The sequence below is a fragment of the Pseudomonas sp. MWU16-30323 genome, from assembly GCF_020515595.1.
GTDB lineage: Bacteria > Pseudomonadota > Gammaproteobacteria > Pseudomonadales > Pseudomonadaceae > Aquipseudomonas > Aquipseudomonas yamanorum.
Genome location: NZ_JAIWYM010000034.1, coordinates 1 through 56,620 on the forward strand (window position 1 = coordinate 1; position 56,620 = coordinate 56,620).

The following is a 56,620-nucleotide window of genomic DNA, read 5'->3' on the forward strand; positions in this document are numbered from 1 at the left end:
TTTGAAATTGGCTCCGTGACCAGGACTCGAACCTGGGACCCAATGATTAACAGTCATTTGCTCTACCGACTGAGCTATCACGGAACTACATATTTCAAAGTGTTACATTGTTGCGTGTTACCTTCTCTTCGACGCTTCCGTATCGCTACGTTAGTGCCTCTGAGGCGCGCTATTCTACAATCTTAAAAACCCCTGTCAACCCTTTAAATTGCTTTTAAGACAAGGATTTGCGCTTCTTTCTGATTTCTCCTTGGGGAGAAGAAACCGTTGGGCTGACGTTGCTGCGGGGCGCACTTTACAAGCCTTTGCCTTACAGTTCAACGCCCTATCGAAAAAAAAGGCCCCGCAATGCGAGGCCTCTTCTTATAGCAGTACCACTGGAGCTTAGTGGAAGACGATTTCGTCGTTCTCCACCGTCGCCTCGACGCTGGTGCCCGGCATAAAGCTGCCCGACAGGATCAGCTGTGCCAACGGGTTCTCGATCCAGCGCTGGATCGCACGCTTCAACGGCCGTGCGCCATACACCGGGTCGTAACCGACGGCGATCAGCTTGTCCAACGCCTCGCGGCTCAGGTCCAGGGACAACTCGCGCTCCGCCAGACGGCTGCGCAGGCGGCCCAACTGGATCTCGGTGATGCCCGCGATCTGGTCCCGTGCCAGAGGCTCGAAGATCACCACTTCATCGACCCGGTTGATGAACTCCGGCCGGAAGTGGCTGGTCAGCGCGTCCATCACGGCTGCGCGCTGGGCTTCACGATCACCCACCAGTTCCTGGATCTGTACCGAGCCCAGGTTGGAGGTCATCACGATCACCGTATTGCGGAAGTCCACGGTACGTCCGTGACTGTCCGTCAGGCGGCCATCTTCCAGCACTTGCAGCAACACGTTGAATACATCCGGGTGGGCCTTCTCGACCTCGTCCAGAAGGATCACCGAGTAAGGCTTACGCCGCACCGCCTCGGTCAGGTAACCGCCTTCTTCGTAGCCTACATAGCCTGGTGGCGCCCCGATCAGGCGAGCCACGGAATGTTTCTCCATGAACTCGGACATATCGATCCGCACCATGGCCTCTTCAGTATCAAAGAGGAACTCGGCCAAGGCCTTGCACAGCTCAGTCTTACCCACACCAGTCGGGCCGAGGAACATAAACGAGCCGCTCGGACGGTTAGGGTCGGACAACCCGGCCCGTGAACGCCGTACCGCGTTGGACACCGCAATCACCGCCTCGTCCTGGCCGATGACACGCTGGTGCAACAGGCTTTCCATCTTCAGCAGCTTGTCGCGCTCGCCTTCGAGCATTTTCGACACAGGAATACCGGTCCATTTCGAGACGACTTCGGCGATTTCTTCCTCGGTCACCTTGCTGCGCAGCAACTGGTTCTCAGGCTTGCCGTGCTGGTCGACCATCTGCAGGCTGCGCTCCAGGTCCGGGATCACCCCGTACTGCAACTCGGCCATGCGGTTCAGGTCGCCTTTACGGCGCGCGGCTTCCAGTTCCTGACGGGACTGCTCGATCTTTTGCTGGATCTGCGCAGAACCCTGCACTTCGGCCTTTTCCGAGGTCCAGATTTCTTCGAGGTCCGAATACTCACGTTCCAGGCGAACAATTTCTTCCTGGAGTTTTTCCAGGCGTTTCTTCGCCGGCTCGTCCTCTTCTTTCTTCAAGGCCTGGGATTCAACTTTCAGCTGAATCAGGCGCCGGTCCAGACGGTCCAGCACTTCGGGCTTCGAATCGATCTCCATCCGAATGCGGCTGGCCGCTTCGTCGATCAGGTCGATGGCCTTGTCCGGCAACTGACGGTCGGTGATGTAGCGATGGCTCAATTTCGCCGCCGCAATGATCGCGCCATCGGTGATCGCGACTTTATGGTGGACCTCATAACGCTCTTTCAGGCCCCGCAGGATGGCGATGGTGTCTTCTTCACTCGGTTCTTCCACCAGTACTTTCTGGAAGCGACGCTCAAGGGCCGCATCCTTCTCGATGTACTGCCGGTATTCGTTCAGCGTGGTCGCACCGACGCAATGCAACTCACCTCGGGCCAGTGCCGGCTTGAGCATGTTGCCCGCATCCATCGAACCTTCGCCTTTACCGGCGCCGACCATGGTGTGCAGTTCGTCGATAAACAGAATGATCTGCCCTTCCTGCTTCGACAGTTCATTGAGCAGGGATTTCAGGCGCTCTTCGAACTCGCCACGGAACTTGGCACCGGCAATCAGCGACCCCATGTCCAGGGACAGCAGGCGCTTGCCTTTAAGACCATCCGGCACTTCGCCATTAATGATGCGCTGGGCCAGGCCTTCGGCAATCGCGGTTTTACCCACGCCAGGTTCGCCGATGAGCACCGGGTTGTTCTTGGTGCGACGCTGCAGAACCTGGATGGTGCGACGAATCTCATCGTCACGACCGATCACCGGATCGAGCTTGCCTTCTTCGGCGCGCTTGGTCAGGTCGACGGTGTATTTGTCCAGAGCCTGGCGCGACTCCTCGTGGTTAGGGTCATTTACCGCTTCACCGCCACGCAGATTGTTGATGGCATTTTCCAGGGCTTTTTTGCTCACGCCCTGGCCCAGCAACAATTTGCCGAGCTTGCTGTTGTCGTCCATCGCGGCGAGCAGCACCACTTCACTGGAAATGAACTGGTCACCCTTCTGCTGGGCCAGGCGGTCTGCCTGATTCAACAGGCGCGCCAAATCCTGGGACATGTTCACGTCGCCAGTAGGATTTTGGATTTTCGGCAGTTGGTCGAGCTCTTTGCTCAACTCCTTGCGCAGGCTATTGACGTCAAAGCCCACCTGCATCAGCAAGGGTTTGATGGAACCGCCTTGCTGCTCCAGGAGCGCTTGCATCAAGTGCGCAGGCTCAATGGCCGAATGGTCCAGGCCAACCGCCAGAGATTGGGCGTCAGATAAAGCCAACTGCAATTTGCTGGTTAAACGATCAATACGCATTAGTCACCTTCCTTTTGAGCAGGCCGGAGCTATGAACAAACACATCCTGAATGAAGAAACCTGCCAGATACCCCTATAGATGGGGTGGATTCTGGAAGATTCAAGCTACGGATAGTTGACGCAGGTCAGGAGAGTCTAGCGTTCCAGCCAGATAAGGGAGGCAAACCGACCGGTGCGCGGGCTGCGACGGTAGGAATAGAAACGGGGATCGGTCACGGTACAGAAGCCGCCACCGTACACAGCAGTGACGCCGCGGGCGGCAAGGCGCAGGCGGGCCAGTTGGTAAATGTCGGCCATGAACTTGCCCGGGCTCTGACTGGGGACGAAGGCCTCAATCGTTTCCGGAAGTTGCCGCATAAAGGCTTCACGCACTTCCGGGCCCACTTCAAAGGCTTGCGGGCCGATGGCCGGGCCCAGCCAAACCAGCACTTCACCAGGTTCGGCACCCAGGCTTTCGAAAGCGGCTTCCAGAACTCCCGCAGCCAGGCCACGCCAACCGGCATGGGCAGCCGCGACGCGGGTACCGGCGCGATTGCAAAACAAGGCAGGCAGGCAATCAGCCGTCATTGATGTGCAGGCGATGCCTGGGGTGCTGGTCCAACTGCCATCGGCTTCAGCGGTTCGGCCAGGATCCGCCTCAACCACAACCACACCGTGAACCTGACGCAACCAGGCCGGCTGGATATTGAAGGCATCGGTGAGGCGACGACGATTTTCGAGAACGGCTTCGAGGCTGTCCTCGACATGATCGCCAAGATTGAGGCTGTCGAACGGCGCCAGACTGACGCCGCCCGCACGGGTGGTAACGCAGGCTTTCACCCCGGCCGGCGCGGGCCAGTCAGGAATCAGCCAGTCACTCATCCGATAAACGCCTCGCGATCCTGCTTGAGCAGCGACAACAACCAGACAAAATCGTCTGGAAGTGGCGACTCCCAGCTCATCCGCTTACCGCTCGTCGGATGATCCAACTCAAGGAAGCGTGCGTGCAGCGCCTGGCGCGGGAAGGTTTTCAGCGAATCAACCATGGTTGCACTGGCCGCCGGCGGAATACGGAAGCGACCACCGTAGGCCGGATCTCCGACCAACGGGAAGTTGATGTGCGCCATGTGCACCCGAATCTGGTGGGTACGGCCGGTTTCCAGCTTGACCCGCACGTGAGTGTGGGAGCGGAAACGCTCGAGCACACGGTAGTGGCTGACCGCTTGTTTGCCGCCTTCCATTACCGCCATGCGCTGGCGCTGCTGGCCGTGGCGACCGATCGGGGCATTGATTTTGCCACCGGCGGTTACCACGCCGATCACGATGCATTCATAGATGCGGCTGACGCTGCGGCTCTGCAGTTGTGTGACCAACTGCGTCTGCGCCTGAATGGTCTTGGCCACCACCATGAGGCCGGTGGTGTCCTTGTCCAGACGGTGCACGATGCCACAACGTGGGACATTGATGATGTCCGGCACGTGGTGCAACAAGGCGTTGAGCAGGGTGCCATCAGCGTGCCCGGCGGCAGGGTGCACCACCAGGCCTGCGGGTTTATTGATCACCAGGATGTCGTCGTCTTCATAGACGATGTCCAGTTCAATGTCCTGGGCGATCCATTCTCCCTGGGCTTCCTGCTCGGCAGTCAGCTCAAGAATCGCACCACCATGAACTATGTCTCGCGGGCGGATAACCGCTCCATCTACAGTCAGGCGGCCGTCTTTGATCCAGGCGGAAAGGCGCGAGCGCGAGTGCTCAGCGAATAATTGTGCGGCGACTTGATCGAGGCGTTGGCCGCCCAATTCGGACGGCACCTCTGCGCGAAGTTCAATTTTATCGGACATGCTCAGACTAGGCGTGGCACAGCCTTTGGTTTCGGCTGCGCGCTTGTGGTTAAATACGGCGTCTTTTGCCCCGAGGCTTTCCAAGGGGCGCTCATCATAACAGGACGGCCCCGCCCAAGACAGCGGCCGTCATAGGGACGCAAGCCGCCATGCAAGTGAAACACCTGCTGCTGATCGCCATCCTCGCCATGACTGCTGCTTGCTCGTCAACAAAGGAAGTCGTCGACGAAAACCTGAGCGAGGTCGAGCTGTACCAACAAGCTCAGGCCGACCTGAACAACCACAGCTACACCAGCGCCACGGCAAAGCTGAAGGCACTGGAGTCGCGGTATCCGTTCGGGCGCTACGCCGACCAGGCCCAGCTCGAGCTGATCTACGCCAACTACAAGAACGCCGAGCCGGAAGCTGCCAAGTCCGCCGCCGAGCGTTTTATCCGCCTGCACCCTCAGCACCCGAACGTCGACTACGCCTACTACCTCAAGGGCCTGACCTCGTTTGACCAGGACGTTGGCCTGTTGGCGCGTTTCCTGCCGCTGGACATGACCAAGCGTGACCCGGGCGCTGCCCGCGACTCCTACAACGAGTTCGCCCAGCTGACCAGCCGCTACCCCAACAGCCGCTACGCGCCGGACGCCAAGCAGCGCATGATCTACCTGCGCAACCTGCTGGCTTCCTACGAGATCCACGTAGCCCACTACTACCTGACCCGTCAGGCTTATGTCGCTGCCGCCAACCGTGGCCGCTACGTAGTGGAAAACTTCCAGGAAACCCCATCGGTGGGTGACGGCCTGGCCGTGATGACCGAGGCTTACCAGCGCCTGCACCTGGACGCACTGGCCGCCACCAGCCTGGAAACCCTGAAGCTCAACTACCCGGACCATCCAAGCCTGAAGGACGGCCAGTTCGTGCCACAGGTTGCCGAAGCCGACAACCGTTCGTGGTTGAGCAAGTACACCCTGGGCCTGATCGAGTCCCGTCCACCGCTGCCGCCGGGCGAAACCCGCGCCAACCAGGACATCATCAAGCAATACCAGGACGCCAAGGATTCGATTCCATCGGACCTCAAGCCTCGTGACGAAAACGGCGACGTGATCGAAGAGCAAGGGCCTCAAGCCCTGGGCAACAACGAAGATCGCTCGTGGTTCAGCTACATGACTTTCGGTATCTTTGACTGATTGTTTAGCGCGATGCAAAAAGGGAGCTCTTGAGCTCCCTTTTTTATTGCGCTGCATAATTGCGCTGTGCGCCTGTCACGTCCTTGGCTAAACTGCCGAATCCCTTGTCGAGAAGCTGCCCACCATGGTTCGTCTACTGTTCTGGATCGCCGTTATTGCTGCCGCGGTATGGTTTTGGCGCAAATTCAAAAGTCCGGCCGCCAAACAGCAGCGGCCCAGCGAACAAGGCCCTATCCAGATGGTTCGTTGCGCCCACTGCGGCCTTCACCTACCACAGGATCGAGCCTTGAGCCTGCGCCAGGAATGGTATTGCACCCAGGCGCATCTGGAGCAAGGACCGAAATCTATCCAGCGTTGATCCGGCCTGCTGGCGCGTACGGCGCCGGATCAATAATCGGCTTACGCCCCAGCAACAAATCGGCAAACAATTGGCAGGACGCCGGCGCCAGCACCAGGCCGTTGCGATAATGCCCGCAGTTGAGCCAGAGCCCGTCAAACCCTGGCACCTTGCCAATATAGGGAATGCCTTCCGGCGACCCGGGCCGCAAGCCGGCCCAATGCCCCACCACCTCGGCATCGGCCAGTGCCGGGATCAACTCGACGGCAGAGGCTTTCAGGCTTTCCAGGGCGGAATCGGTGGGGGTCTTGTCGAACCCCTCATGCTCCAGGGTGCTACCGATCAGAATGTGTCCGTCTCGCCGCGGAATCGCATACCGGCCCTTGGCCAAGACCATGCACGACAAAAAGTCCGATGCGCATTTGTACAAGATCATCTGTCCTTTGACCGGCTCCACGGGCAATACCAGCCCGAGCCCACCCAGCAACTCACCACTCCAGGCTCCGGCAGCAAGCACTACCTGATCGCCACGGATCGGCCCGAGCGCCGTAGTCACCCCGACAACCTTGCCACCCTCTTGAATAAACCCGTCAACCGCGCACTGCTCGTGAATCGTCACGGCCGGCAGGGCCAACAAGGCTGCCTTGAGGGATTTGACCAAACGCGGATTACGCACATTGGCCACATCCGCCATATAGATCGCCTGTGAAAACCCGGCACCCAGCACCGGCACCGCGTCATGGGCAGCGCAAACATCCACCTTGCTCAGCGGGCGCCCTTCGCGGGCTGCCCAGGCAAGCGCCTGCGCCTCATCGTCCAGGTCCAGCCAATACAGGCCGGTGGTGTGGACTTCCGGGTCAACGCCAGTAGCCGCGAACAGACGCGCTGCCAGTTGCGGGTAAAAATCCTGGGACCAGTGCGCCAGGGCCGTCACCGCCGGGCTATAGCGCCATGGGTACAGCGGGGAAACAATACCGCCGCCAGCCCAGGAAGACTCCTGCCCGACCGCGGAGCGATCCAGCAGCACAACCGCCTGCCCCTGGGACGCCAGGTTGAACGCCGTCAACAAGCCAATTACCCCACCACCCACAACCACTACTTGCTGTTGCTTAGCCATTGTTCGATCCAGCCGATAAAAAGAAAAAGGCACGCCCGGCGCCCAATCATCCAGCTTCCTCATCATTGCCCCCAGCACGCCTTGCGCGTCATGTCAGGCGCGGCTCCCGGATTGCTTCGCGCACCGGCACTGGTCAGGCTGAAGGCTGCACAGGGATCGCCCGCCATCACCGAGTCAACTGGGGGCGTGGCAAGCAGAACGAAATCCTGAGGGTTCAATGCAGGGGTGATTCTATAGCGATCATTGCCGGCGATGACGCCAGTCGCATCAATAAAAGTGCCGTTCCTCGCGTAATAACGCTCCAGGTGCTGAGCTTGCTCGGTCAGCAACCCGGCAATTTCGGCGCGATAGACCTTTTTCATATGGCTCGTATAGCCGGGATAGGCGACGCTGACCAGAAGGCCGATGATCGCCACGGCGATCAATAATTCGATCAGGGTGAAACCAGTGCAATCCTTGCTCATCGTGCCGCTCACCTATTGAAGTTGTCGCCACATGATTCTTCGAAAACGCTCATCGGCGCCGCTGCCCACGCGCGCATACACCGTCTCCAGGACGGATCGCGAATGACCACTGAGTCCCACCGACGTCACTCGATAAAGGGTGGCCTGGGTCTCTGCCGGGAGATGAGCCAAGCCCATCCCCGGCCCCAGGTTTTGAATACCGTAAACGCCATCTTTCATCCCCACCCAAGTGACAGCCGACACAGGGTTCGTCCCTGGTCCCACTACCGAAACCGACTCGGGAGGTGGCGCACACGCAGCAGTCGAGTGGCAAGGACGCAGGGCAAAACCAGGCGCCTGCACCACAGACTCTCCAAGCCTGAGGCCGCTTTCGGCCAGCTGAAACGACTGGTTGCGCTGTCGAACGCTGCCGGTCATTTTTTCTTGCGAGATGGCCCCCTGCATCGAAGACAATCCGAGGAGTGCCAACAACAGCAGGAATACCAGGCTGATCAGCAAAACCATGCCTGCCTGCCTCGAACGAGAGCGGTAATAACCCATGGGCGAGCTACTTCAGACGATTACGTAGCGCTGCAACAACGCTGTAGGTCTGGTCTTTCACGAGCCCATTTGGGTCCTGAAGCGTCAGCAGAACCCGCACACTGCGTATAAGCGACTCGTCACCGGGGCTAGGGTCGTATCGGCTGACAACCGTTGACCCCGCCTTCCCGGCCACCCCGAAACTGATATCGAAAGCACCCACGTTATCCACCAGTACCGCCTTGCTCGGGGCTGCCAGTGTGCTGAGCTTCAATTGCCCGCCTTCAAAGGTGTAAGTCAGCTTGCGCAATGGAAAGCGGAGCTGCCCGGGTGCCGCTGCCGGCGGGCTTCCCCCATAGGCCTGGGCAAAACCGGTGCAATCGGAAAGCACCGTCCAGTCAGGTTTGCTGCCGCCCTCTCCGATGTCAGCGGTCACCAGCGTCAGGGACCGGGAGTTGCCGGTGGCACTCCAGCCAATGGGGCGGTCGAACCCAGCGGGAGCGTTGCTGATTGATGCGGTGGACAGGCAACCAAACATGCCTGCCTGGCGTATTTCCTGAATCAGTTTGCCCAGGACAAACCGTGCATCATCCTGCAACAACGAGGCCGCACGCTGGCTGGCATGAGTGCTTCGGGAGCTGAGCGCGATCTGGGTCACCCCCATGATCAACAGCAGGCCGAGGGCCAATGCAAGCAGCAACTCCACCAGGCTGAAACCTCGAGCAACGCCGGTCATGGCAACCCCCTCGGGTCGACGGCGATTCGGCTGGTCAGGGTGAACGTCTCCCGGGCGCCTTGAGCCTTGGCTCCACGGGAGTCGTCCCAACTGATACTGATGGTCACTTCTCGCTGATTGACCACAACCGAACCCTTGGCGCTCTCCCCTGCAAACCCTGCGATGTTGGCTTCAAAATCGTGCAGGTCCAGATCGCGGACACTCGCGACCGAAGTACTGGAAGGCGCACGCTCGCTCTGCTCCCAGGAGTAATCAACGCCCGAGTTGGCGCGGATCCGGTCGAGCATGTCGTACGCGATGAAACTGGCCTGGCTGGTCATCCTGGAACTGTCGGTGTATTTCAGCGCATTGAGCTGAATCACCGCAGCCCCCAGCAGGCCGACGGCGAGGATCAGCACGGATACCAGGACCTCGATCAGGGTCATCCCGGCCTGGGTCGGTTGGGGGCGAGGTGTTACGGAGCAAACGTTCATTACCATCGTCATCCGTGTCGAAGGCCATCAAAAGGCAGCGGAAAATCTGCGGTGCGAGGCAAGACTAGCGCCGGTCTCGCCTGAGCGCTGCACCCCGGAACAATGGGAAATACTTTGGACAGAATGGCCATCATTCAACGCCCCGGCCTGGGCGCTATAACTATGTCTGCCATCCGGCACTGACTGAAAAAAGCACACCGCGTCCACGGAGGGACGGCATATGAAACAACGAGGTTTCTCGCTGATTGAGCTAATTCTGGGCCTGTTCCTGAGCGGTATCCTGGCCAATCTGGCAGTGCCGAGCCTCAAGGGGTTGCTTGAGTCGCAACGACGACAGAACGCCGCCGAATCCCTCGCCGGAGGGGTGCGTTACGCCCGCACGGAAGCCATCGCGCGCAATCGCACGGTGGTTATCCATGCGCTGGATGATGACTGGAGCCGGGGATGGAGGGTAATACTGGACCTGAACGGTCGCGGCCATCTGGACGATCAGAACCCGGTGCTGCTGGAGCGCCAGGACAATGGCCAGATACCGATTGTGGGAAATACGCCGGTGAGAACCCAGATACGCTTCAGCGGCCTGGGTGAACCATTGCTCTCCGCAGGGGCTTTCAGCGCCGGCACCGTTCACGTGTGTGCGACGGACCAGCAACTGAGCCTGTATCAAATAGTGCTGGCGGCCAGCGGGCGCATCAGCCTGCGCAGTAACAAAACCGAGCAGGCGCTGTGCCGGGGATACGCTGGCACCTTGGGACTCAGAGCAGCGAACGAACCCGCAGCTCCTTGGGCATGGAGAAAGTGATGTTTTCTTCACGGCCCGCCAGTTCATCAGCGCCCGTGGCGCCCCAGGCCTGCAGTTGCTGAATAACGCCACGCACCAGCACTTCCGGGGCCGAGGCACCTGCCGTGATGCCGATGCGCTCGACGCCATCGAACCAGCTGCGCTGCATGTCTTCGGCACCATCGATCAGGTAAGCCGGGGTGGCCATGCGCTCGGCCAGTTCCCGCAGACGGTTGGAGTTGGAGCTGTTTGGGCTGCCCACCACCAGCACCACGTCGCATTCGTCGGCCAATTGCTTGACCGCATCCTGGCGGTTTTGCGTGGCGTAGCAGATGTCGTCCTTGCGCGGCCCGCCAATCGCGGGGAAGCGCGTACGCAACGCATCGATGACACGGCTGGTGTCATCCATCGACAGGGTGGTCTGGGTAACGAAGGCCAGCTTCTCAGGGTTGTGCACCTGCAACGCGGCGACGTCTTTTTCGTCTTCCACCAGGTAGATCGCGCCGCCATTGCTGGCGTCGTACTGGCCCATGGTGCCTTCGACTTCCGGGTGACCGGCGTGGCCGATCAGGATGCATTCACGACCATCACGGCTGTAGCGCGCGACCTCGATATGCACCTTGGTCACCAGCGGGCAGGTAGCATCGAATACCTTCAGGCCACGGCCAGCAGCTTCGGTGCGTACAGCCTGAGAAACACCGTGGGCGCTGAAAATGACGATAACGTCGTCCGGCACCTGGTCCAGCTCTTCAACGAAGATGGCACCGCGACTGCGCAGGTCTTCGACCACGAACTTGTTGTGGACGACTTCATGGCGCACGTAAATCGGCGGACCGAAGACTTCCAGGGCGCGGTTGACGATTTCAATCGCCCGGTCCACGCCGGCGCAGAAGCCACGGGGGTTGGCGAGTTTGATTTGCATGCTGTGCCTCGTGTCTTGCCCTGTAGGAGGGAACTTGTGTGGCGAGGGAGCTTGCTCCCGCTGGGCTGCGAAGCAGCCCCAACCTGGGCAATCGAGACACATCAGGTGTATCTCGATGAACAGTTTGGGAGTGCTACGCACTCCAACGGGAGCAAGCTCCCTCGCCACAACAAGCTCGCGCCTACAGTAGGCCGATTTCGTTAGTTACAGCGCTTTAACGTCGATGATTTCGACATCAAAGGTCAAGGTTTTCCCGGCCAACGGGTGGTTGAAATCGATGGTCACTTGCGCGTCATCAAAGGCCTTCACCACACCCGGCAGTTCGGTATTCGCCGCATCGTTGAAGATCACCAGCAAGCCTTCCGACAGCTCCATGTCCTGGAACTGCGAACGCGGGATGATCTGCACGTTTTGCGGGTTGGGCTGGCCAAAGGCGTTTTCCGGCAGGATCTGCAGGTTGCGCTTGTCGCCGGCCTTGAAACCGAACAGGGCCGCTTCGAAACCCGGCAGCAGGTTGCCGTCGCCGACCTTGAAGGTCGCCGGGGCCTTGTCGAAGGTGCTGTCGACCGTGTCGCCATTCTCCAGGCGCAATGCGAAATGCAAAGTGACTTCCGTGTTCTGGCCGATGCGTTGCTCAGCCAATACCTGTTCAGTCATGAACGGTCTCTCCGGTTTTCTTACTTTTGAACATATCCAACGCCAGCATGATTGCACCGACGGTGATGGCGCTGTCGGCAAAGTTGAACGCCGGGAAGTACCAGCGGTTCTGCCAATGCACCAGAATAAAGTCGATCACATGGCCCAGCGCAATACGGTCGTACAAGTTGCCCAATGCGCCACCCAGCACCAGCGCCAAAGCGACGGCCAGCCAAGTGTCGTTGCGCCCCAGGCGCTTGAGCCAGACCACCAGCACGGCACTGACCACCACGGCGATCAGGGCAAACAGCCAGCGCTGCCAGCCGGAGCTGTCAGCCAGGAAGCTGAACGCAGCGCCGGTGTTGTAGGCCAGGGTCCAGCTGAAGTAGTCAGGAATCACCACGATCTGCTGGTACATCTCCAGGGCGCCTTCGAAGTGAGCCTTGCTGAGCTGGTCAATGACCAGCACCAGCACGCTCAACACGAGCAAGCCCAGGCGTCCAAAACGACTGGCTTCAGGCATAGTGACGAACCTCGCCAGCGCCAGAGATGTTGTCGACGCAACGACCGCAGATTTCCGGATGCTCAGGGTTCACGCCGACATCTTCACGGCAGTGCCAGCAACGGGCGCACTTGGCGAAGGACGACTTGACCACTTTAAGCTTGAGGCCCGGGACTTCAGTCGCCACGGCGTCTGCCGGAGCCTGAGTAAACGGTGCCAGGCTGGCGGTGGAAGTAATCAAGACAAAGCGCAGTTCGTTGCTCAGCTTGGCCAAGTCGGCGGTCAAGCCTTCCTCGGCAAACAGCGTGACTTCGGCCTGCAGGTTGCCGCCAACGGCCTTCGCCGCGCGCTGCACTTCCAGTTCCTTGTTCACGGCAACCTTGACGGCCATCACGCCTTCCCAGTACTCGCGGCCCAGTTCGAAGTCGGCCGGCAGTTCGGTCAGGCCTTCGTACCAGGTGTTGAGCATCACGGACTCGTTACGCTCGCCCGGCAGGTATTCCCACAGTTCATCGGCGGTGAACGCCAGGATCGGCGCGATCCAGCGCACCAGCGCTTCAGAGATGTGGTACAGCGCGGTTTGCGCCGAACGGCGAGCCTTGCTGTTGGCACCCGTGGTGTACTGGCGGTCCTTGATGATGTCGAGGTAGAAACCACCCAGTTCCTGCACGCAGAAGTTGTGGATCTTCGAGTAAACGTTCCAGAAGCGGTATTCGCCGTAGTGCTCTTGCAGCTCGCGCTGCAGCAACAGGGTACGGTCCACGGCCCAACGGTCCAGGGCGAGCATTTCCTCGGCCGGCAGGATGTCGGTGGCCGGGTTGAAACCGGTCAGGTTAGACAGCATGAAGCGTGCGGTATTACGGATCCGGCGATAGGCATCGGCGCTGCGCTGCAGAATCTGCTCGGACACGGCCATCTCGCCCGAATAATCGGTAGAGGCAACCCACAGGCGCATGATGTCGGCGCCCAGGGTGTCGTTGACCTTTTGCGGCGCGATCACGTTGCCCAGGGACTTGGACATCTTGCGACCGTTCTCGTCGACGGTGAAACCGTGGGTCAGCAACTCGCGGTACGGGGCGTGATCGTCGATCGCGCAGCCGGTCAGCAACGAGGAGTGGAACCAGCCACGGTGCTGGTCGGAACCTTCCAGGTACAGATCGGCACGCGGGCCGGTCTCGTGGCCCATCGGGTGCGAACCGCGCAATACGTGCCAGTGAGTGGTACCGGAGTCGAACCACACGTCGAGGGTGTCGCTGATCTTGTCGTACAGCGGCGCTTCGTCGCCCAGCAGCTCGGCGGCGTCCAGCTTGAACCAGGCTTCGATGCCTTCTTGTTCAACACGCTGGGCCACCACTTCCATCAGCTCGACGGTACGTGGATGCAGCTCGCCGCTTTCCTTGTTCAGGAAGAACGGGATCGGCACGCCCCAGTTACGCTGGCGGGAGATGCACCAGTCCGGACGGTTGGCGATCATCGAGTGCAGGCGCGCCTGACCCCAGGCCGGAACGAACTTGGTGTCTTCGATCGCCTTGATCGCACGCTTGCGCAGGCTTTCGCCGCGGGTCGGCTCTTTGTCCATGCCGATAAACCACTGCGCGGTGGCGCGGTAGATCAGCGGGGTCTTGTGACGCCAGCAGTGCATGTAGCTGTGGGTGATGGTTTCGGTGTGCAGCAGCGCACCGACTTCCGCCAGCTTGTCGATGATCGCCGGGTTGGCCTTGAAGATGAACTGGCCACCGAAGAATTCCAGGGACGGCGCGTACACGCCGTTGCTTTGCACGGGATTGATGATGTCGTCGTTGACCAGGCCGTACTGTTTGCAGATCACGAAGTCGTCTACGCCATAGGCAGGCGAGCAATGAACCACGCCGGTGCCAGCGCCCAGTTCAACGTACTCGGCCAGGTAGATTGGCGACAGACGGTCGTAGAACGGGTGACGGAAGTTGATCAGTTCCAGCGCGGAACCAGTGGTGGTCGCGATCACCGAGCCTTGCAGGTTGTAGCGGGCAAGGCACGACTCGACCAGCTCTTCAGCCAGCACCAGCAGCTTGTCACCGACGTCCACCAGGGCGTAGGTGAATTCCGGGTGCACGTTCAGCGCCTGGTTGGCCGGGATGGTCCACGGAGTGGTGGTCCAGATCACGATGGAAGCTGGCTTGGCCAGGCTCGCCAGACCGAAGGCTTCAGCCAGCTTGGCTTCGTCGGCGATCGGGAAGGCGACGTCGATGGTCGAGGACTTTTTGTCTTCGTACTCGACTTCTGCTTCAGCCAGGGCCGAGCCGCAATCGAAGCACCAGTTCACGGGCTTGAGGCCCTTGAACACGAAACCGCCCTTGACGATTTCCGCCAAGGCGCGGATTTCACCGGCCTCGTTCTTGAAGTTCATGGTCTTGTACGGGTTGGCCCAGTCGCCCAACACACCCAGGCGGATGAATTCGGACTTCTGCCCTTCGATCTGCTCGGTGGCGTAGGCACGGCACAGTTCGCGGGTTTTGTCCGCGCCCAGGTTCTTGCCGTAGGTCACTTCGACCTTGTGTTCGATCGGCAGGCCGTGGCAGTCCCAGCCCGGCACATAAGGCGCGTCGAAGCCCGATAGGGTTTTCGAGCGAACGATCATGTCCTTGAGAATCTTGTTCAGCGCATGACCGATATGAATCGTGCCGTTGGCATAAGGAGGGCCGTCGTGCAGGACGAATTTCGGACGATCCTTGCCAATCTCGCGCAACTTTCCGTACAGGCCAATACTGTCCCAGCGCTGCAGGATCTGCGGTTCGCGCTGTGGCAGGCCGGCCTTCATTGGGAAGGCGGTGTCCGGAAGGTTTAGCGTGGCTTTATAGTCGGTCATTTAAGGCTCTTCATTAGCGATGGGCGCTAGGTGCGGCTAGTGCACGGGCGGCGGCGACATCCGCATTGATCGCCGTTTTCAACGCCTCCAGGGAGGCGAAACGCTGCTCTTCACGCAGCTTTTGGTGGAAAGCCACCGTCAAACGCCGGTCATACAAATCACCGGCAAAATCCAAAAGGTGAACTTCCAGGTGGGCTTTGCCATCACCTGCAACCGTGGGCCTGACGCCTATGTTGGCGACTCCGGGCCACGATTGGCCGTCGATGTCGACACTCACCAGGTAAACCCCGGTCAGTGGCACACGGCGGCGCTTGAGCTGCACGTTGGCGGTTGGCGTGCCCAGTTGGCGCGCCAGCTTCTGGCCATGCAGGACCCGCCCGGCAATCCGGAACGGGCGACCGAGCAAACGCTCGGCCAAGGCGAAGTCGGCAGCGGCCAGGGCGTTACGCACCTGGGTACTGCTCACGCGCAGGCCGTCCAGTTCGACGGTTTGCGCAGCTTCGACGGTAAAACCCTGGGTAACGCCGGCCTGTTGCAGGAAATCGAAATCCCCTACCCGGTCGCAACCGAATCGGAAGTCGTCGCCGACCTCCAGGTGCTGCACGCCCAGGCCGTCCACCAGGATACGGTCGACAAACTCGGCGGCGCTGAGGCTGCGCAAGCGCTGGTTGAAAGCCAGGCAGAGGACGCGGTCCACGCCTTCTTCAGCCAGCAGTTGCAGCTTGTCCCGCAGTCGGGCCAGACGCGCCGGCGCCGTCTCCGGGGTAAAGAACTCGCGGGGCTGTGGTTCAAAAATCACCACGCAGCTGGGCACGCCCAACTCAACCGCACGCTCACGCAGGCGGGCCAGGATAGCCTGGTGGCCACGGTGAACACCGTCAAAGTTGCCAATAGTGGCGACGCAGCCCCGATGCTGGGGGCGCAGGTTGTGGAGACCTCGAACCAGCTGCATAACGCGCTTCTTGCTCATAAAGTGGTCGATTATAACCACACCCGGCCCCGGACGACAGGCAACAGCGCAGGCCATTTGCGCGAATCGATAAAACAACCGCCTTATCGACGAAAAGTCTCTAGCTCAGCGACTTGCGATTGAAATCCCGTAAACGGAAGCCCATCAGCAGCAACATGCCGAAGTACACCACCACACCAGCGACCACCAATGCACCGAGGCGCATGAACCGCTCCAGCATATGGCCTTGATCCCAGGCGGGCATGAAGTGCATCAGCCCCAGTAGCACCGCAGCCATCGTACCCACCGCCACCACCAACTTGAGCCCAAACGAGCCCCAGCCCGCCTGAGGCTGGAACATTTTCTGTTTGCGCAGCTGATAAAACAGCAGCCCGGCATTGATGCAGGCACCCACACTGATTGCCAACGCCAGCCCCGCGTGCTTCAGCGGACCGATAAACGCCAGGTTGAGCAGCTGTGTAACCACCAGGGTAAAGATCGCGATCTTTACCGGCGTACGAATGTTTTGTTGAGCATAAAAGCCGGGGGCCAGCACCTTGATCACGATAATGCCCAGCAGGCCGACGGAATAGGCGATCAGCGCACGCTGCGTCATTGAGGCGTCAAACGCGGTGAACTGGCCATACTGGAACAGCGCAACCGTCAGCGGCTCGGCGAGCAAACCCAGGGCCACGGCGCACGGCAGCACCAGCACGAAGCACAGGCGCAGGCCCCAGTCGAGAATTCGCGAGTACTCGTGGCGGTCTTTGCTGGCATAGGTGCGGGACAGCGTTGGCAGCAGGATGGTGCCGAGCGCCACGCCCAATACGCCGGACGGCAGTTCCATCAGACGGTCGGCGTAGTACATCCACGATACGGAGCCCGAGACCAGCAACGAGGCAAAGGCGGTATTGATGATCAGCGAGATCTGGCTGACGGAAACCCCCAGGATTGCCGGCAGCATGTTGCGCATCACCCGCCAGACGCCGGTGTCTTTAAGGTTCAGGCGCGGCAGCACGAGCATGCCGATCTTCTTCAGGTGCGGCAGCTGGTACAGCAGTTGCGCCAGGCCACCGGCCAGGACCGCCCAGCCCAGGGCCATCACGGGCGGATCGAAATACGGCGTCAGGAACAGCGCGAAAATAATCATGCTGACGTTAAGCAGGGTCGGCACGAAGGCCGGCACCGAGAAACGGTTCCAGGTATTGAGGATCGCTCCGGCCAGGGACGACAGGGAAATCAGCAATATATAAGGAAAGGTCACCCGCAACAGATCAGTGGTCAGGGCGAATTTTTCCGGTGTATTGGCAAAACCGGGGGCCGTGGCCCAGATCACCCAGGGCGCGGCGAGCATGCCGGCGATCGTCACCAGCGTCAGCACCAAGGTCAGTAAACCCGAGACATAGGCAATAAAGGTGCGGGTCGCCTCCTCGCCTTGCTGGGCCTTGTACTCCGCCAGAATCGGCACGAAGGCCTGGGAAAAAGCCCCCTCGGCGAAGATCCGCCGCAGCAGGTTGGGCAGCTTAAAGGCAATAAAGAAGGCATCCGTGGCCATGCTGGCGCCAAAAATGCGTGCCAGCAGCGTATCACGCACAAACCCCAGAACCCGGGAAATCATGGTGATAGAGCTGACAGCGGCCAACGATTTGAGCAGGTTCATTGAAAGAGTTTTTGCCTATAGATAAAGAGCAGGCGAACAAACGGCCCACATATGCGATACTCCGCGCCTGCAACAAGCACAGAGCCAAAGCTCGCGAGTTTACAGGTCAAGCGCCGGAAATAAATCACCCGCCTCTTAAGATCGACCACTCAGCAGTTCGCATCACACGCCCTTGACAAGACTTCAACTCATCGGCATGATTCGCGGCCTATTTTGTTTGCTATTTCCTAAAAAGTCTTTCGAGGAGCTCGACGGTGGCCAACACACCTTCCGCCAAAAAACGTGCAAAACAGGCTGAGAAGCGTCGCAGCCACAACGCCAGCCTGCGTTCCATGGTTCGTACCTACATCAAGAATGTAGTTAAAGCCATTGACGCAAAAGACGCTGAAAAAGCTCAAGCTGCTTACGTTCTGGCTGTGCCAGTTATCGACCGTATGGCCGATAAAGGCATCATCCACAAGAACAAAGCTGCTCGCCATAAAGGTCGTCTGAATGGCCACATCAAGGCTCTGAACCTTGCTGCTGCAGCCTAAGCGATAAGCTTGTTAAAAAACCGACCCCAGGGTCGGTTTTTTATTGCCTGCGATTTGGGAAAGCCAAAAAAGAGCCGGCATGCCGGCTCTACTTCAGATTTATTGCGCTGTAGGCCAAGGCAAGATCGGAATCGCCGTCACCGCATTCTGCGGGCTGCCTTCGATCAGGCGGTCGCTGTAGACCAGATACACCAGGGTATTGCGCTTCTTGTCGAGGAAACGCACCACCTGCATGGTCTTGAACACCAGGGACGTGCGCTCCTTGAACACCTCATCCCCATCCTTCAGCTCACCCTTGAAGTGAATTGCGCCCACCTGACGACAGGCAATCGACGCCTCAGCGCGATCCTCAGCCAACCCCAGACCACCTTTCACCCCACCCGTCTTGGCACGGGACAGGTAGCAGGTCACGCCATCCACCTTCGGATCATCAAAGGCCTCGACCACAATCCGGTCATTGGGGCCGACAAACTTGAACACCGTCGACACCTGGCCAATCTCTTCGGCCGATGCCAGCAACGGCATCGCCAGCAGTAAACCGAGCAACCCCTTCATCACGCGCATCGAGAATTCCTTTTTGCTTAAACCAGAATCAGGTTATCCCGGTGAACCAGCTCCGGCTCAGCCATGTAACCCAACAGACCGACAATCGCATCAGACGATTGCCCGATGATTTTCTGCGCCTCAAGGGCACTGTAGTTGGCAAGGCCACGGGCAATCTCACGACCATCCGGCGCCACACACACCACCATTTCGCCACGGCGGAAGCTGCCCTGGACCAGTTTTACACCCACCGGCAGCAAGCTTTTGTTGCCTTGGGACAACGCTGAAACCGCACCAGCATCCAACACCAGGGTACCGCGCGTCTGAAGATGCCCCGCCAGCCACTGCTTGCGCGCCGCCAACATGCCGCGCTCAGGCGACAGCAGCGTACCGATGCGCTCTCCCGCCTTGAGACGATCCAGCACCCGCTCAATCCGACCGCCAACGATGATGGTATGCGCGCCGGAACGCGCCGCCAGCCGTGCCGCACGCAGCTTGGTCTGCATACCACCACGCCCCAGCGCACCACCGACACTGCCAGCCACCGCATCCAGCGCCGGATCATCGGCACGCGCCTCGTAAATCAGCTGCGCCTCAGGGTTATTGCGCGGATCAGCGTCGAACATGCCGTCGCGATCCGTGAGAATCACCAGCAAGTCCGCCTCAACCAGGTTAGCCACCAGGGCTGCCAGGGTGTCGTTGTCGCCAAAGCGAATCTCGTCAGTCACCACGGTGTCGTTCTCATTGATCACCGGGATTACCTTGAGTTCCACCAGGGCACGCAGGGTGCTACGGGCGTTCAGGTAGCGCTTGCGGTCGGACAAGTCGTCATGGGTCAGCAGAATCTGCGCCGTGTGGCGACCGTGCTCGGCAAAGCTGGACTCCCAAGCCTGCACCAGGCCCATCTGACCAATGGCGGCAGCGGCTTGCAGCTCGTGCATCGCGCTGGGTCGCGCGGTCCAGCCAAGGCGACTCATACCGGCGGCAACCGCCCCGGACGACACCAGCACCAACTCGACGCCAGCCTCATGCAAGGCCACCATCTGGTCCACCCAGACGCTCATGGCCGCACGATCCAGCCCTTTGCCATCCGCCGTCAGCAGCGCGCTACCGATCTTAACGACCCAACGCTGCGCACCTGTCACCTTGCTCCGCATCATCTTCAACCTTAGATAGAGGGCCGCGCGACCCAGCGCCGCCCATAACGTTATTCGTGACTACCGATTTCCAGATACCAAAACGCCGCTCGATTGAGCGGCGCTTAAGTTTACTGCAACGAATCAGTCGCGCACGTAAATGATTTCCGGACCGTCTTCATCATCCACGTCTTCCTCATCCCAATCGTCGTCACCGATGTCATGGACCGACTTGACGCCACTGCGACGCAGGGCACGCTGATCATCCAGCGCCTGCAACTGGGCACGGGCTTCGTCTTCGATGCGCTGATCCAGCTCGGCCAGCTCGGCCTTGTAGACAGGGTCGGCGGCCAGGCGATCGGCACGGTCTTCGAGGTAACGCATGATGTCGCGAGTCAGGCGCTCAGTGCCTTCTTTGGCAATGGCCGAGATCACGTACACCGGCCCCGTCCATTCCAGGCGATCGACGATCTCCTTGACGCGCTCTTCGTGCTCTTCCTCGAGGATCTGGTCGCACTTGTTCAGTACCAACCAACGATCACGCTCAGCCAGGGACGGGCTGAACTTGGTCAGCTCGCTGACAATCACTTCAGCGGCGTCCGGCGCACTGGTGTCGTCCAGCGGCGCCATGTCAACGAGGTGCAACAGCAAACGGGTACGGGACAAGTGCTTGAGGAAACGAATCCCCAGGCCCGCGCCGTCGGAAGCACCTTCGATCAGGCCCGGAATGTCCGCCACCACGAAGCTCTTCCAGCGGTCGACACTGACCACACCCAGGTTTGGCACCAAGGTGGTGAACGGGTAATCGGCGACTTTCGGCTTGGCAGCAGATACCGAGCGAATGAACGTACTTTTGCCGGCGTTCGGCAAGCCCAGCAGGCCCACGTCAGCCAGCACCTTCATTTCCAGCTTGAGGTCACGCTGTTCGCCAGGCTTGCCCGGCGTGGTCTGGCGTGGTGCACGGTTGGTACTGGATTTGAAACGGGTGTTGCCCAGGCCGTGCCAGCCGCCATGAGCCACCAGCAGGCGCTGACCGGCTTTGGTCAGGTCGCCGATGACTTCCTGGGTTGCCGAGTCGATCACGGTGGTGCCGACCGGAACCCGCAGTACCAGCTCTTCGCCTTTTTTACCGGTGCAGTCGGTGCTGCCGCCGTTGGAGCCACGCTCGGCATCAAAGTGCCGGGTGTAACGGTAGTCCACCAGGGTGTTGAGGTTTTCGTCGGCGATCATGTAGACCGAGCCGCCATCACCGCCATCACCGCCGTTAGGACCACCGTTTTCGATGAATTTTTCCCGACGGAAACTCATGCAACCGTTACCGCCGTCGCCAGCTTTTACTCGGATCGAAACTTCATCAACAAACTTCATAACAAAACGCCTCTCGCCACACGGACGAGCTTAAGAAACCAAGACATAAGACTCTTGCAAAAATGAGCGCAGCGACCTCAAGCAACGACCGCAAATCCACTGCTTTCGCCCATCACAAACAGCTTTGCAAGAGACTCACCCCACAAACGAAAAAGCCCCGTCGCGAGACAGGGCTTTTCCAGCAACTACGTAATTATGCCGCGACGACTTCAGTCTTCGGGACAATGCTCACGTAACGGCGGTTGAAAGCGCCTTTTACTTCAAACTTGATCACGCCGTCGATTTTAGCGAACAGAGTGTGATCTTTACCCATGCCAACACCGTAACCGGCGTGGAATTGGGTGCCGCGCTGACGCACGATGATGTTGCCCGGAATGATAACCTGGCCGCCATACATCTTCACGCCAAGGCGTTTGGCTTCTGAGTCGCGACCGTTACGGGTACTACCACCAGCTTTTTTGTGTGCCATGAGTCAATTCTCCTAGTGAGGAATTAGGCTGAAATTAAGCCTGAATACCGGTGATTTTGATCTCGGTGTACCACTGGCGGTGGCCCATACGCTTCATGTGGTGCTTACGACGACGGAACTTGATGATGCGGACTTTATCGTGACGACCTTGGGAGATCACTTCAGCCACAACGGTAGCGCCTGCAACAACTGGAGCGCCGATGTTCACGTCATCGCCATTGGCGACCAACAGAACGCGATCAAAAGTAACGGATTCGCCAGTAGCGATTTCCAGCTTCTCGATCTTCAGGTATTCACCTGGGGCGACCTTGTATTGCTTGCCACCAGTAACAATTACTGCGTACGACATGGTATTTCTCCGATAATCCTGCTCACCCAGCGCTTTATAAGAAGAGGTATTGGCTGGCATGGCTGCATGGGATGGACGTCCCGAATGCAATTGCGTAAGGCAGGTGCTGCCCAGGAAGTTCAGGGTGCGCGATTGTACGCAAGCTATGGAGGTGTTGCAAGTGGCCGTCTATCGCGCCTTGACACTAGGGGACGCGGGTCCTAGCATGCCGCGCAACCCTTCTGGAGCGACTGTCGCTGATGCAACCCCAAGCTTTCTACCGCGCGGTGGCGGACGATTTTAGCGCCGTCGACGGCATCATCAAGAAGCAGCTGACTTCTAAAGTGCCGCTGGTCTCCAAAATTGGCGACTACATTACGTCGGCCGGCGGTAAACGCCTGCGTCCTTTATTAGTGTTGCTGTGTGGCAAGGCCCTGGGCCGTGAAGGCGATGACCTGCGCCTGCTGGCCGCGACCATCGAGTTCCTGCACACCGCCACCCTGCTGCATGACGACGTGGTCGACATGTCCGGCATGCGCCGTGGTCGCGAGACGGCCAACGCGATGTGGGGCAACGCGCCGAGCGTACTCGTGGGCGACTTCCTGTACTCGCGCTCGTTCGAGATGATGGTCGAGCTGGGCTCGATGCCGGTGATGAAGATTCTTTCACAGGCCACGCGCATCATCGCCGAAGGCGAAGTGCTGCAACTGTCGAAGGTTCGCGACGCCAGCACCACCGAAGAAACCTACATGGAAGTGATTCGCGGCAAAACCGCGATGCTCTTCGAAGCCTCGACCCACAGCGCCGCGGCCCTGTGCGAAGCAACGCCCGAGCAGAGCGAAGCCCTGCGCACCTTCGGCGATCACTTGGGCGTGGCCTTCCAGTTGGTAGACGACCTGCTGGATTACCGCGGCGACGCCGAAACCCTGGGCAAGAACGTCGGTGACGACCTGGCCGAAGGCAAGCCGACCTTGCCGCTGATCTACACCATGCGCGAAGGCACGCCGGAACAGGCCGCCCTGGTGCGCAAGGCGATCCAGAAAGGCGGGATCGAAGACCTGGAAAGCATCCGCGAAGCCGTGGAAGCCTCGGGCTCCCTCGAATACACCGCGCAACTGGCCCGTGACTACGTCGCTCGCGCCATCCAATGCCTGGAAGCCCTTCCAGCCAGCGAATACCGGGACGCCCTGGTTGAGCTGAGTGAGTTTGCGGTCGCCCGCACGCACTGATTCTGCTCTGCTTCATGTGGGAGCTGGCTTGCCTGCGATGCAGTCACTTCGGTTTGTCTGTCACACCGCGGTGATGCAATCGCAGGCAAGCCAGCTCCCACAGCGTTCTCTGGCGTTGCTGCACCCTGCCCGGCTAAAACCCTATATAATGTACGCTTTTAGCCATCCTGAAACCAAAGGAGCTTTAGTGAGCACGTTGCCACCCTGCCCGAAATGCAATTCCGAATACACCTACGAAGACGGCGCCCAGCTGATTTGCCCGGAATGCGCCCATGAGTGGACCATCGGTGGCGAAGCCGAGGCTGCCAGCGATGATTCCGTGAAGAAAGACTCTGTGGGCAACGTCCTGCAGGACGGCGACACCATCACCGTGATCAAAGACCTCAAGGTCAAAGGTACGTCGCTGGTGGTCAAGGTCGGCACCAAGGTCAAGAACATCCGCCTGTGCGACGGCGACCACGATATCGACTGCAAGATCGACGGTATCGGCCCGATGAAACTCAAGTCCGAGTTCGTCCGCAAGGTCTGAACCGGCGGCCTCCATCTCGTGCCCTGCACGGGATGGCGCTTCACCCTCCCCCGCGTCACTTCCGCACTGGCGGCAAAAGGCCAGGCCTTTTGATCAAAAACAATATCCACACAGAAAAGTCCGGAAATCGCCAATAGGCACTTGCTATTCTACGAATAAGAATTATTCTCATTGAAACCCATCAAGGAGATGCTTCCCATGACTTATTTGATCGATGCCTGGCTGGACCGTCCACACCCTTACCTGCGAATCCTCCATCGGGAAACCGGTGAAGTCTGCGCGGTACTGGAAGAAGAAGCGTTGAGCGAACTGCAGGATCAGGGCGACCTGGACGTCAATGGCCTGAGTTCCAGTGAACCTGGTGTGCTGAAGGAAGTGGTGAGAAATCTGTTTCTGTTCTGCTATGCCCGGGCGTTGCGCCCAGTGACGGATCTCAATGGCAAGTTTCATCCATGAGCAACCGCGCAAAACACTGCAGGAGCGAGCAGGCTCGCTCCTGCAGGTAAGGTCTTACAGAACGTCGAGCAGCTCGACGTCGAACACCAGAACGCTGTGCGGCGGGATGCTGCCAACGCCTTGAGCGCCGTAAGCCAGTTCGCTCGGCACGTACAGGCGCCATTTGCTGCCGGCATTCATCAGCTGCAGGGCTTCGGTCCAGCCGGCGATCACGCCGCCAACCGGGAATTCTGCAGGCTGGCCGCGCTCGTAGGAGCTGTCGAACACAGTGCCGTCGATCAGGGTGCCGTGGTAGTGAGTGCGCACCTGATCTTCGCGGGTCGGCTTGGCACCGTCACCGGCAGTCAGCACTTCAAATTGCAGGCCGGAAGCCAGGGTGGTGATGCCGTCACGCTTGGCGTTTTCAGCCAGGAAAGCCAGGCCTTCGCCAGCAGCCGCTTCAGCCTTTGCAGCAGCTTCGGCTTGCATGATTTCGCGGATGACCTTGAAGCTGGCGGCCATTTGCTCCTGGTCCACACGGCTAGGCTTGCCGGCGAAAGCGTCGGTCAGGCCAGCCAGGATCGCGTCCAGGCTGACGCCCGGTGGCGGGTTGTCGCGCAGCTGGTCGCCCAACTGACGGCCAATGCCGTAGCTCACGCGGGTTTCGTCGGTGGACAGATTAACTTCGGACATGGAAAGGCTCCGCTGTAGGACGACACAGGTGTCGTCCAAACTAAAAGGGCGAGCAGACTAGCACACAAGCCACGCCCTTGATGAGCCCTGCACCCGGGCAACGGGGAGCGTCGGGCTGCAATTAATGCTTGGTGACTTTATCCAGGTAACCCATGGCAAACGCCGACACCACAAACGTCATGTGGATGATCACGTACCACTTCAAATGCTCGGGATCGACGTTCTTGGCATCCATGAAGACCCGCAGCAAATGGATCGACGAAATCGCCACGATGGACGCTGCGACCTTCATCTTCAGCGACGAAGAGTCCATGGTCCCCAGCCAGTTGAGCTTCTCTTTGCTTTCGTCGATGTCCAGTTGGGAGACGAAGTTCTCGTAGCCGCTGATCATCACCATCACCAGCAGGCCGCCCACCAGCGCCATGTCGATCAACGACAGCAGCACCAGGATCACATCCGACTCACTCATGGTGAACACGATGGGAATCACATGGAACACTTCCTGGAAGAACTTCAACCCCAGTGCCAGCAGCCCCAGGGACAACCCGAAATAGATCGGCGCCAACAGCCAGCGTGAGGCATACATTGCATTTTCGATAAAGCGTTCCATTGAATCTCACACAGCTTGGCTAAAAATGGCGGCGAGTATACCAGCCGCACGCAAACGCCAGAAACCGTCGATAAAACTGATCTGTACGGCATCTGTAAAAGATTTTTTCTGCTAGTGTCGAGCTCATCAACTCGGCTCGATGATGTCGGACAGGAAAACTCAGATAATGGATGTGCGATCCCCTTTGGCCAGCATTGGCCTGTGCGCGGCGTTGCTGGTGGGCGGCGGTTGCTCCCCAAGCGATGAACACAAGCAAGCCAGCCTTGAAGAGAAAACCGCCAAGTTCGAACAGTCCCTGGACGCGATCCAGGACCCCAAGCTCAAGGACGCCGTGTCCGAGCTCGGTGGCTCGCTGCTGTTGCTGGAGCGGGCACGGGCCAAGCTCGCCACCAAGCCCATCGAGGCCGATTACAGCGAAGACGCCCTGGCACTGCTCAAGCATTACCCCACGCCCCAGGCCCTGGTGGACACCTACATCAATGGCCTGTTTGTCCTGCGCAAGGCGTCGCATTCGGACTACTTGACGGACCTGCAGCCGATCTTCCCGTTCAACTTCAACATGCCCGACCAGTTCCCCTTCCCCCACGGCCTGGAATGGCAGTCAGTGACCTTGAGCAACAACAAGGTCATCCCCTTCCAGCCTGAATGGTCGGAAACCGACCCGGGCATCCAACTGAGCCCCACCAGCTCCAACCTGACCAACCCCGATGACCTGACCGTGACCTACCCGTTCATCGAAGGCATCGAGACTGAAAACAAGAGCCAGCCGCAGCCCGTCACCCTCAAGGGCAAGGTAGAAGTCATCGCGCCACGAAAAGTCTTCACCTTCGACCTGTCGAAAAAGGACGTGGGCCGCAAACGCACCGAAGAAAACGTCACGGTCACGCTGCTGACGCTCGAAAAGAACTACGCCGAAATCGAACTGACCAACAGCGCCCCGCTGGCACCGGAAGTCATGGATGAATCGCCTAACCCGCTGCTGGTGCAGGCTCGCGACACCACCGGCAAATTTCTCTCACGCTCGGGCTCGATCAACGAGAACGCCGCCCAACTGGCGTTTTACGAGAAACAACTGGCCGAAATGCAAAAGCAGAAGGCCTGGTCCGACGCCTTTGAAAAGCAGTTGGAAGACGAACAGAAAGCCTTCGAACACAAGCAGAACAGCCACTACACCAAGGTGTACTTCAATGGCCTGATCGACAACGTGCAAGTCAGCGTCCTCGACTTTTCCCAGGCCACGGTGACCCGCAAGGACCTCGACCTGCCCGTACGGCGCTTCGACAAGAACAGCCTGGAGAAGACCGTACAGCCGTTGCCGATGCCCGTCACCGTGTATGACGACCAAGCTTCGGACTGGCTCAAGGACGCCACGCTTTCCGAAGACCAGTTGAAGAAAAGCGTCACCATCAACCAATCGGTGGATGACGCCAGCGCAGCACACATCGAGTTCGATCACCCCTACACCTTCAACGACGACCTGCTGGGCGAAGACCGGGGCGGCGGCGATGCCCCCGTGACCTTCCTCACCGCCAACGAGGAAGGCAAGCTCGGTGAGCCGATCGAGCTGCCCGCCGAAGCCTACGAGGTCGACCCGGGACGCGGCACCATCACCTATGACCTGAACCTGTTCCCCGAAAACCCTGGGTTTGCCGTCGGGTCAATGCCACTGTTCCTGGCCACCATCGAAAAAGGCAGCCTCACGGCCGGGCAACTGCCCAAGGGCCTGGAGCTGAAGGACAACGCGCTGATTGTCGACCAGAAGCTGTTCCCGTCCGATAGCTGGCGGTTCTATGCCAAGGACGCCAGCGGCAACTACCTGAAGGAAATTCTCGGCGTCAGCCACCGCGCCGAGGAATACGGCACGGCGCTGTTCGACGTGCATTACTTCTACGGCCAGCCGACCACATTGGAAACCTACCAGCGCACCGGGCTGGATACGGTGGAGTATGGGTTTGAGGTCCGATTGGACAAGCCGCCCGAGGCCACCGCGCCGCAGAAATAGCCTATCGATGCATGTCCCCCACCACTTGCGGCCGCCCGCCATTGAGCTGTCGCAAGTGCGCCTGCAGGTGCAGGCACCAGATCTGCGGGTCGTCCGCCAGTTCGTACCCGTGCAGGGTCAGGCTTTCGACAATCGAATCAAGGATGGTTTGTGCCACGAAAGGTCCGTGAAACGGGCCTTGGGACTTGATGGTGGAAGGCTGTTCACCGGTCATTCCGGCGGCAAACAACAAGGTCCACATCCCGGTATCCCCCGCGAGAGGGCGAATGGAACATTCGATACGGGTGACCAGGCCCAGGCACTGGCGGGTAAGGCAGAGGTTGCGCGACATGGCGGCGACCCTCGGTAGATCCGGTATTCAGCCTCGCAGGGCAAGACTGTTTCTATCCAGCGACTCCTGTGGATATCCCTTGAGCTGAGAATAGAAGAAACCCGGTACAAACCAAGGCCGGGGGACCAACGGACGACTGCCGTCACGACGGCGTCAAAAATATGCCGAAGGGACCTGAATTCAGGCCCCTTCGGTCGTTATTACACCGGCTTGGCTTCTGCCAAGGCTTCCTGCGCCAGTTCCTTCTCGGCTTCCTTCAGATCATCTTCACTGATCATCTCGGCAATCGCCCGCAGACGCTCCACCACCCGCGCATTGACACTGCCTTCGGGGAATTGCCCCTCCTCGTCGGGTGAACCCGCAGGCTCGCCCACCAGCAGGCTCAAGGCCTCGTCGGCCTGGCGCACGGCGTAGACGTGGAATTGCCCGTCGCGCACGGCTTGCAACACCTTCTCGTCGAGCATCAGCGTCGCGACGTTGGCCTGGGGAATGATCGCCCCCTGCTCGCCGGTCAGCCCACGGGCTTCACAGAGGCGGAAGAAGCCTTCGATCTTCTCGTTGACCCCGCCCACCGCCTGCACTTCGCCAAACTGGTTGATCGAGCCGGTGATGGCAAAGCACTGCTTGAGCGGCGTCTTCGACAACGCCGAGATCAAGGTGCACGCCTCGCCCAGGGAAGCGCTGTCGCCGTCGACATACCCGTAGGACTGCTCCAGGGCAATACTCGCCGAGATCGCCAACGGGAATTCCTGGGCATACCGGCTGCCCAGGTAACCTGTGAGGATCATCACGCCCTTGGAGTGAATCGGCTGGCCGAGGTTAACTTCACGCTCGATATCCACAATGCCGCTGCCGCCCGGGTACACCGATGCAGAGATCCGCGCCGGCACGCCGAATGCCGAGTCACCCACTTCCAGCACTGTCAGCCCGTTGCACTTGCCCACCGCCGCACCGGCGGTGTCGATCAGGATCACCCCGGCGAGCATGTCGTCGAGAATCCGCGCCGACACCCGCCCGGTGCGCGTGGCCTTGGCCTTGAGTGCACGCTCGATGTGCCCCGAGTCGGTGCGCTCATCACCCGCCAGGTGACGAATGAAGTCCGCCTCGCTGACCAACTGGAACAAATCACCGATACGCGCCGACAAGCGCCCCTGGTTCTCCGCCAGCCGCGCGCTGTAGGTCGCCAGCCGCGCGACCGCATCCGAGGTCAACGGCGCCATGCCTTCTTCCGACGTACGGGTTTTCAGCAACTGGGCGAACTGCTCCAGGCTTTCATCCACCATCGGGATGTCTTCGTCGAAGTCCACCAGCACCCGGAACATCTCCTGGAAATCCGGATCCGCGTCCTGCAACGCGTAGTACAGCTGGCGGGAACCAATGATGATGACCTTGAGCTGCAACGGGATCACTTGCGGGTTGAGGGTCACCGTGGCCAGGCGGCCCAGTTCGCCCAACGGTGATTCCATCTTCAGCTTGCGCGATTGCAGGGCACGCTTGAGGGCGTCCCACACAAACGGCTCGCTGAGCATCTTTTCGGCTTCAAGGATCAGGAAACCGCCGTTGGCACGGTGCAACGCACCCGGTCGCAACTGGCGGTAAGTGGTGTAGAGCGCGCCCTGGTCGGTGCTGTATTCAATACGGCCGAACAGGTTGTCATAGGTCGGGTGCGGCTCGAACACCACCGGCGCACCACCGTTGACCGGATGGCCCACTACCAGGCTCGGGCAATACTGCTCTTCCAGCAACTTGCGGGCCTGGGCGTCAGTCTTGGCGTCGTCCACCAACTGCTCGACCACGGTTTTCAGCAGGTAGACCTGCATCGCCTGCAGGTAGCCGCAGACTGCCGCGTTCTCCGCATACTTCTCGGACAACGGCGCCAACAGTGGCTGCAAGGCCAATGTGATGGTTTCTTCGTTGAACTGGCGCATCTGGTTGTTGGACTCGCGCTTCCACTGGGGCAGGCTGGCGAGTTCTTCGTTGAGGCGTTCTTCCAGTTCGGAAATATCGGTGTGGAAACGCTCGCGGTCAGCTTCCGGCAACTGCGAAAACTCGGCTTCGTCCAGGGCCTTGCCGTCGAGCATCGGGGTAAAGGCGATGTTGGTGCTGTCACGGTACAGCGCCACGTCCTTTTCCAGGGCCAGGCGCTCGATGACATCCAGGGCACGGTCGTAGCGCTGGTTGAAGGCACGGTCGATGGCGCTTTTGCGCTGTTGATAAGTCGGGTGTTCAAACACGGCCGGAAAGGTCGCGACCAGGTTATCGATCAGGCCATTGATATCGGAGATGAACGCGGCAGCGCCGCCCGCAGGCAGCTCCAGTGCGCGGGGTTCGCGAGGCTCATCGAAGTTATTGACGTAGACCCAGTCGGCCGGGGTCTGCAGGCGCTTGCCTTCGGCCTTGAGGTAGCGTTTGACGAACGAAAAGCGCCCGGTACCGGGCTCACCCATCACAAATACGTTGTAACCGGGGCGTGGCATGGCCACGCCGAACTGCAAGGCTTCGACCGCACGTTCCTGGCCAAGCACACCGCGAAAGGGCTCCAAATCATTGGTGGTCGAGAAGCTGAACTGTTCAGCGGAAAAAGGACGGGTCAGCGCTTCGGGCGCTAGACGCAAGCTGGCAGCAACAGGATCAGGCATCGGGCTTCCTTACATCAGGCGGGGCAGATGACGGCATTCTGGCGCCGGGTTGGGCCGGCTGGCAAGGACGGCTTGGGGAAAGCATAGACCCAGGTTTGAGGCTGTAAAAAAACCGAGTGTTTCCGGCTTGTTTCACAAAAAGTCACGGAACCCTTGGATCATGCCTAAACTCCAACCTGCTGCGGGTTGGACTAATAACCGACCCCTAGGGTGCTGTCAGGCACCTGAACCCTTGTCCATTGGTTTGCACACAAAGAGAACAAAGCTATGAAACGGATCCTTCTCGGTACTCTCTTCACCGTCGTCTCCCTCAATGCAATGGCTGAAGCGCCAGGTGGCCCGAACTGCGGTTGGGGCAACATGTTGTTCGAAGGCCAACGCGGCACTCCGGCGCACTTCCTGGCCTCCACCACCAACGGTACTTCGGGTAACGCCACTTTCGGCATGACCTCGGGCACCAACGGTTGCAACACCAACAGCAAGCTGACCTACGGTGGCAAATCGTGGATTGCCATGAATGGCATGATGAACGAGCTGTCCGAAGACATGGCCAAGGGTAACGGCGAAGCGCTGACTACCTACGCCGTGGTACTGGGCGTTGCTCCTGAAGACCGCGAGCACTTTGCCGCTGTGACTCACGAGCATTTCCAGCAAATCTTCAGCAAGGCTGACGTCACTGCTGATGACGTGCACAACAACACCCTGGCTGTACTGAAAAGCGACACCCGTCTGGCGAAATACGCTACCCAGGCTTAAGCTCGACCCGCCCGTGCCTTTCGAGGCACGGGTTTTATTATTTTTGGACCTGCCTCCCCTTTGGGTCTTTTTATCTCGACTTAAGTTGCCCACATGCTCAAACGCCTTGCCTACCTGGCACTCTTCGCCTGCGCCCCGCTATATGCGGCGCCGCACCTTGATGATCAACGTTTGCAGCAGCTGGCCAACGACCCGTTCTGGCTTTCGCTGGGGCATTACGAGTCCGGCAAGTTCAAAGGCTGGCGCAGTTATGTCAGCGACAAGAAATTCTTCCTCGCCCCCGATGGCGCCCACCATCCGGACCAGGAGCTGAAGGCCACGGTAGAGGCGCTGTATGCCCCGGCCAGCCTCGGCGAAAAGCACGCCCAATGCGTCTACCCGGCACGTACCCGTTGGCTCAAGGACCAGTTGCACCTGACGGACTTGCCGGCGCTGGACTGCAAGGAGTTCAAGCAATGGTTCAAGGACGTCGCCCCCCACAGCGCGGTGATGATCTTCCCGGCGGCCTACCTCAACAGCCCGTCGTCGATGTTTGGCCATACCCTGCTGCGTATCGACCAGGCTGACGTGCAGAGCAACAACACCGCCCTGCTCAGCTACGCGATCAACTTTGGCGCCTACATCGAGGGCTCGGACAACAGCATCCTCTACGCCTGGAAGGGCCTGATGGGCGGCTATCCCGGCCTGTTCGCGCTGGTGCCTTATCAGGAAAAGCTCTCGGAATACCGTAGCCTGGAGAACCGCGACCTGTGGGAATACCGCCTGAACCTGACCCAGGTCGAGACCGAGCGCATGGTCGAGCACGTGTGGGAACTCAAGCAGATCCAGTTCGACTACTTCTTCTTCGACGAAAACTGCTCTTATCGCCTGCTGGAACTGCTGCAAGTAGCCCGTCCAAGCCTGCGGCTGACCGAGCAATTCCCGCTGACCGCCATTCCTACCGACACGGTAAAAGCCGTGAAAGAAGCCGGCCTGGTGGAAAAAATCGACTATCGCCCGTCCCGTGAACGGGAACTGCTGGAACGCGCCAAGCCACTGGACAGTGACGAGCAGCAATGGGTGCTGAAGATCAGCGACGACCAGAAACACCTGCAAGACCCGGCCTTCAAGGCCATCGCCAAAGACCGCCAGGCCTTGATCATCGACGCCGCCTACCGCCTCGGCCGCTACCGCGCCAACGGGCTGGAGCGCGACACCGAACGCTCTCAGCGCAGCTTCGAACTGCTGCGGGCAATCAACCAGAACCCGCCACCGGACCTGAAGATCGAACGCCCCGGCCTGCCCGAAGACGGCCACGAATCCCGCACCTGGCAAGCCGGTATCGGCACCCGGGGCGACAAGGCCTTCGGCGAATACGGCCTGCGCATGGCCTACCACGACCTGAATGACAACGCTGAAGGCTTCCCCTTGGGCGCGCAGATCGAAATCCTGCAAATGAAACTGCGCCAGTACGAAGGCAACCACTGGCAGTTACAGCAACTGGACCTGGCGACCATTCGCTCACTGACCCCGCGCAACGAACTGCTGCAACCCTGGTCATGGCAAGTCACCGGCGGCCTGGAGCGCGTACCGGGCAAGCATGACGACGAGACCCTGGTCAGCCACGTCAATGGCGGCGCCGGCGGCACCTGGCAACTGCGCGACGACATGCTCGGCTTCGCCCTTGGCACCGTGCGCGTGGAACACAACAGCGACTTCGGTGAGGCCATCTCCCCGGCGGCTGGCTTCAACACTGGCGTGCTGTGGCGAAACCCGCTGGGCAACCTGAGCCTGGAAGCCAAGGGAGATTTCTTCACCAACGGCGAAGTGCGGCGCAGTATCAGCCTGAATCAACAGTGGGAATTGTCGCGCAACCTGGGGCTGAGACTGAGTGCCCAACGGGAATACAGCCACTTGGCGACACCAGTGAATGAAGTGATGCTAGAGGTGAAGTGGTATCACTACTAACCACTGAGCCGTAGATCGTTCAAATGTGGGAGCTGGCTTGCCTGCGATGCAGACACCTCGGTGTATCAGTTACACCGAGTTGATGCGATCGCAGGCAAGCCAGCTCCCACATTTTTTCAGCGCTGCTTCAGAAGAAGGAGTGCCAACAGATTAATCACAGCCCTTTCACATCCCCCCAACGAATCGCCTTCTAAACTTCCCCCATCAGCCGTTCAACGGCCAGGGAGCGAGCGATGTGGCGGTACGCAGTAACGCTGGGCCTGTTGGCCTTGTTATCGGGTTGCCAATCAACCCATGAAGATTTGCTGGCCAAGGGTTACCCACCCGCCTTCGCCGACGGCTACGACGACGGTTGCAGCAGCGGCCGCCAGGCCGCCGGGGTGATCACAGGGGAATTCCGCAAGAACGTCCCCCGCTACCTGAAAGACCGTATCTATGCCGAAGGCTGGGATGATGGCTTCCGCCAGTGCAAGGCCATGCGCGAAAACGAAGACCTCAACGACTACAAAAGCCGCCACTGGGACGACCGCGAGCGCGCCTGGCAGCAGGAAAAGGACCGCGACGCCGCACGGGCCTATCGCTCGCAATAGGTCGCTTTCAGACATCCAGCGAAACTTAACCCCTGCAACCATGGCCCAACCTCCATAGCAGGAGAACGCCATGAGTCGAGCTTTCGTCAACGAAGACAGCGCCGCTGCCCAGGCCAGCCAACCAGTGGAACGCCAGGTCAGCGAGCAGCCCAATCACCTCACTGCCCGTGGGCTTGCGCAGTTGCAGGCCAAAGTGGCGCAGTTACAAAGCGAGCACAGCGCAGAGTCCGCCAAGGGCGAGCAGGCCGATAAACAGCGCCAGGCCGACCTTGAGCGGGATTTGCGTTACTTCAACCAGCGCCTGCAAAGCGCACAGGTGGTGGCGCCAGCGACGTCCACCGAGAAGGTGATGATCGGCAGTTGGGTGACTTTCGCCAATGAACAGGACGAAGAGCAGCGCATTCAACTGGTGGGTGAAGACCAGGCCGATGCCACGGTGGGCCTGATCAACTGGGGCTCGCCCTTGGGTCGGGCGCTGTTGGGCGCGCAGGTAGGTGACGAGGTGCTGTGGAAGCGCCCCGTCGGTGATCAGTTGATCGAGATCCTGCGCATCGAGCCCGAGGCTTAAACGATGCCTTGGGCGAGCATCGCGTCCGCGACTTTCACGAAGCCTGCGATGTTGGCGCCCTTCACGTAGTTGACCCGACCGTTTTCTTCGCCGTAATGCACGCAGGCATGGTGGATCGACTGCATGATGTTGTGCAGCTTGCTGTCTACTTCGCCAGCGGTCCACAGCAGGCGCATGGCGTTCTGCGACATCTCCAGCCCGCTCACCGCCACGCCGCCGGCATTGGACGCCTTGCCCGGCGCGAACAGGATGCCGGCGTCGATAAAGATATCCACAGCCTCCAGGGTGGTGGGCATGTTGGCGCCTTCGGCCACGCACACGCAGCCATTGCGCAACAGGGTGCGCGCCGCTTCGGCGTCCAGTTCATTCTGGGTAGCGCAGGGCAGTGCGATGTCGCAGGCCAGTTCCCACGGTGCTTTGCCGGCACGGAATTCCAGGCCGAAACGTGCAGCCAGTTCGCTGATGCGCCCGCGCTGCACGTTTTTCAGCTCCAGCAGCGCCGACCATTGCTCTTCGGTCAGACCGCTTTCGCAGTAGAGGGTGCCTTCGGAGTCGGACAGGGAAATCACCTTGCCGCCCAGGTCCATGACCTTGCGTGCCGCGTACTGGGCGACGTTGCCGGAACCGGAGATTGCCACGCGCTTGCCTTCGACACGCTGGCCGTTGCGCTTGAGCATCTCTTCAGCGAAGTAGACGCAGCCAAAACCGGTGGCTTCCGGGCGGATCAGGCTGCCGCCGTAGCTCATGCCCTTGCCGGTCAGCACCGAGGTGAACTGGTTGCTCAGGCGCTTGTACTGGCCGAACAGGAAGCCGATCTCCCGGGCGCCCACGCCGATATCACCGGCGGGCACGTCCACGTCCGAACCGATGTGGCGATACAACTCGCTCATGAACGCCTGGCAAAAGCGCATCACCTCGGCGTCGCTCTTGCCCTTGGGATCGAAGTCCGAACCGCCCTTGCCGCCGCCCATGGGCAGTGAGGTCAGGGAGTTCTTGAAGGTCTGTTCAAAAGCGAGGAATTTCAGCACGCCCAGGTTCACCGAGGGGTGGAAACGCAAGCCGCCCTTATACGGGCCGATGGCGCTGTTCATCTGGATCCGGAACCCGCGGTTGACCCGTACCTTGCCCTGGTCATCTTCCCACGACACCCGGAACACAATCGCACGCTCCGGCTCGCAGATGCGCTCCAGGATGCCCGAGGTCAGGTAATGGGGATTGGCTTCAAGAAACGGCCACAAGCTGCGCAGGACTTCTTCCACGGCCTGGTGGAATTCCGGCTGGTCGGGATCGCGTTTCTTGAGGCGGGCAAGGAAGGATTCAACGGATTCGATCATGAAAAGTCTCGGCAAATTTATTGTCGTTAAAGGAGATTTGTCCCGGACTTTATCAATTCATGTCGCACCGCGACAGGGCAAAATGTCGCTTTTGTGAATTTAAATGGTGCATTAGATATAAATAAAGGCGTTTTTGTGCACCTTAATGAGGATTTCAATCCAGGTTTTGCACCAACAAATCAACCGCTATCGCAGGCAAGCCAGCTCCCACATCTGGCCGCGTACATTCAAGACAACGCGGTCGAATGTGGGAGCTGGCGTGCCTGCGATGCAGACGACGCGGCCCCCCTGAAAATACGCAAAAAAAAGCGGAACCCGAAGGCTCCGCTTTTTCAAACCACCAACCCGAATCAGGCCAGTTTTTTGTGCCGTACACGATGCGGCTGGGCAGCAGCTTCGCCGAGGCGTTTCTTGCGATCGGCTTCGTATTCGGTGTAGTTGCCTTCGAAGAACACCGCTTGCGAGTCGTCTTCGTACGCCAGGATGTGCGTGGCCACGCGGTCAAGGAACCACCGATCGTGAGAGATCACAATGGCGGCGCCCGGGAAGTCCAGCAGGGCTTCTTCCAGGGAACGCAGGGTTTCAACGTCGAGGTCGTTTGACGGTTCGTCGAGCAGCAATACGTTGCCGCCTTCTTTCAGGGTCAGGGCCAGGTGCAAGCGACCGCGCTCACCACCGGACAGGTCCTTGACGAACTTCTGCTGGTCGCCGCCCTTGAAGTTGAAGCGGCCCACATAGGTGCGTGACGGGATTTCGTAGTTGCCGATACGGATCTGATCGGAACCGTCGGAAATCTGCTGGAACACCGTCTTGCTGCCGTCGAGGTCTTCGCGGCTCTGGTCCACACAGGCCAGTTGCACGGTTTCGCCGACTTCGATGGTGCCCGAGTCCGGTTGTTCCTTGCCCATCAGCATGCGGAACAGGGTGGATTTACCCGCACCGTTACCGCCGATCACGCCAACGATGGCGCCTTTAGGCATGGAGAACGACAGGTTGTCGATCAACACGCGATCGCCGTAGCCCTTGCAGACGTTCTTGAACTCGATGACCTTGTCACCCAGGCGCGGACCGGCCGGGATGTAGATCTCGTTGGTCTCGGAACGCTTCTGGAATTCCTGGGACTGCATTTCTTCGAAACGCGCCAGACGGGCCTTGGATTTCGACTGACGTGCCTTGGCGCCTTTACGCACCCATTCCAGCTCGTCTTTCATGGCCTTTTCATGGGCCGACTGTTGCTTGGATTCGGCCGCCAGACGGTCGGACTTGGCTTCCAGCCAACCGGAGTAGTTGCCCTCGTAAGGGATACCGGCACCACGGTCGAGCTCGAGGATCCAGCCGGCAACGTTGTCCAGGAAGTACCGGTCGTGCGTGATCGCAACCACGGTGCCCGGGAAATCGTGGAGGAAATGCTCCAGCCAGGCGACGGAATCGGCGTCCAGGTGGTTGGTCGGTTCGTCGAGCAGCAGCATGTCGGGGGCCGACAGCAGCAGGCGGCACAGGGCCACACGACGCTTCTCACCACCGGACAGGTGTTCAACCTTGGCGTCCCACGCCGGCAGGCGCAGCGCGTCGGCGGCGACTTCCAACTGGCGGTCCAGGTTGTGACCGTCGGCGGCTTGCAGGATGGCTTCGAGCTTGGCCTGTTCTGCCGCCAGTTTGTCGAAATCGGCATCTTCTTCAGCGTAGGCCGCGTAGACCTCGTCCAGGCGGGCCTGGGCGTTCTTGATCACACTGACCGCTTCCTCGACCACTTCACGCACGGTCTTGGTCGGGTCCAGGATCGGCTCTTGTGGCAGGTAGCCGATGTTCAGGTCGGGCATCGGGCGGGCTTCGCCGTCGAACTCGGTGTCGACGCCGGCCATGATTTTCAACAGGGTGGATTTACCCGAACCGTTGAGGCCGAGCACGCCGATCTTGGCGCCCGGGAAGAACGACAGAGAAATGTTTTTCAGGATTTCCCGCTTCGGCGGAACAACTTTTCCCAGCCGATGCATGGTGAAGACGTATTGAGCCATGGTGAACCTAGCGTCAGTGACTGATGAATTATGCGGGCGAAACCCGTGCCAGGCCATGCGCCGCGCGGGCCGTTGATGTCTATCAATGCCTGCGTGCGGTAGATGCCTGATTGTCTGGGGCTGGAACGCCCTCGCGTAACCGGCAAAGCTACCTGAATGCGAGTGGGCAGTCCAGCCAGGCGGGGCTGGCACTTTGCCACAACACAAGGCATGCTAGCCGCCCTCCGGGCGTCCGGCTTATAGTGCACGTCGCGCGCCAGTCCAGCCAAACCGCAGGATCACAGTTTGTCCAACGTAACGCCGCCAACTCCCCTGCGCGCCGCTCATATAGCGCCGGGAGCGCCCCTGCACGGAACCCTGAAGGGCGCATTGGCGACGCTGGTCCTGCTGCTGCTCGCGTTATTGTTCTGGCAACTGCTGGACCAACTGCAGCAAAACCAGAAAAACCAGCAGCAATACACCATCAACTACAGCGCCGACCTGGCCGAACAGATCAGCCTGAACATGGCCCTCAGTGCGCAGATCGCACTGAACCTGCTGCCAATGGTCGAGCCGCCGCGGGACACCGAACAGCAACAAATCCTGATGCGCACCCTGCAACGCTCCCTGCCGGAGTTGCGCAGCGTCGCCCTGCTCGCCCCCAGCGGCGCGATGATCAGTGACAGCGCCGGCGACAGCCAGGACAGCGCCTGGCTCGAAGAGCTGGTCAAACGCAGCCACGCCCAGTCCTACTACCTGAGCAACAACAACGACGGCACCGTCATCTACCTGCTGCTGCATCAGCCCAGCGGCGGCACCAAGATGTACTGGGCCTTGCGCCTGGCGCCCAATTACCTGGCCAACCTGACCCGCCAGGACAGCCAGGGCCAGCGCCCGATGTGGGTCATCGAAAACCGCCTCAACCACCGCGTGGTCAGCCGTGACAGCGGCATGCCGGCCCAATGGGCCTCGGCATTGACCCCGGACGAACTGAACAAAAGTGTACTGGTCACGCCCCTGAGCAAAAGCGACTGGCAACTGCGCGGCCTGTTCGACCGCGCCGCCGTGCTGGAACAACTGCTGCCAGCGTTTATCGGCAAATGCCTGCTGGGCCTGGCCTTCTCGCTGATCCCGGTCATCGTGCTGCTGAACATGCGCCGCCGCCAGCGCCAGGTGCACGAGGGGCGCCGGCGCTACCAGGATATTTTCGAAGGCACCGGCGTGGCCCTGTGCGTGCTCGACCTGTCGGGCCTGCGCGCGTTCTTCGACAAGACCCACTTGCAAACCTGCGAGCAACTGCAACAGTGGTTGCAAGACAACCCGGAGCAACGCCAGCAACTGCTCAAGGAGCTGCGCATCACCGAGGTCAATCAGGTGGCGGTGCGCCTGCTGAACGTGGCCTCCTGCGAACAAGCCTGGGAGCGCCTGATCGACGCCTGCCCGTCGAGCCCGACCGCCATCGGTAACCAGGTGATCGACGCGGTACTGACCCAACAAAAACAGCTCGAACTGGAAATCCAGCTCAGCGACGTTGAAGGCAACGACCAATACCTGTGGCTGGTGATGCGCCTGCCGGAGCAACAGGACGACTTCAAGGCGGTGATCCTGAGCATCAGCGACATCACCAGCCGCAAGCTGATCGAGCTGTCGCTGGTGGAGCGCGAGGGTTTCTGGTCGGACGTGGTGCGCACCGTGCCCGATCACCTGTATGTGCAGGATGTGATCAGCCAGCGGATGATTTTCAGCAACCACCATCTGGGCCACACCCTGGGCTACAACAAGCCCGAGTTGCAGCAGATGGGCGAGTACTTCTGGGAAATCCTGCTGCACCCCGAAGACGCCGAGCGTTACCACGACCTGCGCCTGCAACAGCGCCAGGCCGGCTACCTGAGCCAACTGCAGTGCCAGTTGCGCTTTCGTCACCGCAACAACCAATGGCGGCGCTTCGATATCCGCGAACAGGCCCTGGCCCGGGACAAGACCGACCAGGTCACGCGCATCATCGGTGTGGCCAAGGACATCACCGACCAGATCGAGGCCAGCGAATCCCTGCGCGACAGCGAACAGCGCTACCGCATGCTGGCCGAAAGCATCAGCGACGTCATCTTCTCCACCGACAGCAAACTGGCCCTCAACTACGTCAGCCCTTCGGTGAACGCGGTGCTGGGCTATGACGTGGACTGGATCTTCGAAAACGGCTGGCAATCGACCATCGCCAACCCGCAGCAACTCACGGGCATCTACAGCCTGGTGGAGCAAGTCAGCCGCGCCCTGGACCAACCCGAATCCCTCGCGGCCTTGCGCAACGACGTGCAGACCCAGCTGTTCCTGTTCGACTGCCTGCGGGCCGACGGGCGCAAGGTCCCCATCGAACTGCGCCTGGTGCTGGTGTGGGACGAGCACGGCGCGTTCGAAGGCATCCTCGGCGTGGGTCGCGATATCAGCCAGCAACGCCGCGCGGAAAAAGACCTGCGCATGGCGGCCACGGTATTCGAACACTCGACTTCGGCGATCCTGATCACCGACCCGGCCGGCTATATCGTGCAGGCCAACGAGGCGTTCAGCCGGGTCAGCGGCTACGCGGTGGCGGACGTGCTCGACCAGTTGCCGAACATGCTCACCGTCGACGAACAGCAGGAAGCTCACCTGCGCTACGTGCTCAAGCAATTGCACCAGCACAGCACCTGGGAAGGCGAAGTGTGGCTCAAGCGCCGCAACGGCGAGCATTACCCGGCCTGGGTCGGGATTACCGCCGTCTTCGATGACGAAGGCGACCTGGCCAGCTACGTGTGCTTCTTCAGTGACATCAGCGAGCGCAAGGCCAGCGAACAGCGGATCCACCGCCTGGCCTACTACGACGCCCTGACCCACCTGCCCAACCGCACGCTGTTCCAGGACCGCCTGCACACCGCGTTGCAGTCGGCGGAACGGCAGAAGTCGTGGGTGGTGCTGATGTTCCTCGACCTCGACCGCTTCAAGCCGATCAACGATTCCCTGGGCCACGCCGCCGGCGACCGCATGCTCAAGGAAATGGCCACCCGCCTGCTGGGTTGCGTGGCCGAAGACGACACCGTGGCGCGCATGGGTGGCGACGAATTCACGTTGCTGCTGCAACCGCGGGTCAACCGTGAGATGGCGCTGAACCGCGCGATTCATGTGGCCGAGCAGATTCTCGCCAGCCTGGTGAAGCCATTCGTACTGGAAGGCCGTGAATTCTTCGTCACTGCCAGTATTGGCATCGCCCTGAGCCCGCAGGACGGCAACGAACTCAGCCAGTTGATGAAGAACGCCGACACCGCGATGTACCACGCCAAGGAGCGCGGCAAGAACAACTTCCAGTTCTACCAGGCCGACATGAACGCCAGCGCCCTGGAACGTCTGGAGCTGGAAAGCGACCTGCGCCACGCCCTGGAACAGAATGAATTCGTGCTGTATTACCAGCCGCAGTTCAGCGGCGACGGCAAACGCCTGACCGGCGCCGAAGCCCTGCTGCGCTGGCGCCATCCCCGTCGCGGGCTGGTACCGCCGGGGGACTTCATCCCGGTGCTGGAGGAGTTGGGGCTGGTGGTGGACGTGGGCGACTGGGTAATCAGTGAAGCCTGCCGCCAACTCAAGACCTGGCACCAGAACAAGGTGCGGGTGCCCAAGGTCTCGGTGAACATCTCGGCCCGGCAGTTCTCCGACGGGCAACTGGGCGAGCGCATCGCCACCATCCTCAAGGACACGGGCCTGCCGCCGGCGTGCCTGGAGCTGGAGCTGACCGAAAGTATCCTGATGCGCGAGGTCAACGAGGCGATGCAGATCCTCGCCAGCCTGAAAAACCTCGGCCTGAGCATTGCGGTAGACGACTTCGGCACGGGTTATTCATCGCTGAACTACCTCAAGCAATTCCCCATCGACGTGCTGAAGATCGACCGCACCTTTGTCGATGGCCTGCCGTCGGGTGAACAGGATGCGCAGATTGCCCGGGCGATTATTGCCATGGCCCACAGCCTGAACCTGGCGGTGATCGCCGAGGGTGTGGAAACCCATGAGCAGCTGGACTTCCTGCGGGAGCATGGTTGCGATGAGGTGCAGGGCTACCTGTTTGGGCGACCGATGCCGGCGAGCCGGTTTGAGGCGCAGTTCAGCAATGATGCGCTGTTCATGTTCGACTGAAATCCTCAGGTGATGCTGATGGCCTCATCGCGGGCAAGCCCGCTCCCACACTCGACCGCATTCCCCCTGAAGGAACCCGATTGAATGTGGGAGCGGGCTTGCTCGCGAAGGGGGCCGCACAAACACCACCCATCCCCAGATGAGCCCCGCTTGTCCGCGACATGATGTCCTTTCATATGCCATCTAAAACCCATTGGGTTAGAATGCGCTTCTTTTCTGCCCCCGATCCTTGAGGACCGCCATGTTCAGCCGTGATTTGACTATTGCCAAGTACGACGCCGATCTCTTTGCCGCCATGGAGCAAGAAGCTCAGCGCCAGGAAGAGCACATTGAGCTGATCGCTTCGGAAAACTACACCAGCCCCGCCGTGATGGAGGCTCAAGGTTCGGTTCTGACCAACAAGTACGCCGAAGGCTACCCGGGCAAGCGCTACTACGGTGGTTGCGAGTTCGTCGACATCGTTGAGCAGCTGGCCATCGACCGCGCCAAGGAACTGTTCGGCGCCGATTACGCCAACGTCCAGCCGCACGCCGGCTCCCAAGCCAACAGCGCCGTGTACCTGGCCCTGCTGCAAGCAGGCGACACCATCCTGGGCATGAGCCTGGCCCACGGCGGTCACCTGACCCACGGCGCCAGCGTTTCCTCCTCCGGCAAGCTGTACAACGCCGTTCAGTACGGCATCGACGGCAACGGCCTGATCGACTACGACGAAGTCGAGCGCCTGGCCGTTGAGCACAAGCCGAAAATGATCGTGGCCGGTTTCTCTGCCTACTCGCAGATCCTGGATTTCCCACGCTTCCGCGAAATCGCCGACAAGGTCGGTGCCTACCTGTTTGTCGACATGGCCCACGTTGCTGGCCTGGTTGCCGCTGGCGTGTACCCGAACCCGGTTCCGTTCGCTGACGTGGTGACCACCACCACCCACAAGACCCTGCGCGGTCCACGTGGCGGCCTGATCCTGGCTCGCGCCAACGCCGAGATCGAGAAGAAGCTGAACTCCGCCGTATTCCCAGGTGGCCAGGGCGGCCCGCTGGAGCACGTGATCGCCGCTAAAGCGATCTGCTTCAAGGAAGCGCTGCAGCCGGAGTTCAAGACCTACCAGCAGCAAGTGGTGAAGAACGCCAAGGCCATGGCCGGCGTGTTCATCGAGCGTGGTTTTGACGTGGTGTCCGGCGGTACTGAGAACCACCTGTTCCTGCTCTCGCTGATCAAGCAAGACATCTCCGGTAAAGACGCTGACGCCGCGCTGGGCAAAGCCTTCATCACCGTGAACAAGAACTCGGTACCGAACGACCCACGTTCGCCGTTCGTCACCTCCGGCCTGCGCTTCGGCACCCCGGCTGTGACCACTCGTGGCTTCAAGGAAGCAGAGTGCAAGGAACTGGCTGGCTGGATCTGCGACATCCTGGCTGACCTGAACAACGAAGCAGTGATTGATGCTGTTCGTGAGAAGGTCAAGGCCATCTGCAAGAAGCTGCCGGTATACGGCGCTTGATTGCAGTTGCTTGAATGAAAAACCCGGCCTTTGAGCCGGGCTTTTTCATGCCGGATTTCAAATTGAAATACGGTTAAGTGTGGGAGCTGGCTTGCCTGCGATAGCGGTGTGCCAGTTGATACAGCGGTGACTGACACACTGCTATCGCAGGCAAGCCAGCTCCCACATTGACCGCATTTCACGTCAGGGTTGATAGACCCGCGCAAAGCCTTCGCGAATCTTCGCTTCCGGCAATTCATCGGCAATAAACACAATCACACTCTCCCGCGTCTCGCCTTCGGCCCATTCGGTGTCCCAATCGAACCCGTAGAGCTTCAGCACGCCCTGGAACACCATGCGCCGGTCTTCCCCGGCAATGTTCAGCACGCCCTTGTAGCGCAGCAGTTGCTTGCCGTGGTCTTCCAGCAGCTCGTTCATGAACTCGCTGAGTTTGTCGATATCCAGTGGCTGGTCGGTGCGCAGCACCAGGCTGGAAATCCGGTCGATGGACGGCGCCTGGCTCACCGGGCGCAGGCTCATGCCGGCATTGAGGTTGAAGCCGCGCACATCCAGCAGTTCGGCGAGGTCGATCTTGCCGTGTTCCACCACGCGAATCGGTGCGCGGCGGTTGATACGGGTCAGGCGCTCGCTGAGGGCGTCGAAGGTGGCGTCGTCCACCAGGTCGCGCTTGCTCACCAGCAGGCGGTCGGCGAAACCGATCTGCGCCTGGGCGATGGTCTGGGTCAGGTGGTGCTCGGCGTGGGCCGCGTCCACCAACGTGATGATGCCGTCGAGGATATAGCGCTCGCGCAGTTCTTCATCGATGAAAAAGGTCTGGGCCACCGGGGCCGGGTCAGCCAGGCCGGTGCATTCGATCACCAGGCGGTCGAAGGCGATTTCACCACTGTCCAGGCGCTCCAGCAGCAGGTACAGGGCTTTGGTCAGGTCGGTGTGGATGGTGCAGCACACGCAGCCATTGGACAGGGTCATGACTTGCACCGGCTCGGTGCCCAGCAGTTGGGTGTCGATACCGGCGTCGCTGAATTCGTTTTCGATCACGGCGATTTTCAAGCCGTGTTCAGCCTTGAGCAGGTGGCGCAACAAGGTGGTCTTGCCGGCGCCGAGGAAGCCGCTGAGGACGGTGACGGGAATGGGAGAGGACAAAGACAGTTCTCCTTATATCTGAAGGTACACAAAACAAATGTGGGAGCGGGCTTGCTCGCGAAGGCGGCGTGTCAGTCAGCACATGCCTCACTGAAAGACCGCCTTCGCGAGCAAGCCCGCTCCCACAAGGGATCACCGCAACCCGTACTTACCGGGCTAGCAGCACTTGGGCCCACCCTTGCCGCCGTAACGGGCTTCCTGGCGTTCACGGAAGAACGCCTTGTAGTCCATCATCGGCTTGTCCGGGTGTTTGGTTTGCATATGCTCGACGTAAGTGTCGTAGTCGGGCATGCCGACCATCAGGCGTGCGGCCTGACCGAGGTATTTACCGAGGCGACTGATGTCATTGAACATGATTGCAATCCTCTATCAAGCGTCCGGGATGGCCTGGAATGGCGCTTCTTTATCCGTACGTTCCTTTTTACCCCAGGCGGCGATGCCGACCTTGAGCGCATAGAACAGGATGCTGAAGACCACGAACAGGAACAGCGCCGTCAGCGTTGCGTTGGTGTAGGCGTTCCAGATCACATGTTGCATCTGGTCGATGCTCTTGGCCGGTGCGAGGATCTGGCCGGCGGCCAGGGCATCGCTGTACTTCTTGGCCAGGGACAGGAAGCCGATCGCCGGATTGGCGTCGAACAGCTTGATGAAGCCTGCGGTCACGGTGCAGATCAGCAGCCATACGGCTGGCAGCATGGTCACCCAGATGTAGCGCTGGCGTTTCATTTTGATCAGCACAACCGTGGCGAGCATCAGCGCGATACCGGCCAGCATCTGGTTGGAGATACCGAACAGCGGCCACAAGGTGTTGATGCCGCCCAGTGGGTCGATCACGCCTTGGTACAGCAGGTAACCCCACATCGCCACACAACCTGCGGTGGCAATCAGGTTGGCGGTCCAGGACTCGGTACGCTTGAGCGCCGGCACAAAGGAGCCGAGCAGATCCTGAAGCATGAAGCGACCGGCACGGGTACCAGCGTCGACTGCCGTCAGGATGAACAGCGCTTCGAACAGGATTGCAAAGTGGTACCAGAACGCCATGGTGTTTTCACCCGGCAGGACACTGTGCAGGATCTGCGCGATACCGACCGCCAGGGTCGGCGCACCGCCGGCACGGGCCAGGATGGTGGACTCACCAATGTCATGGGCCACCGCCTGCAACGCTTCCGGGGTAATTGCAAAACCCCAGCTGCTGACAGTTTGCGCAACGGTCACCACGTCAGCACCGACAATGGCGGCCGGGCTGTTCATGGCGAAGTACACGCCTGGCTCGATCACCGAAGCGGCAACCATCGCCATGATGGCCACGAACGACTCCATCAACATGCCGCCGTAACCGATGTAACGGGCGTGCCCTTCATTGGCCAGCAACTTGGGCGTAGTGCCCGAGGAGATCAGTGCGTGGAAACCCGAGACCGCGCCACAGGCGATGGTGATGAACAGGAACGGGAACAGGCCGCCCTTCCACACCGGGCCGGTGCCATCGATGAATTGGGTCAGCGCGGGCATTTTCAGGTCGGGCATGGTCACCAGGATGCCGATCGCCAGGGCGATGATGGTGCCGATTTTCAGGAAAGTAGACAGGTAGTCACGTGGCGCAAGGATCAGCCACACCGGCAACACGGCGGCCACAAAGCCATAACCCACCAGCATCCAGGTGATCTGGATCCCGGTAAAGCTGAAGGCCTTGGCCCACACCGGGTCTGCGGCAATCTGCCCGCCCAGCCAGATCGAGCCCAGCAGCAACAGCACGCCGACAATCGAGATCTCGCCGATGCGGCCCGGGCGGATGTAGCGCATGTAGATGCCCATGAACATCGCGATCGGGATGGTCGCCATCACGGTGAAGATGCCCCACGGGCTTTCGGCCAGGGCCTTGACCACGATCAGCGCCAGCACCGCGAGGATGATGATCATGATCAGGAAGCAGCCAAACAGCGCAATGGTCCCGGGCACGCGGCCCATTTCTTCGCGGACCATATCCCCCAGGGAACGGCCGTTGCGACGGGTGGACAGGAACAGGACCATGAAGTCCTGCACAGCCCCCGCCAGCACCACGCCGGCGATCAGCCACAAGGTGCCGGGCAGGTAACCCATCTGCGCGGCCAGGACCGGGCCGACCAAAGGCCCTGCGCCAGCGATTGCCGCAAAGTGGTGACCGAAAAGGATGTGTTTGTTGGTCGGCACATAGTCCAGACCGTCGTTGTTGAGCACAGCGGGGGTCGCCCGCAATGGATCGAGCTGCATCACATGGTTAGCGATGAACAGACTGTAGTAACGGTAAGCAACCAGATAAATGGCCACTGCTGCGACCACAATCCACAAGGCGTTGATCGCCTCGCCGCGGCGCAAGGCCACTACGCCCAGGGCGCACGCTCCTACGATTGCCAGCAGCAGCCAGGGTAGATGGCGTAGCAGGCTATTATTATTTTTCATTTTTATATTCCAGCCAGGGTGGACAGAAAGACAGCCATCCCGAGTTTAGCGCTACTGGCCTCAAAGGCCACCCCCCTACGTTGGTCTAGAGCCTTGCCGGGGCGAAAAAAGCAGAAAAAACTGCCCGATGATGGCGCACGGCTACAATTCGTTTATCCACAGAGGGTTTCACCATGAGCGAACAGCCTTCAGACCGACGCCGTTTCCGACGCATCGCCTTCGATGCCAGGACCGAGCTCACGCAAGACGGCCATGCCTGGTCGGTGCAATTGGTAGATTTGTCGCTCAAGGGCTTGCTGGTGCAACGGCCGCAGGACTGGCACGGCCATCGCTATGAGTCGTTCGACGTGGATATTCATCTGGACGCCGCGACCGACGTGAAGATGCAGGTGCGGCTGACCCATGACGATCATGGGCAGCTCGGTTTTGTGTGCGAGCACATCGACCTCGACTCCATCAGCCACCTGCGGCGGATAATCGAGCTGAACCTCGGCGATCAGGCAGAGCTGGAGCGGGAATTCGCGGCCTTGCTGGAGATCTGAACCTGTGGGAGCGGGCTTGCCTGCGATGGCGGTGTGTCAGTTTGCATATCAATTAGCTGATACACCGCCATCGCGGGCAAGCCCGGCTCCCACAGGGGTGATGTGTGGCTGGCGACTATTCGAACAGGGCATCCAGCGCCTGCTCCAGGCGCGTCACCCCGATCACCTGCAGCCCCGGCGGCATTTCTTTCGGCGCATTGCCCTTGGGCACGATGGCGCGCTTGAAGCCGTGCTTGGCCGCTTCCTTCAAGCGCTCCTGGCCGCTGGGTACCGGCCGCACTTCACCCGACAGCCCCACCTCGCCGAACACCAGCAAGTCGTGGGGCAACGGGCGGTTGCGCAGGCTGGACATCACTGCCGCCATCAACGCCAGGTCAGACGCGGTTTCCAGCACCTTGACCCCGCCCACCACGTTGAGGAACACGTCCTGGTCATGGGTAGGAATGCCGCCGTGGCGGTGCAGCACCGCCAGCAACATCGCCAGGCGGTTCTGATCCAGGCCCAAGGTGACCCGGCGCGGGTTGGCCAAGTGGCTGTCGTCCACCAGCGCCTGCACTTCCACCAGCATCGGCCGGGTGCCTTCCCACGTCGCCATCACCACACTGCCCGGGACTTCTTCCTGGGCGCGGGTAAGAAAAATTGCCGACGGGTTGGAGACCTCTTTCAAGCCCCGGTCAGTCATGGCGAACACACCGAGCTCGTTGACCGCGCCAAAACGGTTCTTCACCGCCCGCAACAAACGCAACCGCCCGTCGGACTCGCCTTCGAAATACAGCACGGTGTCGACCATGTGTTCCAGCACCCGCGGCCCGGCCAGCGCGCCTTCCTTGGTCACGTGGCCTACCAGGAAAATCGCCGTGCCGCTCTGTTTCGCATAGCGCACCAGCAGCGCAGCACTTTCCCGCACCTGGGACACGCCACCCGGTGCTGATTGCAGTTGTTCGGTGAAAATCGTCTGGATCGAGTCGATCACCATCACCTTGGGCTTTTCCAGACGCGCGGTGGCGATGATGCTTTCGATGCAGGTTTCGGTCATCACCCGCAATTGATCCTGGGGCAAGCCCAACCGGCGCGCACGCATGGCCACCTGCTGCTGGGATTCTTCGCCGGTGACATACAGCGCCGGCATGCGGCTGGCGATGCTGCACAGGGTTTGCAGCAGGATCGTGGATTTACCGATCCCCGGGTCACCGCCAATCAGCACCACCGAGCCGTCCACCAGGCCGCCGCCCAACACGCGATCCAGCTCACCGGAGGCCGTGGAGAAACGCGGAATTTCTTCGACGCTGACTTCCGCCAGGGTCTTGATCTGGGTTTGCTGCCCGGTCCAGCCGGAACGACCGCTGGGGGCCACGGCGCCACCACTTTCGATCATGGTTTCGGTCAGGGTGTTCCACGCACCGCATTCCGTGCACTGGCCGGCCCACTTGGGAAAGGTCGCGCCGCACTCCGTGCAGCCATACATGCGCTTGGCCTTTGCCATTTGAGAACCTCCAACCGAAAAACCGCGATGATAGCTCAGCGCGGCGCCGGGGTACGGATTTCACCGCTGGCCAAGCGTGAAGCGCTGTTACCGATCGGGTCTTCGGCATTCAGATCGGCGCCCTTGGCTTTCAGCTCATCCAGCAATTCCACACGCTTGAACAGCCCGGCATACATGGCCGCCGTTTGTCCGGCGCCGTTGCGCTGGTCGGGGTTGCAGTCGGTGGCCAGCAGGCGCTGGGCGATTTTCAGCTCACCCTTGAAGATCGCGCCCATCAAGGCGGTGTTGCCGCGCTTGTCCTGTACACAGGCGTCGGCACCGGCGGCGAGCAATCGGTCCACGTAGGCCCCCTCGCCGTGATAGGCGGCAAGAATCAGCGCGGTGTAGCCTTTTTCATCCTGGGTATTCAGCGAATAACCGGATTCGATGAAGGTGTTGAGCATGTCCACGTCGCCACGGCGGGCGGCATCGAAGTAATAGTCCTGTAGCTGTGCCTGGACCGCTCGCGGGTCAGGCGACTCGGCATGGGCGGTGAGGGCCAGCAAGGCGGTGAATAACGCGATGTAGATACGCATGAGGTTTCTCCTGCCAGGGTGTCGGCGCCCGCTCGGGCGCCGACGGGGCCAATCAGTCAGTCAGCTTTTCAGCCAGCGCCTTGACGCGGGCCAGGTCGCCCTTGGCGACTTTGGTCACGCCGGTGCCGTACTCCGGATCCGCCTTGTAGAGGAACGACAGGATGATGTGTTTGCTCTCGTCATCGGTGGTGGCCAGGGAGCCGCCGAAGTTGTCGATCAAGTCCTGACGCTCTTTCTTGTTGAACGAGCGGTACAGGTCGCCGGCCTGCTTGAAGTTCTGCTCACGCTGGATCTTCGCCTGCTGGGTACTGCCCGACAGGGCCGACTGGCTGTAGCGCGCGGTTTGCAGCTCTTCCCGTGGCAGCAGGCGGCTTGGCTGGTAGTTCACGCCGGTGGTGGTCTTGCCGAAGTTCATCGCGCCGTCCTGGTTACCGTTGTTGACGGTCACCCGGGGTGCATTGATCGGCAGTTGCAGGGCGTTTGGCCCCAGGCGGTACATTTGCGTATCGGCATAGGAGAACACCCGGCCTTGCAGCAGGCGGTCTTCCGACGGCTCGATGCCCGGCACCAGGTTGGCCGGTGCCATGGCCACTTGCTCGGTTTCCTGGAAGACGTTGGCCGGGTTGCGGTTCAGCACCATCTGCCCGACTTTGCGTTCAGGCACGTTTGGCCAGATCTTGGTGGCGTCCAGTGGGTCGAAATCAAACTTGGCCAGGTCTTCCGGTTTCAGCACTTGCACATACAGGTCCCACTTGGGGAAGTCGCCCTTATTGATGTGCGTGACCAAGTCATTGGTCATATGGCTGTAGTCACGGCCCTGTACTTCAGTCACTTGTTTAGGGTCAAGGTTCTTGATGCCTTGCAGGCTCTTCCAGTGGAACTTGACGTAGTGCACTTCGCCCTTGGCGTTAATCAACTTGTAGGCGTGTACACCGTTACCGTCCATTTCCCGGTAACTGGCAGGCGTGCCGGAGTCCGAATACAACTCGGTCAACGTACGAGTGGACTCCGGAACATGGGAGAAGAAGTCAAAGCGACGGGAATCGTCATCCAGGTTAGTGCGCGGGTCTGGTTTAAAGGCGTGAACCATGTCCGGGAACTTGATCGCATCGCGAATAAAGAACGTCGGGAAGTTATTACCGACCAAGTCCCAGTTACCTTCGGCGGTGTAGAACTTGGTGGCGAAGCCGCGTGGGTCACGCAGGGTTTCCGGCGAATGGTTGCCGTGAACGACCGCAGAAAACCGCACAAATACCGGCGTGGCTTCGCCGGCGGCAAATACCTTGGCCTTGGTCAGGTCGCTGAGGTTGTCGGTGACGGTGAACGTACCGTGGGCGCCGGTGCCTCGGGCATGTACAACACGCTCTGGAATACGCTCACGATCAAAGCGCTGTAGTTTCTGGATCAGTTGCACGTCTTGCAACAGGACCGGGCCATTGGCCCCGGCGGTTTGCGAGTTCTGATTGTCACCAACCGCTGCACCATTATCACGGGTGAGGTTGGCGGCGTGTACGGACAGCGAAAGAAGACTGGCGCTCACTACAAACAGCACCTGTCGCGCAGAAATAGGCCCGCGGCTAATAGGGTTTTTCATCGAGGTATCCTCTGGTTTTTTTAGTGCACATTGAGTTGTGCTTGCCAGAGGCTAGTGACCCGGGAGTCAGAAGATAAATAGAAAAGCCGTACCAACCCGATTAAGAAAATAGTGTGGTAACCCCCTGAAATAGCGGGTATTCCGCGCGCGATTGATGGCACTTTGCAAACTATTTGCGATTTAATGTGTCGATAAAAACGGACACTGTAAGCAGTTGTGTCGCGCAAGCCGCGCCACACTGTCTTACACTGGCTTCTACCTCCTCATCTGTAACAAGGAATAACCTATGGGCGTGTTAAGTGAGTTCAAGGCCTTCGCGGTCAAAGGTAATGTGGTCGACATGGCCGTCGGTATTATCATCGGCGCCGCCTTCGGCAAAATCGTTTCCTCCTTTGTAGGCGACGTGGTGATGCCACCCATCGGCCTGTTGATCGGGGGAGTCGACTTCGGCGACCTGGCCGTAACGCTTAAAGCCGCCCAGGGCGATGCGCCTGCCGTCGTACTGGCGTACGGCAAGTTCATCCAGAGCGTGATCGACTTTGTGATCGTTGCGTTTGCGATCTTCATGGGCGTGAAGGCCATCAATCGCCTGAAGCGTGAAGAAGCCGTGGCACCTAGCCTGCCGCCGGTCCCGACCAAGGAAGAAGTGCTGCTGGGGGAGATCCGCGATCTGCTCAAGGCACAGAACAGCAAGCCCGAGTAAGCTCGGCAATTAAAGTAAAGGCGCCTGCAGGGCGCCTTTGTTTTACCAGTAGTTTTCTACCGCGACCTGGCCTGGGCGGCGGGTCAGGCTCAGTTGCATGTCACGCTGTTTCAGCAACTGGCGCGTGTCGTCGATCATCTGCGGGTTGCCGCAAATCATCACTCTGGAATGCTCAGGGGTCAGCGCCACACCTGCGGCGCGTTCCAGTTCACCATTCTCGATCAGCGTAGTAATCCGGCCATTCAGCGCGCCCGGATGTTGCTCGCGGGTGACGATGGGAAGGTAAGTGAGCTTGTGGGCGTGCTCCGCCAGGTACTCTCGTTCGCCCAGCTCATGGATCAACGACTGGTAAGCCAACTCCCTTGCTTCGCGGGCGCTATAGACGAGGATGATCCGCTCGAATTTTTCCCAGACCTCGAAGTCCTGCAGGATCGACAGAAACGGCGCAATACCGGTACCAGTGCCCAACAGCCACAGATCGCGACCATCCACAAACCGGTCCAGGGTCAGAAAACCCGTGGCCTGGCGTTCCACCAGCAGGGTATCGCCCTCGCGCAGGCGGCTGAGCTCACTGGTGAACTCGCCACCCGGCACGACGATAGAGAAGAAATCCAGGTGCTCGTCAAAGGGCGAGGACACCACCGAATAGGCCCGCCACACAATACTGCCATCGGCCTTGGTCACCCCCAGGCGCACGAATTGCCCGGCGCGAAAGCGAAAGCCCGGGTCTCGGGTAGTGCGCAGGGTAAACAGGCTGGGGGTCAGCGATTGCACGTCGAGCAAGGTCTGGCGGGTGTATTTTTCAGCACTGGCCGTCATGGGAAACTCCATTTGCAGAGGCCCCTAGTGTCCCTCAAAGCGCCGCCTGGAAACACCGATGGTTTGTGCTGGCATTGCTGCTGCACACAGGGGCAACGGCTGGGCGGTACTAAATATTTGGCTATTAGCCGTCTTCCAACAAGCCATTAGATGAGGGAATGCAGCTGATCTTTAACACGCTGCACTCATAGCAAGTCCTTAAATAAAATAGAAAAATCTTATCGAACGCTTGAAAGTTGTACACCGTAGTTCGGTTGTACAAATGTTGTTGGCCTAACGTCCGACTGAACATAACCAATTTTTCATTTCGAGCTGTAGCCGTTGTCCTACACTATTTTTTCATGCCGTAACCGGGGGCCTTGGAAGTACCCCATGTAAAAAACCGTGCACATGGAGAGTTACCGATGGTCAACTGGCACAACACCCGCCTGCCCAAACTCGAAGGGGAAAGCGAAATAACCAGCATGTACGAAGCGGCCCTCAACCTGACTTACGAGCTTGGCTTCCAATACTGCGCATTCACCCTGAGTTCTAATCTACCCAACAACCAAACGAAAACTTTCAACCTCAACAACTATTCAAATGAATGGAATACGCTGTACAGGCAAGAGCACTACTTCGACCTAGACCCTGTGGTTTCGCATTGCAAACGCTCGGTTCTACCGATCGTATGGGACGAGAAAACCTTTTCCTCGGTACCGGACTTATGGGCTCACGCCCAGTCCAACGGATTGAATTTCGGATGGACCCAATCGGTTCATGACTTCCAGGGTGTTTTCAGCATGTTGAGCCTGGGGCGTACCATCGGCCCAGTGGGCCCTGAAGAACTCTATGAAAAAGCCGGACAAGTACTCTGGATTTGCCACGCCATGCACGCGGTGGTGGCCAAAAAATACGCAGACACGCCCAGTCCGCAAGCGCCCAGCAAATTGACCCCGCGTGAAACCGAAATCCTGCAATGGTCGGCCATGGGCAAGACCGCCTCGGACATCGCCACCATCCTGTGCCTGTCCGAACGCACGGTCGGCTTCCATATCAGCAGTGCGATGAAGAAACTGGGGGTCAGTAACAAGATTGCCGCAGTGATCACGGCAGTGAAATGCGGGTTGTTTTAAACACCGCATGTAATCCAGGGGAAAAAAAAGTAACATTTGCGGCCAGTTCCGGGTGATGACGCGAGCCCCTGATGCGCCTCGCGTCGCCGCTCACCCCGATGGTTCGCTTACCCAGAGTCTCCCCCGCCATGCCCCTGCTCGACAGCCCCTTCGCCCAACTCGACCTGATCCGTCAGCCAGAACAGCACAACGACCCGCTACAAGCGTTTGATGCAGCCGATGAGTATTTGCTCAGCTACCTGGCGGAACAGCAGCCGACGCCTGCGACCCGCGTACTGGTGCTCAACGACAGTTTCGGCGCGCTGGCGGCCAGCCTCGAAGGGCATGTGCAGGTCACCTCCAGTGGTGACTCGTTCCTCGGTGCCCTGGGTCTGGAAAAAAACCTGGCACGTAACGGCAAGGCCTTCGACGCGGTAACGTTCCTGTCCGCCAGCCAAACACCGACCGGGCCTTTCGACCGCGTGCTGATCCGCGTGCCGAAAACCCTGGCCCTGCTCGAAGAACAACTGATTCGCCTGCAAGGCCAATTGGCACCCGGCGCCGAGGTGATTGCCGGGGCGATGGTCAAGCACTTGCCACGGGCTGCCGGCGAATTGCTGGAGCGCTATGTCGGCCCGATGCACGCCTCACTGGCGGTAAAAAAGGCCCGCCTGCTGATCGCCACCCTGGCCGATCGGCCACACGCTGTATCGCCCTACCCTACACGCTATAGCCTGGAAACTCCGGCCATCGAACTGCTCAACCACGCCAACGTGTTCTGCCGCGAAGGCCTGGACATCGGCACCCGGGCCTTCCTGCCGCACCTGCCGCAAAACCTGGGCGGCGCCCGCGTAGCCGACCTGGGTTGCGGTAATGGCGTCCTGGCGATTGCCAGCGCGCTGCAAAACCCCGAGGCGCAGTACACGCTGGTCGACGAGTCTTATATGGCGGTGCAATCGGCGGCCGAGAACTGGCGCGCGGCACTGGGCGAACGTGACGTGCTGATTCGCCCCGGCGACGGCCTGGCCGATCAGGAAGCGCAGTCACTGGATGTGGTGCTGTGCAACCCGCCGTTCCACCAGCAGCAAGTGGTGGGAGACTTCCTCGCCTGGCGCATGTTCCAGCAGGCGCGGGAAGCTTTGGTAGTGGGCGGCGCCCTGTACATCGTCGGCAACCGTCACTTGGGTTATCACACCAAGTTGGCGCGGTTGTTCCGCGGCGTCGAGCAAGTGGCGACCACGCCGAAGTTCGTGGTCCTCAAGGCGCGCAAATAAAAAAGCCCTCCATAAAGGAGGGCAATGGTTACAACGGGATGTCAGTGGGTGGTCAGGCCCGCGGCATTCATGAACAGGCGCATCAGGCTGGCCACCACGAACAGGGCCAGGACGCTGCCGGTCCAGATCATCGCCAGCCAGCCCAGGCGCTGCCAGAGCGGCTTTTTCTCGGCCTGTTCGATGTCGTGCAACGAAGGTTTGCCGGACATGAGTCAATCCTCCTAGTGATAGCCGTCTTCGTGGGTGACCTTGCCGCGGAACACGTAGTAGCTCCAGAAGGTGTAGCCCAGGATGAACGGGATGATGAACAAGGTGCCCACCAGCATGAAGCCCTGGCTTTGCGGCGGCGCGGCGGCGTCCCAGATCGATACCGATGGCGGGATGATGTTCGGCCACAGGCTGATCCCCAAGCCGCTGTAGCCAAGGAAGATCAGCACCAGCGTCAGCAGGAACGGCGTGTAGTGCGCATTGCGGGCCACGGCGCGAATCAGTCCGTACATGGTCACCAGCACCAGGATCGGCACGGGCAAGAACCAGAACAGATTCGGCAGGGTGAACCAGCGCGACGCGATTTCCGGATGGGCCAGCGGCGTCCAGAGGCTGACGATACCGATCACCGCCAGCACCACGAAGGCCAGGGGCCGCGCCAGGTTGTGCATCTTCTCCTGCAAGCTGCCTTCGGTCTTCATGATCAACCAGGTGCAACCCAACAGCGCATACGCCACGATCAGGGCCACGCCGCAGAACATCGTGAACGGCGTCAGCCAATCCAGTGAACCACCGGCAAACTGGCGGTCGACCACCGGGATGCCATCAATGAACGCCCCCAGCGCTACGCCCTGGAAGAACGTCGCCGCCAGCGAGCCGCCGATGAAGGCCTTGTCCCACAGGTGACGCTTGTCGTCCTTGGCCTTGAAGCGGAACTCAAACGCCACGCCGCGAAAGATCAGCCCTATCAGCATCAGCATCAGTGGCAGGTACAGCGCCGAGAGCACCACCGAATAGGCCAGCGGGAACGCGCCAAACAACGCCGCGCCGCCCAGTACCAGCCAGGTTTCGTTGCCGTCCCACACGGGGGCGACGGTGTTCATCATCACGTCACGGTCGGTCTTGCCCGGGATAAACGGGAAGAGAATGCCGATCCCCAGGTCAAAGCCATCCATGACCACGTACATCATGATGCCGAAGATGATGATCACGGCCCAGATCAGCGGAAGATCAATACCCATGGCTCAGTTCCCCTTGTTCAGGCTGTCGCCGTGATCGGCGTCATGGCTGTCATCGGCGGCCGACAATGGCCGGGCCGGTGTGCGTTTCTGACCGGGGCCACCATGGCTGACCTCTGCACCCTCGTTGATCACCGGACCTTTGCGCACCAGGCGCAT

53 protein-coding genes and 1 tRNA gene (1 of these 54 cut by a window edge) are annotated in these 56,620 nt (G+C 60.0%); 18 read left to right on the forward strand and 36 right to left on the reverse strand.

The features are described from left to right. Positions 1-8 precede the first annotated feature (8 nt). The 4 genes from LIY45_RS26245 to rluD all read right to left on the reverse strand — a co-directional run bounded on the left by LIY45_RS26245 (position 9) and on the right by rluD (position 4,769). A tRNA-Asn gene (locus LIY45_RS26245) sits at positions 9-84 on the reverse strand. Between the two features lie 300 nt (positions 85-384). Then, a complete protein-coding gene (gene clpB / locus LIY45_RS26250; protein ID WP_017477793.1) occupies positions 385-2,949 on the reverse strand; it encodes an ATP-dependent chaperone ClpB in 2,565 nt (854 codons plus the stop codon). Positions 2,950-3,084: 135 nt separating this feature from the next. After that, positions 3,085-3,810, reverse strand: a complete 726-nt coding sequence (gene pgeF / locus LIY45_RS26255; RefSeq protein ID WP_226478112.1) for a peptidoglycan editing factor PgeF — start codon at positions 3,808-3,810, stop codon at positions 3,085-3,087. Beyond that, the gene (rluD, locus tag LIY45_RS26260) at positions 3,807-4,769 is read right to left on the reverse strand and encodes a 23S rRNA pseudouridine(1911/1915/1917) synthase RluD (protein WP_003215899.1); all 963 of its coding nucleotides are present in this window, start codon (positions 4,767-4,769) and stop codon (positions 3,807-3,809) included. The genes pgeF and rluD overlap by 4 nt, the downstream gene beginning before the upstream one ends. Positions 4,770-4,918: 149 nt before the next feature. Between rluD and LIY45_RS26265 the strand changes: the two genes are divergently transcribed. Next, a complete protein-coding gene (locus LIY45_RS26265; protein WP_226478113.1) occupies positions 4,919-5,944 on the forward strand; it encodes an outer membrane protein assembly factor BamD in 1,026 nt (341 codons plus the stop codon). Between the two features lie 124 nt (positions 5,945-6,068). Further along, positions 6,069-6,302, forward strand: coding sequence for a PP0621 family protein (locus tag LIY45_RS26270; RefSeq protein ID WP_026078011.1), 234 nt, complete (start codon positions 6,069-6,071; stop codon positions 6,300-6,302). Here the strand turns inward: LIY45_RS26270 and thiO are convergent. The 5 genes from thiO to pilV form a co-directional block, all read right to left on the reverse strand. Further along, positions 6,289-7,398: a glycine oxidase ThiO gene (gene thiO, locus LIY45_RS26275; protein ID WP_226478114.1), complete on the reverse strand. Its 1,110-nt coding sequence runs from the start codon at positions 7,396-7,398 to the stop codon at positions 6,289-6,291. The two genes, LIY45_RS26270 and thiO, sit on opposite strands and share 14 nt — an antisense overlap. Positions 7,399-7,460: 62 nt before the next feature. After that, the gene (locus LIY45_RS26280) at positions 7,461-7,862 is read right to left on the reverse strand and encodes a type IV pilin protein (protein ID WP_226478115.1); all 402 of its coding nucleotides are present in this window, start codon (positions 7,860-7,862) and stop codon (positions 7,461-7,463) included. Positions 7,863-7,874: 12 nt separating this feature from the next. Next, positions 7,875-8,402 carry a PilX N-terminal domain-containing pilus assembly protein gene (locus LIY45_RS26285; protein ID WP_226478116.1) on the reverse strand — a complete coding sequence of 176 codons (528 nt, stop codon included), beginning with the start codon at positions 8,400-8,402 and terminating at the stop codon, positions 7,875-7,877. A 7-nt stretch (positions 8,403-8,409) separates the two neighbouring features. Continuing rightward, complete coding sequence (locus tag LIY45_RS26290) at positions 8,410-9,117, reverse strand: prepilin-type N-terminal cleavage/methylation domain-containing protein (protein ID WP_226478117.1); 708 nt, start codon at positions 9,115-9,117, stop codon at positions 8,410-8,412. Then, positions 9,114-9,590, reverse strand: a complete 477-nt coding sequence (pilV, locus tag LIY45_RS26295; RefSeq protein WP_226478118.1) for a type IV pilus modification protein PilV — start codon at positions 9,588-9,590, stop codon at positions 9,114-9,116. The genes LIY45_RS26290 and pilV overlap by 4 nt, the downstream gene beginning before the upstream one ends. A gap of 220 nt (positions 9,591-9,810) precedes the next feature. On the opposite strand from pilV, the gene LIY45_RS26300 reads away from it, so the two are divergent. Further along, positions 9,811-10,392 (forward strand): GspH/FimT family pseudopilin, encoded by a 582-nt coding sequence (locus tag LIY45_RS26300; RefSeq protein WP_093204935.1) that lies wholly within the window; start codon positions 9,811-9,813, stop codon positions 10,390-10,392. Here the strand turns inward: LIY45_RS26300 and ispH are convergent. The 6 genes from ispH to murJ all read right to left on the reverse strand — a co-directional run bounded on the left by ispH (position 10,346) and on the right by murJ (position 17,885). Beyond that, complete coding sequence (gene ispH, locus LIY45_RS26305) at positions 10,346-11,293, reverse strand: 4-hydroxy-3-methylbut-2-enyl diphosphate reductase (protein WP_048724209.1); 948 nt, start codon at positions 11,291-11,293, stop codon at positions 10,346-10,348. The genes LIY45_RS26300 and ispH overlap by 47 nt on opposite strands. A gap of 204 nt (positions 11,294-11,497) precedes the next feature. Next, the gene (fkpB, locus tag LIY45_RS26310) at positions 11,498-11,935 is read right to left on the reverse strand and encodes an FKBP-type peptidyl-prolyl cis-trans isomerase (protein ID WP_003215879.1); all 438 of its coding nucleotides are present in this window, start codon (positions 11,933-11,935) and stop codon (positions 11,498-11,500) included. Positions 11,936-11,942: 7 nt separating this feature from the next. After that, on the reverse strand, positions 11,943-12,452 hold the full coding sequence (gene lspA, locus LIY45_RS26315; RefSeq protein ID WP_003215877.1) for a signal peptidase II: 510 nt from the start codon (positions 12,450-12,452) through the stop codon (positions 11,943-11,945). After that, positions 12,445-15,276, reverse strand: a complete 2,832-nt coding sequence (ileS, locus tag LIY45_RS26320) for an isoleucine--tRNA ligase (RefSeq protein ID WP_226478119.1) — start codon at positions 15,274-15,276, stop codon at positions 12,445-12,447. Before ileS ends, lspA begins: the two co-directional genes overlap by 8 nt. 13 nt (positions 15,277-15,289) lie before the next feature. Beyond that, positions 15,290-16,228 carry a bifunctional riboflavin kinase/FAD synthetase gene (gene ribF, locus LIY45_RS26325; protein ID WP_076014011.1) on the reverse strand — a complete coding sequence of 313 codons (939 nt, stop codon included), beginning with the start codon at positions 16,226-16,228 and terminating at the stop codon, positions 15,290-15,292. A gap of 118 nt (positions 16,229-16,346) precedes the next feature. After that, positions 16,347-17,885, reverse strand: a complete 1,539-nt coding sequence (gene murJ / locus LIY45_RS26330) for a murein biosynthesis integral membrane protein MurJ (RefSeq protein ID WP_063027022.1) — start codon at positions 17,883-17,885, stop codon at positions 16,347-16,349. 254 nt (positions 17,886-18,139) lie between these two features. On the opposite strand from murJ, the gene rpsT reads away from it, so the two are divergent. After that, positions 18,140-18,418: a 30S ribosomal protein S20 gene (gene rpsT / locus LIY45_RS26335; protein ID WP_003215870.1), complete on the forward strand. Its 279-nt coding sequence runs from the start codon at positions 18,140-18,142 to the stop codon at positions 18,416-18,418. A 99-nt stretch (positions 18,419-18,517) separates the two neighbouring features. On the opposite strand, the gene LIY45_RS26340 is transcribed toward rpsT, so the two are convergent. The 5 genes from LIY45_RS26340 to rplU all read right to left on the reverse strand — a co-directional run bounded on the left by LIY45_RS26340 (position 18,518) and on the right by rplU (position 22,283). Next, entirely contained in the window at positions 18,518-18,982 is a 465-nt protein-coding gene (locus LIY45_RS26340) for a CreA family protein (RefSeq protein WP_063027020.1), read from the reverse strand. Between the two features lie 17 nt (positions 18,983-18,999). Next, the gene (gene proB, locus LIY45_RS26345; RefSeq protein ID WP_017477809.1) at positions 19,000-20,118 is read right to left on the reverse strand and encodes a glutamate 5-kinase; all 1,119 of its coding nucleotides are present in this window, start codon (positions 20,116-20,118) and stop codon (positions 19,000-19,002) included. Positions 20,119-20,241: 123 nt separating this feature from the next. Beyond that, the gene (gene cgtA / locus LIY45_RS26350; RefSeq protein WP_003215864.1) at positions 20,242-21,465 is read right to left on the reverse strand and encodes an Obg family GTPase CgtA; all 1,224 of its coding nucleotides are present in this window, start codon (positions 21,463-21,465) and stop codon (positions 20,242-20,244) included. Positions 21,466-21,658: 193 nt separating this feature from the next. Continuing rightward, complete coding sequence (gene rpmA, locus LIY45_RS26355) at positions 21,659-21,934, reverse strand: 50S ribosomal protein L27 (protein WP_003215862.1); 276 nt, start codon at positions 21,932-21,934, stop codon at positions 21,659-21,661. A 34-nt stretch (positions 21,935-21,968) separates the two neighbouring features. After that, a complete protein-coding gene (gene rplU, locus LIY45_RS26360) occupies positions 21,969-22,283 on the reverse strand; it encodes a 50S ribosomal protein L21 (protein WP_003176051.1) in 315 nt (104 codons plus the stop codon). Positions 22,284-22,522: 239 nt separating this feature from the next. Between rplU and LIY45_RS26365 the strand changes: the two genes are divergently transcribed. From LIY45_RS26365 to LIY45_RS26375, 3 genes are all read left to right on the forward strand, one after another. Continuing rightward, positions 22,523-23,491, forward strand: coding sequence for a polyprenyl synthetase family protein (locus LIY45_RS26365; protein WP_003215860.1), 969 nt, complete (start codon positions 22,523-22,525; stop codon positions 23,489-23,491). 187 nt (positions 23,492-23,678) lie between these two features. Then, positions 23,679-24,020 carry a zinc ribbon domain-containing protein YjdM gene (locus tag LIY45_RS26370; RefSeq protein ID WP_226478120.1) on the forward strand — a complete coding sequence of 114 codons (342 nt, stop codon included), beginning with the start codon at positions 23,679-23,681 and terminating at the stop codon, positions 24,018-24,020. 198 nt (positions 24,021-24,218) lie between these two features. Next, complete coding sequence (locus tag LIY45_RS26375) at positions 24,219-24,476, forward strand: hypothetical protein (protein ID WP_003215856.1); 258 nt, start codon at positions 24,219-24,221, stop codon at positions 24,474-24,476. A 54-nt stretch (positions 24,477-24,530) separates the two neighbouring features. Here the strand turns inward: LIY45_RS26375 and LIY45_RS26380 are convergent, their stop codons facing one another. Further along, positions 24,531-25,148 carry an FKBP-type peptidyl-prolyl cis-trans isomerase gene (locus tag LIY45_RS26380; RefSeq protein ID WP_017477811.1) on the reverse strand — a complete coding sequence of 206 codons (618 nt, stop codon included), beginning with the start codon at positions 25,146-25,148 and terminating at the stop codon, positions 24,531-24,533. Between the two features lie 121 nt (positions 25,149-25,269). Next, the gene (locus tag LIY45_RS26385; RefSeq protein WP_003215853.1) at positions 25,270-25,758 is read right to left on the reverse strand and encodes a TIGR00645 family protein; all 489 of its coding nucleotides are present in this window, start codon (positions 25,756-25,758) and stop codon (positions 25,270-25,272) included. Between the two features lie 166 nt (positions 25,759-25,924). Here LIY45_RS26385 and LIY45_RS26390 point away from each other — a divergent pair, with 166 nt between their 5' ends. After that, complete coding sequence (locus LIY45_RS26390) at positions 25,925-27,760, forward strand: hypothetical protein (protein WP_226478121.1); 1,836 nt, start codon at positions 25,925-25,927, stop codon at positions 27,758-27,760. 1 nt (position 27,761) lies between these two features. On the opposite strand, the gene LIY45_RS26395 is transcribed toward LIY45_RS26390, so the two are convergent. Further along, positions 27,762-28,091 carry a hypothetical protein gene (locus tag LIY45_RS26395; protein ID WP_017477813.1) on the reverse strand — a complete coding sequence of 110 codons (330 nt, stop codon included), beginning with the start codon at positions 28,089-28,091 and terminating at the stop codon, positions 27,762-27,764. A gap of 200 nt (positions 28,092-28,291) precedes the next feature. Further along, a complete protein-coding gene (locus LIY45_RS26400; RefSeq protein WP_017477814.1) occupies positions 28,292-30,730 on the reverse strand; it encodes an ATP-binding protein in 2,439 nt (812 codons plus the stop codon). A 267-nt stretch (positions 30,731-30,997) separates the two neighbouring features. On the opposite strand from LIY45_RS26400, the gene LIY45_RS26405 reads away from it, so the two are divergent. The 4 genes from LIY45_RS26405 to LIY45_RS26420 all read left to right on the forward strand — a co-directional run bounded on the left by LIY45_RS26405 (position 30,998) and on the right by LIY45_RS26420 (position 34,591). Continuing rightward, on the forward strand, positions 30,998-31,486 hold the full coding sequence (locus LIY45_RS26405; RefSeq protein WP_017477815.1) for a DUF3015 domain-containing protein: 489 nt from the start codon (positions 30,998-31,000) through the stop codon (positions 31,484-31,486). 93 nt (positions 31,487-31,579) lie between these two features. After that, positions 31,580-33,433 carry a DUF4105 domain-containing protein gene (locus LIY45_RS26410; RefSeq protein ID WP_226478122.1) on the forward strand — a complete coding sequence of 618 codons (1,854 nt, stop codon included), beginning with the start codon at positions 31,580-31,582 and terminating at the stop codon, positions 33,431-33,433. A gap of 233 nt (positions 33,434-33,666) precedes the next feature. Next, a complete protein-coding gene (locus LIY45_RS26415) occupies positions 33,667-34,023 on the forward strand; it encodes a hypothetical protein (RefSeq protein WP_226478123.1) in 357 nt (118 codons plus the stop codon). A gap of 70 nt (positions 34,024-34,093) precedes the next feature. Next, complete coding sequence (locus tag LIY45_RS26420) at positions 34,094-34,591, forward strand: GreA/GreB family elongation factor (protein WP_226478124.1); 498 nt, start codon at positions 34,094-34,096, stop codon at positions 34,589-34,591. On the opposite strand, the gene gdhA is transcribed toward LIY45_RS26420, so the two are convergent. Both gdhA and ettA read right to left on the reverse strand, forming a co-directional pair. After that, the gene (gene gdhA / locus LIY45_RS26425) at positions 34,588-35,925 is read right to left on the reverse strand and encodes an NADP-specific glutamate dehydrogenase (RefSeq protein ID WP_226478125.1); all 1,338 of its coding nucleotides are present in this window, start codon (positions 35,923-35,925) and stop codon (positions 34,588-34,590) included. The genes LIY45_RS26420 and gdhA overlap by 4 nt on opposite strands. Positions 35,926-36,275: 350 nt before the next feature. Then, a complete protein-coding gene (gene ettA / locus LIY45_RS26430; RefSeq protein WP_026078014.1) occupies positions 36,276-37,940 on the reverse strand; it encodes an energy-dependent translational throttle protein EttA in 1,665 nt (554 codons plus the stop codon). A 285-nt stretch (positions 37,941-38,225) separates the two neighbouring features. Here ettA and LIY45_RS26435 point away from each other — a divergent pair, with 285 nt between their 5' ends. Both LIY45_RS26435 and glyA read left to right on the forward strand, forming a co-directional pair. Next, entirely contained in the window at positions 38,226-42,077 is a 3,852-nt protein-coding gene (locus tag LIY45_RS26435) for a bifunctional diguanylate cyclase/phosphodiesterase (RefSeq protein WP_226478126.1), read from the forward strand. Positions 42,078-42,318: 241 nt separating this feature from the next. Continuing rightward, a complete protein-coding gene (gene glyA / locus LIY45_RS26440) occupies positions 42,319-43,572 on the forward strand; it encodes a serine hydroxymethyltransferase (protein WP_008432824.1) in 1,254 nt (417 codons plus the stop codon). 183 nt (positions 43,573-43,755) lie between these two features. Here glyA and yjiA read toward each other — a convergent pair whose 3' ends face one another. The 3 genes from yjiA to LIY45_RS26455 form a co-directional block, all read right to left on the reverse strand. Beyond that, complete coding sequence (gene yjiA, locus LIY45_RS26445; protein ID WP_226478127.1) at positions 43,756-44,715, reverse strand: GTPase; 960 nt, start codon at positions 44,713-44,715, stop codon at positions 43,756-43,758. Positions 44,716-44,871: 156 nt separating this feature from the next. Then, a complete protein-coding gene (locus tag LIY45_RS26450; RefSeq protein ID WP_003176208.1) occupies positions 44,872-45,069 on the reverse strand; it encodes a YbdD/YjiX family protein in 198 nt (65 codons plus the stop codon). A 15-nt stretch (positions 45,070-45,084) separates the two neighbouring features. Beyond that, positions 45,085-47,151 carry a carbon starvation CstA family protein gene (locus LIY45_RS26455; RefSeq protein ID WP_017477836.1) on the reverse strand — a complete coding sequence of 689 codons (2,067 nt, stop codon included), beginning with the start codon at positions 47,149-47,151 and terminating at the stop codon, positions 45,085-45,087. Positions 47,152-47,324: 173 nt separating this feature from the next. Between LIY45_RS26455 and LIY45_RS26460 the strand changes: the two genes are divergently transcribed. Further along, a complete protein-coding gene (locus LIY45_RS26460; protein ID WP_226478128.1) occupies positions 47,325-47,693 on the forward strand; it encodes a PilZ domain-containing protein in 369 nt (122 codons plus the stop codon). A gap of 115 nt (positions 47,694-47,808) precedes the next feature. Here LIY45_RS26460 and radA read toward each other — a convergent pair whose 3' ends face one another. The 3 genes from radA to katB are packed head-to-tail and all read right to left on the reverse strand — an operon-like array spanning position 47,809 to position 51,345. Then, complete coding sequence (radA, locus tag LIY45_RS26465; RefSeq protein ID WP_003215821.1) at positions 47,809-49,176, reverse strand: DNA repair protein RadA; 1,368 nt, start codon at positions 49,174-49,176, stop codon at positions 47,809-47,811. A 35-nt stretch (positions 49,177-49,211) separates the two neighbouring features. Beyond that, complete coding sequence (locus tag LIY45_RS26470; RefSeq protein WP_226478129.1) at positions 49,212-49,751, reverse strand: ankyrin repeat domain-containing protein; 540 nt, start codon at positions 49,749-49,751, stop codon at positions 49,212-49,214. 52 nt (positions 49,752-49,803) lie between these two features. After that, positions 49,804-51,345 (reverse strand): catalase KatB, encoded by a 1,542-nt coding sequence (gene katB / locus LIY45_RS26475; protein ID WP_226478130.1) that lies wholly within the window; start codon positions 51,343-51,345, stop codon positions 49,804-49,806. Positions 51,346-51,631: 286 nt separating this feature from the next. On the opposite strand from katB, the gene mscL reads away from it, so the two are divergent. After that, positions 51,632-52,048 carry a large-conductance mechanosensitive channel protein MscL gene (gene mscL, locus LIY45_RS26480; RefSeq protein WP_003215816.1) on the forward strand — a complete coding sequence of 139 codons (417 nt, stop codon included), beginning with the start codon at positions 51,632-51,634 and terminating at the stop codon, positions 52,046-52,048. Positions 52,049-52,090: 42 nt separating this feature from the next. On the opposite strand, the gene LIY45_RS26485 is transcribed toward mscL, so the two are convergent. Continuing rightward, entirely contained in the window at positions 52,091-52,867 is a 777-nt protein-coding gene (locus tag LIY45_RS26485) for a ferredoxin--NADP reductase (protein WP_226478131.1), read from the reverse strand. A gap of 404 nt (positions 52,868-53,271) precedes the next feature. On the opposite strand from LIY45_RS26485, the gene LIY45_RS26490 reads away from it, so the two are divergent. Both LIY45_RS26490 and LIY45_RS26495 read left to right on the forward strand, forming a co-directional pair. Further along, complete coding sequence (locus LIY45_RS26490) at positions 53,272-53,982, forward strand: LuxR family transcriptional regulator (protein WP_226478132.1); 711 nt, start codon at positions 53,272-53,274, stop codon at positions 53,980-53,982. A 128-nt stretch (positions 53,983-54,110) separates the two neighbouring features. Further along, complete coding sequence (locus LIY45_RS26495; RefSeq protein WP_226478133.1) at positions 54,111-55,235, forward strand: methyltransferase; 1,125 nt, start codon at positions 54,111-54,113, stop codon at positions 55,233-55,235. Positions 55,236-55,276: 41 nt separating this feature from the next. On the opposite strand, the gene LIY45_RS26500 is transcribed toward LIY45_RS26495, so the two are convergent. The 3 genes in view from LIY45_RS26500 to LIY45_RS26510 are tightly spaced (at most 12 nt apart) and all read right to left on the reverse strand, a layout consistent with a single transcriptional unit that may run on beyond the window. Then, positions 55,277-55,444 (reverse strand): DUF2474 domain-containing protein, encoded by a 168-nt coding sequence (locus tag LIY45_RS26500; RefSeq protein WP_017477843.1) that lies wholly within the window; start codon positions 55,442-55,444, stop codon positions 55,277-55,279. 12 nt (positions 55,445-55,456) lie between these two features. Then, positions 55,457-56,464 (reverse strand): cytochrome d ubiquinol oxidase subunit II, encoded by a 1,008-nt coding sequence (gene cydB / locus LIY45_RS26505; RefSeq protein WP_008432810.1) that lies wholly within the window; start codon positions 56,462-56,464, stop codon positions 55,457-55,459. 3 nt (positions 56,465-56,467) lie between these two features. Next, on the reverse strand, positions 56,468-56,620 hold the end of the coding sequence (locus LIY45_RS26510) for a cytochrome ubiquinol oxidase subunit I (RefSeq protein WP_226478134.1). It continues 1,287 nt past the right edge of the window; only the last 153 of its 1,440 coding nucleotides appear in the window; the start codon falls outside the window, past its right edge; its stop codon occupies positions 56,468-56,470.

Excerpts from the sequence above, each read along its gene's own strand:
- LIY45_RS26390 (WP_226478121.1), top strand. The coding sequence starts at position 25,925 with ATGGATGTGCGATCCCCTTTGGCCAGCATTGGCCTGTGCGCGGCGTTG.
- mscL (WP_003215816.1), top strand. The coding sequence starts at position 51,632 with ATGGGCGTGTTAAGTGAGTTCAAGGCCTTCGCGGTCAAAGGTAATGTG.
- katB (WP_226478130.1), bottom strand. The coding sequence starts at position 51,345 with ATGAAAAACCCTATTAGCCGCGGGCCTATTTCTGCGCGACAGGTGCTG.
- LIY45_RS26365 (WP_003215860.1), top strand. The coding sequence starts at position 22,523 with ATGCAACCCCAAGCTTTCTACCGCGCGGTGGCGGACGATTTTAGCGCC.
- ileS (WP_226478119.1), bottom strand. The coding sequence starts at position 15,276 with ATGACCGACTATAAAGCCACGCTAAACCTTCCGGACACCGCCTTCCCA.
- proB (WP_017477809.1), bottom strand. The coding sequence starts at position 20,118 with ATGCGGAGCAAGGTGACAGGTGCGCAGCGTTGGGTCGTTAAGATCGGT.
- LIY45_RS26265 (WP_226478113.1), top strand. The coding sequence starts at position 4,919 with ATGCAAGTGAAACACCTGCTGCTGATCGCCATCCTCGCCATGACTGCT.
- LIY45_RS26400 (WP_017477814.1), bottom strand. The coding sequence starts at position 30,730 with ATGCCTGATCCTGTTGCTGCCAGCTTGCGTCTAGCGCCCGAAGCGCTG.
- gdhA (WP_226478125.1), bottom strand. The coding sequence starts at position 35,925 with ATGATCGAATCCGTTGAATCCTTCCTTGCCCGCCTCAAGAAACGCGAT.
- rplU (WP_003176051.1), bottom strand. The coding sequence starts at position 22,283 with ATGTCGTACGCAGTAATTGTTACTGGTGGCAAGCAATACAAGGTCGCC.
- ribF (WP_076014011.1), bottom strand. The coding sequence starts at position 16,228 with ATGCAGCTGGTTCGAGGTCTCCACAACCTGCGCCCCCAGCATCGGGGC.
- LIY45_RS26385 (WP_003215853.1), bottom strand. The coding sequence starts at position 25,758 with ATGGAACGCTTTATCGAAAATGCAATGTATGCCTCACGCTGGCTGTTG.
- ettA (WP_026078014.1), bottom strand. The coding sequence starts at position 37,940 with ATGGCTCAATACGTCTTCACCATGCATCGGCTGGGAAAAGTTGTTCCG.
- radA (WP_003215821.1), bottom strand. The coding sequence starts at position 49,176 with ATGGCAAAGGCCAAGCGCATGTATGGCTGCACGGAGTGCGGCGCGACC.
- rluD (WP_003215899.1), bottom strand. The coding sequence starts at position 4,769 with ATGTCCGATAAAATTGAACTTCGCGCAGAGGTGCCGTCCGAATTGGGC.
- LIY45_RS26300 (WP_093204935.1), top strand. The coding sequence starts at position 9,811 with ATGAAACAACGAGGTTTCTCGCTGATTGAGCTAATTCTGGGCCTGTTC.
- LIY45_RS26500 (WP_017477843.1), bottom strand. The coding sequence starts at position 55,444 with ATGTCCGGCAAACCTTCGTTGCACGACATCGAACAGGCCGAGAAAAAG.
- LIY45_RS26450 (WP_003176208.1), bottom strand. The coding sequence starts at position 45,069 with ATGTTCAATGACATCAGTCGCCTCGGTAAATACCTCGGTCAGGCCGCA.
- LIY45_RS26495 (WP_226478133.1), top strand. The coding sequence starts at position 54,111 with ATGCCCCTGCTCGACAGCCCCTTCGCCCAACTCGACCTGATCCGTCAG.
- LIY45_RS26340 (WP_063027020.1), bottom strand. The coding sequence starts at position 18,982 with ATGCGCGTGATGAAGGGGTTGCTCGGTTTACTGCTGGCGATGCCGTTG.
- LIY45_RS26395 (WP_017477813.1), bottom strand. The coding sequence starts at position 28,091 with ATGTCGCGCAACCTCTGCCTTACCCGCCAGTGCCTGGGCCTGGTCACC.
- pilV (WP_226478118.1), bottom strand. The coding sequence starts at position 9,590 with ATGAACGTTTGCTCCGTAACACCTCGCCCCCAACCGACCCAGGCCGGG.
- cgtA (WP_003215864.1), bottom strand. The coding sequence starts at position 21,465 with ATGAAGTTTGTTGATGAAGTTTCGATCCGAGTAAAAGCTGGCGACGGC.
- clpB (WP_017477793.1), bottom strand. The coding sequence starts at position 2,949 with ATGCGTATTGATCGTTTAACCAGCAAATTGCAGTTGGCTTTATCTGAC.
- cydB (WP_008432810.1), bottom strand. The coding sequence starts at position 56,464 with ATGGGTATTGATCTTCCGCTGATCTGGGCCGTGATCATCATCTTCGGC.
- LIY45_RS26280 (WP_226478115.1), bottom strand. The coding sequence starts at position 7,862 with ATGAGCAAGGATTGCACTGGTTTCACCCTGATCGAATTATTGATCGCC.
- LIY45_RS26380 (WP_017477811.1), bottom strand. The coding sequence starts at position 25,148 with ATGTCCGAAGTTAATCTGTCCACCGACGAAACCCGCGTGAGCTACGGC.
- LIY45_RS26375 (WP_003215856.1), top strand. The coding sequence starts at position 24,219 with ATGACTTATTTGATCGATGCCTGGCTGGACCGTCCACACCCTTACCTG.
- glyA (WP_008432824.1), top strand. The coding sequence starts at position 42,319 with ATGTTCAGCCGTGATTTGACTATTGCCAAGTACGACGCCGATCTCTTT.
- LIY45_RS26420 (WP_226478124.1), top strand. The coding sequence starts at position 34,094 with ATGAGTCGAGCTTTCGTCAACGAAGACAGCGCCGCTGCCCAGGCCAGC.
- LIY45_RS26285 (WP_226478116.1), bottom strand. The coding sequence starts at position 8,402 with ATGGGTTATTACCGCTCTCGTTCGAGGCAGGCAGGCATGGTTTTGCTG.
- LIY45_RS26270 (WP_026078011.1), top strand. The coding sequence starts at position 6,069 with ATGGTTCGTCTACTGTTCTGGATCGCCGTTATTGCTGCCGCGGTATGG.
- LIY45_RS26490 (WP_226478132.1), top strand. The coding sequence starts at position 53,272 with ATGGTCAACTGGCACAACACCCGCCTGCCCAAACTCGAAGGGGAAAGC.
- rpmA (WP_003215862.1), bottom strand. The coding sequence starts at position 21,934 with ATGGCACACAAAAAAGCTGGTGGTAGTACCCGTAACGGTCGCGACTCA.
- LIY45_RS26410 (WP_226478122.1), top strand. The coding sequence starts at position 31,580 with ATGCTCAAACGCCTTGCCTACCTGGCACTCTTCGCCTGCGCCCCGCTA.
- LIY45_RS26470 (WP_226478129.1), bottom strand. The coding sequence starts at position 49,751 with ATGCGTATCTACATCGCGTTATTCACCGCCTTGCTGGCCCTCACCGCC.
- murJ (WP_063027022.1), bottom strand. The coding sequence starts at position 17,885 with ATGAACCTGCTCAAATCGTTGGCCGCTGTCAGCTCTATCACCATGATT.
- LIY45_RS26405 (WP_017477815.1), top strand. The coding sequence starts at position 30,998 with ATGAAACGGATCCTTCTCGGTACTCTCTTCACCGTCGTCTCCCTCAAT.
- LIY45_RS26485 (WP_226478131.1), bottom strand. The coding sequence starts at position 52,867 with ATGACGGCCAGTGCTGAAAAATACACCCGCCAGACCTTGCTCGACGTG.
- LIY45_RS26460 (WP_226478128.1), top strand. The coding sequence starts at position 47,325 with ATGAGCGAACAGCCTTCAGACCGACGCCGTTTCCGACGCATCGCCTTC.
- lspA (WP_003215877.1), bottom strand. The coding sequence starts at position 12,452 with ATGCCTGAAGCCAGTCGTTTTGGACGCCTGGGCTTGCTCGTGTTGAGC.
- LIY45_RS26455 (WP_017477836.1), bottom strand. The coding sequence starts at position 47,151 with ATGAAAAATAATAATAGCCTGCTACGCCATCTACCCTGGCTGCTGCTG.
- LIY45_RS26290 (WP_226478117.1), bottom strand. The coding sequence starts at position 9,117 with ATGACCGGCGTTGCTCGAGGTTTCAGCCTGGTGGAGTTGCTGCTTGCA.
- LIY45_RS26415 (WP_226478123.1), top strand. The coding sequence starts at position 33,667 with ATGTGGCGGTACGCAGTAACGCTGGGCCTGTTGGCCTTGTTATCGGGT.
- ispH (WP_048724209.1), bottom strand. The coding sequence starts at position 11,293 with ATGCAAATCAAACTCGCCAACCCCCGTGGCTTCTGCGCCGGCGTGGAC.
- thiO (WP_226478114.1), bottom strand. The coding sequence starts at position 7,398 with ATGGCTAAGCAACAGCAAGTAGTGGTTGTGGGTGGTGGGGTAATTGGC.
- pgeF (WP_226478112.1), bottom strand. The coding sequence starts at position 3,810 with ATGAGTGACTGGCTGATTCCTGACTGGCCCGCGCCGGCCGGGGTGAAA.